General features: G+C 41.7%; 48 protein-coding genes (1 of these 48 cut by a window edge). 21 read left to right on the top strand and 27 right to left on the bottom strand.

Annotation, left to right across the window (positions count from 1 at the left end; genetic code table 11):
• The first annotated feature begins 60 nt into the window (after window positions 1-60).
• Complete coding sequence (gene dgt / locus S4054249_RS21495) at window positions 61-1,506, top strand: dGTPase (RefSeq protein ID WP_046358002.1); 1,446 nt, start codon at window positions 61-63, stop codon at window positions 1,504-1,506.
• 844 nt (window positions 1,507-2,350) lie between these two features.
• Here dgt and S4054249_RS21490 read toward each other — a convergent pair.
• Window positions 2,351-3,247 (bottom strand): LysR substrate-binding domain-containing protein, encoded by an 897-nt coding sequence (locus S4054249_RS21490; RefSeq protein WP_046354155.1) that lies wholly within the window; start codon window positions 3,245-3,247, stop codon window positions 2,351-2,353.
• Window positions 3,248-3,357: 110 nt separating this feature from the next.
• Between S4054249_RS21490 and S4054249_RS21485 the strand changes: the two genes are divergently transcribed.
• Window positions 3,358-3,663 (top strand): hypothetical protein, encoded by a 306-nt coding sequence (locus S4054249_RS21485; protein WP_046354156.1) that lies wholly within the window; start codon window positions 3,358-3,360, stop codon window positions 3,661-3,663.
• 297 nt (window positions 3,664-3,960) lie between these two features.
• Here the strand turns inward: S4054249_RS21485 and S4054249_RS21475 are convergent, their stop codons facing one another.
• Window positions 3,961-5,079 (bottom strand): DUF1570 domain-containing protein, encoded by a 1,119-nt coding sequence (locus tag S4054249_RS21475; RefSeq protein WP_052960823.1) that lies wholly within the window; start codon window positions 5,077-5,079, stop codon window positions 3,961-3,963.
• A gap of 318 nt (window positions 5,080-5,397) precedes the next feature.
• Between S4054249_RS21475 and S4054249_RS26720 the strand changes: the two genes are divergently transcribed.
• Window positions 5,398-5,550: a hypothetical protein gene (locus S4054249_RS26720; protein WP_155401326.1), complete on the top strand. Its 153-nt coding sequence runs from the start codon at window positions 5,398-5,400 to the stop codon at window positions 5,548-5,550.
• A gap of 252 nt (window positions 5,551-5,802) precedes the next feature.
• Here S4054249_RS26720 and S4054249_RS21470 read toward each other — a convergent pair whose 3' ends face one another.
• Window positions 5,803-6,171, bottom strand: coding sequence for a hypothetical protein (locus tag S4054249_RS21470; protein WP_046354158.1), 369 nt, complete (start codon window positions 6,169-6,171; stop codon window positions 5,803-5,805).
• A gap of 809 nt (window positions 6,172-6,980) precedes the next feature.
• Between S4054249_RS21470 and S4054249_RS21465 the strand changes: the two genes are divergently transcribed.
• Entirely contained in the window at window positions 6,981-7,262 is a 282-nt protein-coding gene (locus S4054249_RS21465; protein ID WP_046354840.1) for a GIY-YIG nuclease family protein, read from the top strand.
• 443 nt (window positions 7,263-7,705) lie between these two features.
• On the opposite strand, the gene S4054249_RS21460 is transcribed toward S4054249_RS21465, so the two are convergent.
• Together S4054249_RS21460 and S4054249_RS27050 are read right to left on the bottom strand one after the other, a co-directional pair.
• A complete protein-coding gene (locus tag S4054249_RS21460) occupies window positions 7,706-8,641 on the bottom strand; it encodes a CDC27 family protein (protein WP_230851931.1) in 936 nt (311 codons plus the stop codon).
• On the bottom strand, window positions 8,604-8,951 hold the full coding sequence (locus S4054249_RS27050; protein ID WP_230851930.1) for a UPF0149 family protein: 348 nt from the start codon (window positions 8,949-8,951) through the stop codon (window positions 8,604-8,606). The genes S4054249_RS21460 and S4054249_RS27050 overlap by 38 nt, the downstream gene beginning before the upstream one ends.
• Before the next feature lie 226 nt (window positions 8,952-9,177).
• Here S4054249_RS27050 and S4054249_RS21455 point away from each other — a divergent pair, with 226 nt between their 5' ends.
• Complete coding sequence (locus S4054249_RS21455) at window positions 9,178-12,342, top strand: DUF3427 domain-containing protein (RefSeq protein ID WP_046354159.1); 3,165 nt, start codon at window positions 9,178-9,180, stop codon at window positions 12,340-12,342.
• 16 nt (window positions 12,343-12,358) lie between these two features.
• On the opposite strand, the gene S4054249_RS21450 is transcribed toward S4054249_RS21455, so the two are convergent.
• The 5 genes from S4054249_RS21450 to S4054249_RS21430 form a co-directional block, all read right to left on the bottom strand.
• Entirely contained in the window at window positions 12,359-12,790 is a 432-nt protein-coding gene (locus tag S4054249_RS21450) for a hypothetical protein (protein ID WP_046354160.1), read from the bottom strand.
• Window positions 12,783-13,664 (bottom strand): hypothetical protein, encoded by an 882-nt coding sequence (locus S4054249_RS21445; RefSeq protein ID WP_046354161.1) that lies wholly within the window; start codon window positions 13,662-13,664, stop codon window positions 12,783-12,785. The genes S4054249_RS21450 and S4054249_RS21445 overlap by 8 nt, the downstream gene beginning before the upstream one ends.
• A 19-nt stretch (window positions 13,665-13,683) precedes the next feature.
• Window positions 13,684-16,716, bottom strand: a complete 3,033-nt coding sequence (locus S4054249_RS21440) for a DEAD/DEAH box helicase family protein (protein ID WP_046354162.1) — start codon at window positions 16,714-16,716, stop codon at window positions 13,684-13,686.
• A 4-nt stretch (window positions 16,717-16,720) separates the two neighbouring features.
• Entirely contained in the window at window positions 16,721-17,323 is a 603-nt protein-coding gene (locus tag S4054249_RS21435) for a class I SAM-dependent methyltransferase (protein ID WP_046354163.1), read from the bottom strand.
• 2,501 nt (window positions 17,324-19,824) lie between these two features.
• Window positions 19,825-21,327 (bottom strand): calcium-binding protein, encoded by a 1,503-nt coding sequence (locus tag S4054249_RS21430; RefSeq protein ID WP_046357411.1) that lies wholly within the window; start codon window positions 21,325-21,327, stop codon window positions 19,825-19,827.
• Between the two features lie 418 nt (window positions 21,328-21,745).
• Here S4054249_RS21430 and S4054249_RS21420 point away from each other — a divergent pair, with 418 nt between their 5' ends.
• Both S4054249_RS21420 and S4054249_RS21415 read left to right on the top strand, forming a co-directional pair.
• The gene (locus S4054249_RS21420; RefSeq protein ID WP_052961070.1) at window positions 21,746-22,690 is read left to right on the top strand and encodes a sensor histidine kinase; all 945 of its coding nucleotides are present in this window, start codon (window positions 21,746-21,748) and stop codon (window positions 22,688-22,690) included.
• A complete protein-coding gene (locus tag S4054249_RS21415; RefSeq protein WP_046357409.1) occupies window positions 22,690-23,247 on the top strand; it encodes a heme NO-binding domain-containing protein in 558 nt (185 codons plus the stop codon). The genes S4054249_RS21420 and S4054249_RS21415 overlap by 1 nt, the downstream gene beginning before the upstream one ends.
• A 13-nt stretch (window positions 23,248-23,260) precedes the next feature.
• Here S4054249_RS21415 and S4054249_RS21410 read toward each other — a convergent pair whose 3' ends face one another.
• The 3 genes from S4054249_RS21410 to S4054249_RS26395 form a co-directional block, all read right to left on the bottom strand.
• Window positions 23,261-23,845, bottom strand: coding sequence for a hypothetical protein (locus tag S4054249_RS21410; RefSeq protein ID WP_046357408.1), 585 nt, complete (start codon window positions 23,843-23,845; stop codon window positions 23,261-23,263).
• A gap of 187 nt (window positions 23,846-24,032) precedes the next feature.
• A complete protein-coding gene (locus tag S4054249_RS21405) occupies window positions 24,033-24,602 on the bottom strand; it encodes a hypothetical protein (RefSeq protein WP_046357407.1) in 570 nt (189 codons plus the stop codon).
• 427 nt (window positions 24,603-25,029) lie between these two features.
• Window positions 25,030-25,380 (bottom strand): hypothetical protein, encoded by a 351-nt coding sequence (locus S4054249_RS26395; RefSeq protein ID WP_145925106.1) that lies wholly within the window; start codon window positions 25,378-25,380, stop codon window positions 25,030-25,032.
• Between the two features lie 468 nt (window positions 25,381-25,848).
• On the opposite strand from S4054249_RS26395, the gene S4054249_RS27245 reads away from it, so the two are divergent.
• On the top strand, window positions 25,849-26,253 hold the full coding sequence (locus S4054249_RS27245; RefSeq protein ID WP_249023405.1) for a helix-turn-helix domain-containing protein: 405 nt from the start codon (window positions 25,849-25,851) through the stop codon (window positions 26,251-26,253).
• A 212-nt stretch (window positions 26,254-26,465) separates the two neighbouring features.
• On the opposite strand, the gene S4054249_RS21390 is transcribed toward S4054249_RS27245, so the two are convergent.
• From S4054249_RS21390 to S4054249_RS21350, 9 genes are all read right to left on the bottom strand, one after another.
• The gene (locus S4054249_RS21390) at window positions 26,466-29,561 is read right to left on the bottom strand and encodes an efflux RND transporter permease subunit (RefSeq protein ID WP_046357405.1); all 3,096 of its coding nucleotides are present in this window, start codon (window positions 29,559-29,561) and stop codon (window positions 26,466-26,468) included.
• On the bottom strand, window positions 29,558-30,625 hold the full coding sequence (locus S4054249_RS21385) for an efflux RND transporter periplasmic adaptor subunit (protein WP_046357404.1): 1,068 nt from the start codon (window positions 30,623-30,625) through the stop codon (window positions 29,558-29,560). The genes S4054249_RS21390 and S4054249_RS21385 overlap by 4 nt, the downstream gene beginning before the upstream one ends.
• A 235-nt stretch (window positions 30,626-30,860) precedes the next feature.
• A complete protein-coding gene (locus S4054249_RS21380; RefSeq protein ID WP_046357403.1) occupies window positions 30,861-31,715 on the bottom strand; it encodes a formyltransferase family protein in 855 nt (284 codons plus the stop codon).
• Complete coding sequence (locus S4054249_RS21375; RefSeq protein WP_052961069.1) at window positions 31,715-32,830, bottom strand: acyl-CoA dehydrogenase family protein; 1,116 nt, start codon at window positions 32,828-32,830, stop codon at window positions 31,715-31,717. The genes S4054249_RS21380 and S4054249_RS21375 overlap by 1 nt, the downstream gene beginning before the upstream one ends.
• Window positions 32,827-33,273, bottom strand: coding sequence for a type II toxin-antitoxin system RatA family toxin (locus S4054249_RS21370; protein ID WP_046357402.1), 447 nt, complete (start codon window positions 33,271-33,273; stop codon window positions 32,827-32,829). The genes S4054249_RS21375 and S4054249_RS21370 overlap by 4 nt, the downstream gene beginning before the upstream one ends.
• A gap of 9 nt (window positions 33,274-33,282) precedes the next feature.
• Window positions 33,283-34,506, bottom strand: a complete 1,224-nt coding sequence (locus tag S4054249_RS21365) for an aspartate aminotransferase family protein (protein WP_052961068.1) — start codon at window positions 34,504-34,506, stop codon at window positions 33,283-33,285.
• A 1-nt stretch (window position 34,507) separates the two neighbouring features.
• Window positions 34,508-35,521 (bottom strand): SDR family oxidoreductase, encoded by a 1,014-nt coding sequence (locus S4054249_RS21360; protein WP_046357400.1) that lies wholly within the window; start codon window positions 35,519-35,521, stop codon window positions 34,508-34,510.
• Between the two features lie 303 nt (window positions 35,522-35,824).
• Complete coding sequence (locus S4054249_RS21355) at window positions 35,825-37,711, bottom strand: M6 family metalloprotease domain-containing protein (protein WP_046357399.1); 1,887 nt, start codon at window positions 37,709-37,711, stop codon at window positions 35,825-35,827.
• A 74-nt stretch (window positions 37,712-37,785) separates the two neighbouring features.
• Window positions 37,786-38,832, bottom strand: a complete 1,047-nt coding sequence (locus tag S4054249_RS21350; protein WP_046357398.1) for a tetratricopeptide repeat protein — start codon at window positions 38,830-38,832, stop codon at window positions 37,786-37,788.
• Between the two features lie 654 nt (window positions 38,833-39,486).
• On the opposite strand from S4054249_RS21350, the gene nudB reads away from it, so the two are divergent.
• On the top strand, window positions 39,487-39,927 hold the full coding sequence (nudB, locus tag S4054249_RS21345; RefSeq protein ID WP_052961067.1) for a dihydroneopterin triphosphate diphosphatase: 441 nt from the start codon (window positions 39,487-39,489) through the stop codon (window positions 39,925-39,927).
• 31 nt (window positions 39,928-39,958) lie between these two features.
• Here the strand turns inward: nudB and S4054249_RS21340 are convergent, their stop codons facing one another.
• Window positions 39,959-40,579 (bottom strand): class I SAM-dependent methyltransferase, encoded by a 621-nt coding sequence (locus tag S4054249_RS21340; protein ID WP_046357396.1) that lies wholly within the window; start codon window positions 40,577-40,579, stop codon window positions 39,959-39,961.
• Between the two features lie 148 nt (window positions 40,580-40,727).
• Here S4054249_RS21340 and S4054249_RS21335 point away from each other — a divergent pair, with 148 nt between their 5' ends.
• Window positions 40,728-41,681 (top strand): SPFH domain-containing protein, encoded by a 954-nt coding sequence (locus S4054249_RS21335; RefSeq protein WP_046357395.1) that lies wholly within the window; start codon window positions 40,728-40,730, stop codon window positions 41,679-41,681.
• A 3-nt stretch (window positions 41,682-41,684) separates the two neighbouring features.
• Window positions 41,685-42,140 carry an NfeD family protein gene (locus S4054249_RS21330; protein WP_046357394.1) on the top strand — a complete coding sequence of 152 codons (456 nt, stop codon included), beginning with the start codon at window positions 41,685-41,687 and terminating at the stop codon, window positions 42,138-42,140.
• Window positions 42,141-42,380: 240 nt separating this feature from the next.
• Here S4054249_RS21330 and S4054249_RS27040 read toward each other — a convergent pair whose 3' ends face one another.
• Window positions 42,381-42,731 carry a helix-turn-helix transcriptional regulator gene (locus S4054249_RS27040; RefSeq protein ID WP_052961066.1) on the bottom strand — a complete coding sequence of 117 codons (351 nt, stop codon included), beginning with the start codon at window positions 42,729-42,731 and terminating at the stop codon, window positions 42,381-42,383.
• A gap of 165 nt (window positions 42,732-42,896) precedes the next feature.
• Between S4054249_RS27040 and S4054249_RS21315 the strand changes: the two genes are divergently transcribed.
• Window positions 42,897-43,226 carry a helix-turn-helix domain-containing protein gene (locus tag S4054249_RS21315; protein WP_046357392.1) on the top strand — a complete coding sequence of 110 codons (330 nt, stop codon included), beginning with the start codon at window positions 42,897-42,899 and terminating at the stop codon, window positions 43,224-43,226.
• Window positions 43,227-43,353: 127 nt separating this feature from the next.
• Window positions 43,354-43,959: a hypothetical protein gene (locus S4054249_RS21310; RefSeq protein WP_046357391.1), complete on the top strand. Its 606-nt coding sequence runs from the start codon at window positions 43,354-43,356 to the stop codon at window positions 43,957-43,959.
• A 476-nt stretch (window positions 43,960-44,435) separates the two neighbouring features.
• Here the strand turns inward: S4054249_RS21310 and S4054249_RS21305 are convergent, their stop codons facing one another.
• Window positions 44,436-45,542, bottom strand: a complete 1,107-nt coding sequence (locus tag S4054249_RS21305) for an SGNH/GDSL hydrolase family protein (RefSeq protein WP_046357390.1) — start codon at window positions 45,540-45,542, stop codon at window positions 44,436-44,438.
• 241 nt (window positions 45,543-45,783) lie between these two features.
• Between S4054249_RS21305 and S4054249_RS21300 the strand changes: the two genes are divergently transcribed.
• The 3 genes from S4054249_RS21300 (at window position 45,784) to S4054249_RS21290 (ending at window position 49,958) form a co-directional block, all read left to right on the top strand.
• Window positions 45,784-46,479, top strand: a complete 696-nt coding sequence (locus tag S4054249_RS21300; RefSeq protein WP_039610219.1) for a response regulator transcription factor — start codon at window positions 45,784-45,786, stop codon at window positions 46,477-46,479.
• Complete coding sequence (locus S4054249_RS21295) at window positions 46,466-47,803, top strand: HAMP domain-containing sensor histidine kinase (RefSeq protein ID WP_046357389.1); 1,338 nt, start codon at window positions 46,466-46,468, stop codon at window positions 47,801-47,803. Before S4054249_RS21300 ends, S4054249_RS21295 begins: the two co-directional genes overlap by 14 nt.
• Window positions 47,804-47,942: 139 nt before the next feature.
• A complete protein-coding gene (locus S4054249_RS21290) occupies window positions 47,943-49,958 on the top strand; it encodes a TonB-dependent receptor domain-containing protein (RefSeq protein WP_046357388.1) in 2,016 nt (671 codons plus the stop codon).
• Window positions 49,959-50,029: 71 nt separating this feature from the next.
• On the opposite strand, the gene S4054249_RS21285 is transcribed toward S4054249_RS21290, so the two are convergent.
• Complete coding sequence (locus S4054249_RS21285; RefSeq protein WP_046357387.1) at window positions 50,030-51,970, bottom strand: RecQ family ATP-dependent DNA helicase; 1,941 nt, start codon at window positions 51,968-51,970, stop codon at window positions 50,030-50,032.
• Between the two features lie 286 nt (window positions 51,971-52,256).
• Between S4054249_RS21285 and S4054249_RS21280 the strand changes: the two genes are divergently transcribed.
• The 3 genes from S4054249_RS21280 to S4054249_RS21270 all read left to right on the top strand — a co-directional run bounded on the left by S4054249_RS21280 (window position 52,257) and on the right by S4054249_RS21270 (window position 53,812).
• Window positions 52,257-52,682, top strand: a complete 426-nt coding sequence (locus S4054249_RS21280) for a GNAT family N-acetyltransferase (protein WP_046357386.1) — start codon at window positions 52,257-52,259, stop codon at window positions 52,680-52,682.
• Between the two features lie 101 nt (window positions 52,683-52,783).
• Window positions 52,784-53,419 (top strand): hypothetical protein, encoded by a 636-nt coding sequence (locus S4054249_RS21275; protein ID WP_052961065.1) that lies wholly within the window; start codon window positions 52,784-52,786, stop codon window positions 53,417-53,419.
• A gap of 159 nt (window positions 53,420-53,578) precedes the next feature.
• On the top strand, window positions 53,579-53,812 hold the full coding sequence (locus S4054249_RS21270; RefSeq protein WP_046357385.1) for a hypothetical protein: 234 nt from the start codon (window positions 53,579-53,581) through the stop codon (window positions 53,810-53,812).
• Window positions 53,813-54,191: 379 nt separating this feature from the next.
• On the opposite strand, the gene S4054249_RS26715 is transcribed toward S4054249_RS21270, so the two are convergent.
• Window positions 54,192-54,443 (bottom strand): hypothetical protein, encoded by a 252-nt coding sequence (locus tag S4054249_RS26715; protein WP_046357384.1) that lies wholly within the window; start codon window positions 54,441-54,443, stop codon window positions 54,192-54,194.
• A 28-nt stretch (window positions 54,444-54,471) separates the two neighbouring features.
• On the opposite strand from S4054249_RS26715, the gene S4054249_RS26710 reads away from it, so the two are divergent.
• Both S4054249_RS26710 and S4054249_RS21255 read left to right on the top strand, forming a co-directional pair.
• Entirely contained in the window at window positions 54,472-55,053 is a 582-nt protein-coding gene (locus S4054249_RS26710) for a GGDEF domain-containing protein (RefSeq protein WP_235611281.1), read from the top strand.
• A gap of 738 nt (window positions 55,054-55,791) precedes the next feature.
• On the top strand, window positions 55,792-57,671 hold the 5' portion of the coding sequence (locus tag S4054249_RS21255; RefSeq protein WP_145925107.1) for a sensor histidine kinase. 1,354 nt of this gene lie beyond the right edge of the window; 1,880 of the gene's 3,234 nt are visible here — the first part of the coding sequence; its start codon is at window positions 55,792-55,794; its stop codon lies off the right edge, out of view.

Here is a 57,671-nt window from a genome sequence, read left to right as displayed (position 1 = left end):
TTTGCATCAATCTACAAACTGTTTACAATGAGGTTCATCATGTGGATAGGGAGTCACTAAATGGATTTTAAGAAAAGAATAAATGCAATGCGTGCATATAAAGAGCAACAAGACCTCTCTATTAGCATTGAAAGCGATAGGGGGCGCATTATTAATTGTTCAGCACTAAGGCGCTTGCAACAAAAAACACAAGTATTTCCACTTGAGCGAAATGCAGCGGTAAGATCTCGCCTTACGCACTCTCTTGAAGTACAGCAAAATGGACGCTTTATTGCGCAATCAATTGTAAAAGAGTTAAACACCAGAAATGATATACAGTGCTCTCTATCAATAGAAGTGGCTAATGCTTTGGTGAGCTTGGTAGAGATGGCTTGCCTGATGCACGATATAGGAAACCCCGCATTTGGTCATTTTGGCGAAGCCGCTATCAACGACTGGTTTAAAAGATACTTTAAGTCCCACGAAGTGTTTAACCACACACAATCCCCCTCCCCCCTGCAAGAAAAGTTAATTTTAGACTTATGCAATTTCGAAGGTAATGCGCAAGCTATTCGTATTGTGACCACTTTAGCTAATTTGAATTTAACTTACTCTCAAATTGCCGCAATTCTAAAATACACACGCTGTGGCACCTCAGCTAAGCCGAGCAGTAATAAAAATTGCTATTTAAAGAAAAAGGTTGGCTATTATTTTAGTGAACAACCCATCGTAAAACAGCTGTGTGACAAATTAGAAATCCCTTTAGGCAATCGTCATTTAGCAGCATACATAATGGAAGCCGCTGACGACATCGCCTATTGCTTAGCAGATATCGAAGATGCTGTAGTTAAAAACTTTCTCAATGTTGCGCAAGTGATTGAACTTTTAAAGCAAGAGTATCGTCGTCAACTCAAAAGCTTGCAATTGATTCATCATGATGATCTGATAGACCAAGCTTGTGACAGAGCCCTCAAAAGAGCGAATCAAAATCCTGCCAATTTAAGCACTGAGTTTTTTATCTATTTACGAGTCGAACTCATTCACCCGCTAGTAAAGCATGCGACTGAGCGCTTCATTCAAAATATAGATGAAATCTTTGAAGGCAGCTTTAATCAGGCATTGTTGGAAGACAACAGCTACCAACATGCGATTACTCGTTCGTTAAAGCAAGTCGCTTTAAAACATGTTTTTTGTCACCCAGAAGTAGAAGAATTGGAGCTACAAGGCTATAAAATCACCTTTGGGATTTTAAATGAATACCGCCGCTTACTGGATGTCTCTGAAAAAGCGTTTAAAGGTATCATTGAACATAGTCATAATTACCCCATTGAAGTAAGGTTACTTAAGCGCATACCCGGTCAATACATTTCGGTCTATCAAAAAGCCATTGCAGAGCTGCGTTTAGAACAGCAAAACCAGCCTATTTACGAGTTTTATTATCGTTGTAGACTTATTCAAGATTATATCAGTGGCATGACAGATCAGCTTGCATACGACACATATCGAACCTTGTTGGTTGCTGATTAAACAGGTTAGATTTAATGCACTTCATCTAGTGCTTATGCATAATCAAAATGGATTGCGGAACACACCCGCAACGACGCAGGTGTAGCCCGTCACCCTGAACTCGCTTCAGGGCTCATAACCCTCTCAAATATGGATTACGGAACAAGCCCGCAACGACGTAGGTGTAGCCCGTCACCCTGAACTCGCTTCAGGGCCCGTAACCCTCTCAAATATGGATTGCGGGGCAAGCCCGCAACAACGTAGGTGTAGCCCGTCACCCTGAACTCGCTTCAGGGCTCATAACCCTCTCAAATATGGGTTACGGAACAAGCCCGCAACGACGTAGGTGTAGCCCGTCACCCTGAACTCGCTTCAGGGCCCATACCCCTCTCAAATATGGATTGCGGGGCAAGCCCGCAACAACGTAGGTGTAGCCCGTCACCCTGAACTCGCTTCAGGGCTCATAACCCTATCAAACATAGATTGCGGGGCAAGCCCGCATCGACGTAGGTGTAGCCCGTCACCCTGAACTCGCTTCAGGGCCCATAACCCTCTCAAATATGGATTGCGGGGCAAGCCCGCAACGACGCAGGTGTAGCCCGTCACCCTGAGCTCGCTTCAGGGCCCATAACCCTCTCAAATATGGATTGCGAAACAAACCCGCAACGACGCAGGTGTAGCCCGTCACCCTGAACTCGCTTCAGGGCCCATAACCCTCTCAAATATGGATTGCGAAACAAACCCACAACGACGTAGGTGTAGCCCGTCACCCTGAACTCGCTTCAGAGTCCATAACCCCCTCAACATAGATTGCGGGACAAACCCGCAACGACGAGAGTAAGTAGAGCGCAGCTTCTTTATAAACCTAGCTTTGGTTTAGTGTCATACCGTTCAGTTCAGAAACAATCCAATTTCTAAAAGCTTGTACCTTTGGCCAAGCAAAATGGCTTTCAGGCGCAACTAAGTGATAGCTATATTCACACTGCCACGCAAACTCAGGGTGTATCTCTAACTGGCCCATTTCAACAGACTGTGCAACCATGCGCTTACGCAATAAAGAAAACCCCTGCCCAGCAACGGTCGCTTGTTGCACGAGCGCTGCATTATCAATTTTAAGGTTGCTCAAAGTGTGGCCTTTAAGGCCAAGTTGAGTACTTAAATTCCGCCAAGCAACCTCATTATCTCGCCCTTCATCATAAATGAAGTTGAGTTGAGTTAATTGCGGTCGCAAAGGTTTACTCGGATTAATTACACCTGGGCGATACGCTATCACAAGCTCATCTTGGGCTATTAACTCACTTTTTAACCCCGGGTAGTCACCTAAACCAAACCGGATCCCTATGTCTATATCTTCCCGGTTAAAGTCTGCAAGTTGCTCCGTTGGATCTATACGAAGCTGATAGTCAGGCAGCGCACTATTAAAACTTGTCAGCCGTGGCAACAACCAACAGGTTGCAAACGACGGTAATACTGAAAGGTGAATTGTATTGGGGTTGGGATCTGACTTCAGGGCGGACAAACCCGTTTCAATTTGGCCAAACCCAGTTTGCAAATATGGTAGCAGCTCTTGACCTTGCTGCGTTAATGACACTTTTCTTGTTTGCCGCTCAAACAGTGTACAACCCAGCTGATGCTCTAAAATTCGGATCTGCTGACTCACCGCAGCCTGAGTGACAAACAGCGCTTCTGCGGCTTGTTTAAAACTCCCTAACTGCGCTGCTGTTTTAAAGTACCAAAGCCCTTTAAATGGTGGTGTTTTCATCACTTTATACTTAAGAAAATCTTAACTATGGTTCATAAATTCTCGTTTGTCAGTTTTATGAATGCACTCAATACTTAATGTGAATATCAAAGACAAAGGGAGTCTTTATCGTGAAATACGCAATTATATTAGCATTTCCGTTGGTGACATTTACGTCGGCAGCTACTCAGTTAAATACAGAAAAGATATTTACTGACGCAGGTTACCCCTATAAAAACTTAATTATGAAAGCTGAAAAAGTAGAACTACTTTATTCTCAAGAACAAAATAAAACCACTTGTCGTATTAAGGTGTACGATGAAGGGAGTTTGCATGAAAGCAAGCAGGTAGAAGTCGCCTCTGATGAGTTTGGTAAACAGCCGGTGAAAAGCTGCCTAGAAAGGGAGCGTGCTAAACATATCTTGAGTTTGCTCTAAAACATCACCGCATTTAATCCATAACACTGCACCAAAAACTTTTGTTTTTTAATGAAAGCTCAATGGTGCAGCCATGCTTTCGGCTCATCGCATTTAAATCGAGCAACATATATGAGCCGGACCACCGCAAATCGATACTACAAAGGCATTTTCAGACTATACGAGATCTATACTTGGCTTTAAGTACGGCTGACACCTCAAGCAAAGAAGCTAAAAGCAATACATATCAGGCACCTGAAAATAAACACAGCGCGAATAATACACAAAGCCATGTCTCTGCTGGCCACAATTTTGGCATCAAAGTCGGTGAGGCTTTATTCCACGACTGATAAACGACAAAAACGTTTGGCCAAGTGCTGGATAATGATTGGTAAAAACAGAGAGAACTTTATCGCTACCTAGTGAGCTGCAAGGCTCTGACTGCTCAAGCAGCATCAGCTGTTTTAAGCCCATTCTTCCTTTATCTGAAGACATCAAAAAGTGCATAAATGCCCAACTGCTCCGATACAATATATCTGGCTTAAATGCGCGCCATTGTGCTTCTGCCCCAAATAATTGCAGTGGACTCATAACCTGACCTTGTAAAAACCCCTTGCGTGATACATGCTCAAAAGATGAAACCTTACCAACTTGCATAGACACATCTATCGACTCAAAGTACTCCGCCAGTCCCTCATTTAGCCACCTCGGTGAAAAGCCAATCACAGCTTGGTTAATCGCATGTACAGCTTCATGGATAGCTGTTCGCATGGTTTGTTGATAAGAGCGCTGCTCTAATAAAGCGGTATTTCTGATACCAAAATAAACCCCAACATTACCAGAAGGGTCTCCACCAAAGCTTTTTACAGTGCGCTCATAGGCGGCTCTTGAAGGCAACACAACAATTTTGAGCTTGACTTTACGCATTGCGCTTAACCCCAAAATACTGGTATAACCCCTAAAAACAGACTTGAGTTTAGTCTTAAGTTTATTTCTAAATTGATTTGATATGGCCTCACCTGATATTTCTAACTCAAAATAATCAAGTGTACGGCCACTGCGAGGCTGATAGGTCTCAGCGCCTTGGCTGGGCTTTTTATCAGAATAGTTTCGAATCCCTTTGCTATCTACCCAAGTATAAATCCCATTCTCTAATCGATACTTTACTTTAGTCCCGACATGGGTTTGACATAAACCAAAATGCCTTAAAGCGTCTAAATGCTCCACTGTTCTATAGGGCTTTTTGTGAGGTTTAGTATTGGTGGCTTGCGTTTGATCCGTTTTTTTAGTTTGCACAGAGCTATCTACGACGGTGTCTTGTGATGCATTTGAAAGTAAGTCAGAAAACCAAAATTGACGACCATCGAAAAATAAGTACAAGAATACAGACAAACTAATAACACAAGCCATTGAAATAGCACCCATCCATGTGTTCATATTATTTAGTCATTCCTTTAGATTTTATGATTACATGCTCTCCTGATGTTAAATTATTTAATCTCTCAATGCTACGGGCTCATTCTTGTTCCTGAGCTTTACATAATCATAAATATCGAAGTTACACTATGTTCACAAAGCAAATAAACCCATGGGCGGTATTTGAATTAAGTGGGTGATGAAGAATAAAACAGACCAAATGTAACCAAGAGGTTGCCTTTATCTTTTTCGCAATCAGAGAATTAACCTATTGAACGCTTTGTGAACTTTTGTTACTTTTGTATGGCTACAATAAAAACATTAATAAAGGAGTTAAAAATGAAAGTTAAATTAAATAAGAAGCCATTAAAGCAACTATCAAAAAATAAAGTCGCATTCCCAGCAGAAGCGACACCTCAAGTAGCTGGTGGTAGTTACAAAAATCAGACTATTGTGGGTGCTTCATGTGACACTTGCCCTATTATAGTATAGTTTTAAGGCTATGTATTAAGGCTAAGTAGTTCATGCTTGGCCTTTTAAACCTCTTTTTTCTTGTATATCTCTTCGCAGCACCTCATTTAATAATTTGATTAAATTCTAAAATACCACCAATAACGATAAGGCTTCGTAATTTAAAGAGAAGAAAATCTTCCAGTTAGATTATATTTTAATAAGGCTTAAATACTCACTACAGCATTGACGATAACAAACTCATAGCAATAACACTTGATTCACTGCAAATACTCATTTCGTTGATATTCGATGTGAATTTCTTTTATGCCAAACTCGACAGACCATCAAGCTAAACACACCACTTGCATACGTGATTATTAGCGGAGCCTGAGTCCCTGCATCTTCAGCGTACATAAATGCATTAGACAACCCCCATGCAGCAACAGCCCCAACAAATAACCATAGCGCAGCCCAAGCCAACTTATACTTAGGCGCCGACGCATAACCGCTCAGCACCACACAAACTGCCGCCACTGACCCAATTGTTGGCTTTTTCCAAATGCCAATCGCTTCAGCGAATACACCCGCCAACGTTGCCGAGACAATAAAAGCAGCAATCACGATAAGAATAGAAAGACCAAAACGCAGGATTAAATTCATAGCATACTCGCATGATATCTTAGCTAGCACCAACCTAAACATATGTTATAGCGTTAAAATTATAGCGGTCAGGCTACTTTTCATAACTATAGCCTTAAATCTGAGCGTGCGCATATGATAAGTAATCAAACATGGATTGCGGAACAAGCCCGCAACGACGAAGGTGAGCTAAGCGCAGCTTGTTTAAACTCTCTGAGCCCAAGCAAGCAACAATTTATTAAAATCAACAACACTCCCCCAACCCCGTCACCCTGAACTCGCTTCAGGGTCCATAACTCCCTCAAACATAGATTGCGGGTCAAGCCCGCAACGACGTGGGTGAGCTAAGCGCAGCTTGTTTAAACTCTCTGAGCCCAAGCAAGCAATCAGCAATTTACTAAAACCAACAACACTACCCCCAACCCCGTCACCCTGAACTCGCTTCAGGGTCCATAACCCCCTCAAACATAGATTGCGGAACAAGCCCGCAACGACGAGGGTGAGTAAAGCGCCGATTCTTTAAACTCTCTAAGTACAGCCAAATAGAAGCAATTCACTAAAACCAACAACACTACCCCCAACCCCGTCACCCTGAACTCGCTTCAGGGCCCATAACCCTCTCAAACATGGATTGCGGGGCAAGCCCGCAACGACGAGGGTGAGTAAAGCACTGATTGTTACACAATCTAAACATGCAGCAACTCACTAAAACCAAAAACACTAAACCAAACCCCGTCACCCTGAACTCGCTTCAGGGCCCATTTCTCATTCAAATAGAAAGAAATTTATACACACAAACAAGTATGCTCAATATTTTCAAGGAGCGAAATATGCAACCAAGTGTATACATACTTGCATCTAAACCATATGGAACCATTTATATTGGAGTGACAAAGGATTTAAAAACGCGTGTATATCAGCATAAACATAACTTAACCAAGAGTTTTACGAGCCAATACAATGTGCATCATTTGGTGTATTTTGAATGCTACGATTCAATCACAACAGCCATCGAACGCGAAAAGCAACTTAAAAACTGGAAAAGAGCATGGAAAATTCAATTGATCGAGTCGTTTAACCCTAAGTGGCAAGACCTATATCACAAAATATAACCGGCAGTATTTCACTTTCTATTCACTAACACCAACAACACTCCCCCCAACCCCGTCACCCTGAACTCGCTTCAGGGCCCATAACCCTCTCAAACATAGATTGCGGAACAAGCCCGCAACGACGAGGGTGAGTAAAGCACTGATTGTTACACAATCTAAACATGCAGCAACTCACTAAAACCAAAAACACTAAACCAAACCCCGTCACCCTGAACTCGCTTCAGGGCCCATAACCCTCTCAAACATAGATTGCGGAACAAGCCCGCAACGACTTAGGTAAGAAAGTGCAACTTGTTTAAACCCACAACATCACCCTGAACTCGCTTCAGGGTCCATAGCCCTCTCAAACATGGATTGCGGGGCAAGCCCGCAACGAGAAAAAGTGCTAATCTTTAAAATCTGCAAACACAGTTTTGTTCAGCTCTACAACCGACAACACAGCCTTACTTTTTTTGTCGTAACCAAAATAAGCTCCCCTCAACACTTAGCCATGCTTTCTTCCCGCCCATTTCAATATAAGTGATGACTTCATCTTTAGAGCCAAGTGTGTAACCTAACACATCAGGAAGTTTGACTTTTTCTTGTCCTGTTAAAATTTTTACAAAATGTTTGTTTGCATTAATCAAATCTTGTTTAATTACATTTACCTCAGCAGACTCTCCTTCTAAAGCAAATAGCATCAAAGCTTCGGCTGACTTCATGAAAATCCCGCCTTCCTCATATTCGCTCAACAACACCGTTAACTTATCCCATTGTTTAAGCATGACTAAGCAATTTGCGTACAAATAACGGCAGGCTTGATTATCATTCGGGTTAAGCTTTAATAATTCTTCTAACTCAGTGCATGCTTTTTGGAACTGATTGCCTTCAAACAGTAGCCTTGCTTTGTGAAAACGCACAGCCATATAAGGCCGAGTCTCATGAATAAGCCAGAAGTGCCCTTCATTTTGTTGTTTGAACGCAGGTGTTATAAAAGTTTGCTCTTCTACATTAAGAAATTCATCAAATAAGTGCAGATCGTTAGCATCATCAAGCTGAAGCAATAACCGCACTGCATCATCTTTAGCATCTAGCACTTCGTCACTAAACTCATTGTAATCAAAGCCCTCAAATTCTGAATCAGCAAAGGCATCAAAATCAAACGGCGACATACTTAACATATCGGAAAGATCATGTATGGTCGAAGCCAGTCTCCTTTTTGCTTGCAAAGCTTCTTGCTCAAAAGATCGAGTCGGTTCAGAGTAAGAAAACGTCAACTTTGCCCTGTCAAAACTAGTAAACCCAGCAAATAAAGCTTGTGTGTTAGCGATCGCCTCTTTGTGCGCGGCAGGTAAATTTGAATCATTTAATACAGTACTCAGGCCAGCTAATAAAGCCATTACAAAACTTAGGTAAGGGCGCACCTTCATCTAGGGACTTTGCCATATCACTTTTTGATAGCACACACTGCTTTGGTAACTTATACGTTGCTTCAGCTACAGTCACCTGACTTTGCTCACTCAGATCCATTAAGGCTTGCAGTTGGCACCTCTCGATCGATTGGTAGTCCCCAAATATATTAACTAACCACTTATCAACCCGAACCTCAGTGCCTAGGGTTGCAAGTCCGACCAAAAACCCTTCAATGTAGTTATAATCAGGCTGGTGGGGGGTATTTTGTGAAAAAGCTAAGATAGTTTTTCGGGCCATTGAGTGTATCAATTGAAGTCCCTTATAAATTAGATATAAAATTAAAGCTTTACGTTACTCTGTTACCCATTGATACGCAATGCCTCACTGGCGCATCCTCTCGTTATCATTATTTTGCATAGTAATGAATAGCGCATATTTGTGTACTCTCCTGGTCCAACACATCAAAAAAAGATAAGATAACAGCGCTATCAATTAGTTAGAACAAAAACAACAGGATTTGGCCGTGCAGCAAATTGGCATTTATGAGCAGCTTATTACCCAAGTGGTAGAGCAAAACTTAAACCGCGAACAGTTTTATATTGGTGAACGTCAGCTTGAATCAAGCGAAGCCTCTGTGTGGCTATCACGCTTTCTCTCAAAACTGGTCGCCCATGCCATTGATGCTATCCCAAATAGTGATGACAACCGCATAACCAAGCAAATTGAGCTGGCCAACAAACTGGTATTTTGGTTAAAAGATCACATTAAAGACGAACAATTGATCAGCGAAAATCTCATTGATTCGCAAGGTCGTATCCTAACGGCATTGTTTGACAAGCAAAACCCTATTTCGAGTGACCTACCAAGCTATAGCAAAGACATATTTCCACAAACGGGACTGAGCCAAAGCGAGTTATTTTCAGGAGCAAACGCAGGTATATCTCTTGAGAGCGAAATCAAAAGAGAAATCTTATCCAGCGACACCATTTACTGGTTGGTGTCATTTATACGCTGGACAGGCCTGCGCATTTTTAAAGAAGAACTAAAGCGATATGTTGAAAGCGGCAAACAGTTAAAAGTAATCACCACGTCATACATGGGGGCGACTGAGCAAAGAGCCATCGACTTTTTAGCCAGCTTGCCAAACACCCAAGTAAAAATCAGCTACAACAATGATAGCCAACGCCTACATGCCAAATCCTATTTATTTTTGCGAGATAACGGTTTTCACACCGGCTATATTGGCTCATCCAATTTATCAAAAGCCGCATTGTCTAACGGCTTGGAGTGGAACTTAAAAGTCACTAATCAAGAGATCCCACATATTATTCAAAAAGCGTTGAGCACGTTTGAAACCTATTGGGAGTCTGATGAATTTGAACGCTACACAGGTAAAGTGCCTTGCCAAAACAAATTAACGCAGGCGCTCAATGTCGCAAAAAATCAACAAACTGATACCTCACACTTTTATTTAGATATTCAGCCAAAACCGCATCAAAAAGCCATGCTTGAAAAGCTCAATGCTGAGCGAAGCGTACATGGTCGATATAAAAACCTAGTCGTTGCAGCCACAGGTACTGGGAAAACCTTGATCTCCGCGTTCGACTTTGCACGATTTTTAAAGCAAAACCCACAAGCCAAATTACTCTTTGTGGCCCATCGAGAAGAGATCCTAAAACAAGCGCGCTCAGCATATCGTGCTGTGCTCAAAAACAACCAATTTGGTGAGCTGTGGGTCGGAGGACACAAGCCAAGTAGCTTTAACCACCTATTTGCGTCAATCCAAACGCTCAATAATCAATTAGAGTCACTTAACCTCACTGCCGACTTTTATGATTACATTGTCATTGATGAAGTACACCATATCGCAGCAAACAGCTACCGAGGTGTGATCAATCATTTTGCACCCAGAATCTTACTCGGTTTGACTGCAACACCCGAAAGACAAGATGGTGGCAACATTCTAGGTGATTTTGATGATGTCATCGCCGCAGAGCTACGATTACCAGAAGCCATAAACAATCGCTATTTGATCCCATTTCAATATTTTGCCATTGATGATGACACCGACCTTAGCCGGGTTTCTTGGCAACGTGGCCGTTACGATGTTGGTGCGCTTACACACGTATTCACGCAAAACGACCATCGCGCCTTAAAAATCATGCAAAGCCTAGCGGATATCGTCGCGAACGTGCACGCCATCAAGGCATTGGCATTTTGTGTTAGTAAGCAACATGCCATATTTATGGCCGAGCAATTTAACTTAAAAGGCATTAGCAGTGATGTATTGACCAGTGACAATGCCAATGACAGACACGATAAACAGCAAGCCCTCAGACAAGGCGATATTCAAATATTGTGTGTGGTAGATATTTTTAACGAAGGCGTGGATATTCCAGAGGTCGACACCCTACTATTTTTACGTCCAACAGAAAGCTTAACTTTATTTTTGCAACAGCTTGGCCGTGGTCTGCGCTTAACTCACGACAAAGAATGCTGTACCGTTTTGGACTTTGTGGGTAATGCACGACCTGAATATGACTTTGCCAGCAAGTTTAGAGCGCTGATCGGTAAAACCAATACGTCAATCAGCCAAGAGATTGAAAGCGGGTTTGCACATCTGCCTTTAGGTTGTCGCATTGAGTTACAAAAACAAAGTAAAGATATCATTCTTAAAAATATTAAAGGTGCCATAAACAACAAGCGTCGACTACAAGCACTGCTCAACCGATACCATCAAGACACCAACTTACCGCTCACACTCGCTAACTTCTTACAAGTTAACCCAAGTGTGACTTTAGAAGATGTATATAAGCTCTCTCTAGGTAAATCAGGTGGATGGCATTGGCTCACCAATCAAAATGCCTCAACGACGGAGCTTGAACAAGCTCAAATACAAGCCTATTATCGCGCTATCAATACCCAATTAATTACATGCAACTCACTCAGTTACTTGCAGTTTTTACAGTCTTTATGTAAACACAATTTTGATTTTACTAAGCTTACGAGCATGCCAAACAGCACTACCTTTGCTTTAATGACACACTATAATTTTTGGGAAAAATCAGGTAAGCAAACAGGACACCAAGACATTACCACCAGCTTAAAAGCACTTGCCAATAAGCAACTACAAGCTGAGCTCAGCGACGTGCTTAACATTTTAATAAACCGTATTCATCACCAAGAGCAATCACTGTCGGGCTTACCAAACACAGCCTTACAGTTACATAGCCGATATTCCCGAGAGCAGATACTCGCAGCGATTGGCGCAAGCACCTTTGAGAAAAAATCCCCTGCACGTGAAGGCGTGTTAGAACTCAAAAGCCACAATATCGAGCTGTTATTTGTGACCCTCACTAAATGCGAGAAAACCTATTCCCCAACCACACTATACAAAGACTTTGCCATCAGCCCCACCCGCTTTCATTGGCAGTCACAAAACAGCGCAAGGCCGGAGCGAGGTAAAGGCTTGAGCTATATTGCCCACCAAAAAACTGGCAAGCGCATCTACTTATTTGTACGAGAGCAAAACAAAGACGAAAACGGTCGCACTATGGGCTTCGTCAATTTCGGTGAGGTGCAGTATGTGACGCATACAGGCAGCCAGCCAATGAATATTACGTGGGACTTGCTTCACCCCATGCCAAGTGAGTTATGGCATGAGGCTGGGAAGTTAGCAGTTGGATAGCACGGCATAAGGTAGACTACTTCGGTTTTTTCTTTTCAGAGTTTTCTATCATGGACTGAGCTGCACTTCCTAAAATAAAGAATAAAATTGAAGCCACTACAAAAAGAAACACCTGTGCATAGATTACAAAGCTAGATTTACCTTCACTAATTAAAATCAAAGTGAGTGTAGTGAGTGAAGGTATCAGACCAAAAACCAAAATGAGAGCTATCAACAATGATACTCTCTGCCAAATTACTTTTTGATGAATCAGTGAGCCTGAAACTAGCTTGACTAGCAATTGTCCAAATAGAATTGAAGCTGCAAAACTCCAATCTGGTGCCTCTATAAAGCCACGAAAGTCTGCGGAGTAAGTTTTGACTATTCCTATAACGATAAACGGTAACAAGATAAATAGATACTCAGTAAGTATAATTACCCAAGCATCTATATGATTATTACTATTCATTATCTAACTCTAACTGTTGAAAGTTCAGGTCAACTTTATGATGAACTCTCGATATCTGATACTTAACATCAATTATTTCACCTTTTTTATCGTAGAAAATTAATGTTAAAAGATCACAATACAGAGCATCCCCAGGAGCTATAATCACTCTTCTCTGGTGAAACTTATTTAACCAAGTCGGATCGAGAAGTTTAGCTGAAATAGACCTCTTGTCTTTCATAAAATCCCACATAGAATTGCCAAGTAAATCAGGCTTTTTGACGATTAAAGTTTCTGTAGAGCTAGCCTCTTCAATACGATCAACAACAAGCGATTGAAGCTCTTCGTCCGAGAGGTAAAAGTTTTTGTTGATTTTTTTAATCGTCGTGTGGCTTTTTAAATAGGCCTCGTCGATAGTATTAAGCGAATTAGTTGCCTTTCCTATCTCTGAGTAACCTTTAAGTAATCTGTGCTTATCCAGAGAGAATACGTTTGGAAATTCTTCTAAATCCATTTCATGCGCCATACTCGAAATACTTTGCTCCAGCGAGTCTATTTCGTCGATGCTTTTTATAGTTTCTTTATCATAAATAAACTCCAAAACTAACTCGGTGCACCTATTTAAATAGTCTGCCAAACGCCTCTTCTTATCACTGGTAACATCTCCTTTGATTCTTAAAGATAACCAAGATTCTAGAGAACCCTCTTTAACATTAGACAGTAAAAACTCTGACTGTGTTTCCACCGCAACAGAGTTTAGAAAACATAAATGGAACAACTCAATCGAAGAAATCAAATGACTCATTGAATCAAAAACTCTTTGCGGATGATGGGAGTTATGCTCAAAGTCAATTTTAATACAAATATCTTTAAACTCTATTTCTTCAACACTCATAAAACACCTCGTATAAAAATTACAACTGTCTCAATCGCGCAAACGTCACAAACTCATCACTGGCTTCCATGACTGCATACTCTGGGTTTCTTGCCACGAGTAGGTAAGTTACTTCACCTTGCGCATTTATCTGTTTTTGTACATCGCGTAATAAAAATTGCTCATCGCCAGCGCTATCAAAGCGCTCTATGGCGATGGTGGTATTGGTGATCGAGCCTGCGTTATCGGGTGTGATGCGCTCAAGTAGGAGTAGATCACCGTCTAAAATAGGGTGCTTTCCGCCGTTCATGGAATTGCCGCTGGCGTGCGCCAAGAAGTGTTTTTGTGGGTCGACTTTACCGCAGCCGTCAGGGGCTGGTAGGGTTGTCATATCACTGGTATCGCCCGTTTTAAAATGACCGCACGCGATTTTTAAATTTGGGAAATAGGGCAGCTGAACAATATCGGCTTCATCCGCTGAATTATCGTGAGGTGGGGTACTATCCACTGAGGTTAATTCACCGCCTATTGGGCTGTCGTTTTTACCCTCAACCTCTTGATGACTGGTGCTATTAGCTTGCTGCTGTTCCAATGCGGCTAACTTATCACTTTTACTTTTGAGATAATTAGCTAGTCGATATTGGCTTAGCTCAAGTATGCAGTCATAAAGCTGTGCTACATCTTGCTCATTAACCTCGATGTTGAGCTTAAATAGCGCCTCCTCAATGGGTGTATTTGCACGTTGCTCAACCACAAACCAATGATGCTCTTTGCGCTTGTGCACAGGTTTGGCAATGTCGGTAAATGCATTTATCGGATTGATGAACCAATACTTAAACCAAGCTGCACTGCCTTTGGTTTTACTTTGATCTTTTTTTGCAATGTCTAAAGCACGCAGCTGTGGGTAGTGCATCAACACATCATAACTTTTATCGGACAAAGCCTTTAAACTGGGGGGATTTGAAACCCCGTCCAATACAACAAACGCTTCCAGCAAAATAGCTTTAAAGCATTTAGTCATGGGCGTTTGTTCAATGCCTTTATGTAAGAATGCTTGGAAAGGCTCGAGCCACTTTGAGGTAATGGTTTTGCTGAGCCCTGCGTTTGCTACCAGCTCAAACCAACTGCCCTGCTGTTTGGCTTTTTTAATATCGCCATATTCATGAAAAAACTCGCTAGCACTGGGGCAATGACCGAGTAGTTCGGCAAGATTTTGATAGTCTTCAAGTGCTGTGGTGCGCTGCGCTTTAGCAAGCTTTTGCCAAAAGTCAGTAATGGCCAAATCGTAATTAATAAAACAGCCATCGGGTAATGTGCTGTTCTGCTCATTGTGCTTTAGTTTTGTCGCCAATTCTCTCGGTGAATGTGCGCCAAGCAAGGCATAGGGTTTGTTTAAAAAGCTATGGTGATTACCAATAAAATCCATCACCACTAAATGGGTTTTATCTGAGCATTGCCTGAGCCCTCTGCCAAGCTGCTGCAAAAACAAAATTTTAGACTCGCTGGGTCTGAGCATCATCACGGTATCAATGCTCGGAATATCTGTGCCCTCGTTGAATAAATCAACACTAAATATCACCTGTAACTTGCCCGACTCTAACTGAGCAAGCGCTTCACAACGTTTTATCTTTGAGTCACCGTGTACGGACGCTGCGCAGATCCCCGCCTGATTAAAGTACTCTGCCATATGATCGGCATGCACTCTGGAAATACAAAACGCCAGCGTGCGCGTTTGTGCCAGCTTGTTGTAGTGCTGTAGTGCGTGCTTGGCTCTTTGCTCTGTGGCAAAATGATTATCTAAGCTTTTTGGGTCAAACTTGCCATTTCGCCATGGTATGGCGGTGTAGTCTACGCTTTCATCCCAAATACCGTAGTAATGGAATGGCGCAAGCGTTTCCGCATCGATGCCCTGCACCATGTTACGCTCATACACGAGGTTATTGTCACACAAGCCCAAAATATCCGCTTGGTCGGTGCGCTCTGGTGTCGCGGTTAAGCCCAGCAAAAACTGCGGGGTAAAATACGACAAAACATTGCGGTACATTTTACTGCTCGCATGATGAAATTCATCGATGATGATGTAATCAAAATGCGCCGCCGAGAAGTTTTCTAAATTACTGGCTTTACCGAGTGTTTGAACTGATGCAAACAAGCAATCTGGCTCAGTGTTTTTACACTTCGCGTTGTAAAAACCAACTGTGCAGCCAAGTAGCTGAGTAAAGGTTTTAGCGGCTTGTGTGAGGATCTCGTCACGATGCGCAACAAACAAGGTTTTTTTAGCTTTTACCTGCTGTACATCCAGTGCCGCGAGCCAAGTTTTCCCCATGCCAGTTGCAAGTACCACAAGGCCGCGTTTATAGCCATTGGCTCTGGTTTGAGTGAGTTTTTCTAGTGCAGCTTGTTGCTCGGGCCTCAAGGTGATCACCTCAAATGATTCTTCAGTGGTATCTGTACTCACAGCGCGAAATTCAGGTTTAGCTCTGCGTTTTTGATACGCTTCAATCCACTGTTCAGATAGGTTAGTCACTTGTGGATGATTGAAAACCGCCTCAAACGCCCGCTTAAATTCAAAAAAGGCATCATCGTTGCTGTTTGGTGACATAGGTAAATAGTCATGCCGAAAAGCCCATTCTAGCCCGCTTGTCAGTGCCACCTTGCTAATGTTATTCGAGCCAACAAACGCGCAGCCCTCATATATCTGACCGTCTTCCCCTTTTGTTTTAGTGAAAATGTACGACTTCATATGAAAGCTGTCTTGAGGTTTAGTCTCAAACACCCTGAGCTCTGCCCCCAAACTTTGTAGAGATATAAGCGCTTTTAGTGCCTGCGGACAGGTATACCCTAAATAATCAGAGGTAAGTAGTTTTAGGCTGGTGTCATTATTCAGCGCGGTATACAGGGCATCAAACAGTAAATTAAGCCCTGAACGCTGAATAAAAGAGACTGAAATCTCTATTTCATCAGCGTGCTCGATGGCTTGCAACAGCGCTGGAAGGAGCGGGTCATCCCCTCCGGTATAAAGCTGCTTTTGGGTGTTTTTTTGCAATGTTCTTCCTTGGTTAAAACTATTCACTTAATTAATCCTTCCTAAGTAAACAATTTAACCAAAGTTCGTTTTCTCGCCCGGGCCGCCTATCTTCAGTCACCCATACTTCTATGGCTTCAAGTGAAGGTAGAGCCTCAAGTAACTGAGCTAGACCTTTTTCATCGAGATCTGAAAAGTGCCGCTCGCCGTGCATTCGCTCCCCTTGCCCATGTTTAAATGAGGCATACATGACCCCCTTGGGCTTGAGTGCTTGTTCTAGGTTTTGCATAACGCTTGGTAAGTGGCGATGTGCAACATGCAATAAACTGGCGCACGCCCAAATACCATCGAACTGTTCGATGAGACTGAATGATTCAAAGCGTGTATATTGCACTGGTTGGTTTAGCAGGTTGGCAGCAATTTCAACAAGCTCAAGGCAAGCATCCATCGCGCTTACCTGAAAGCCTTGCTTTTTGAATGCCAATGCATCACGGCCACTGCCACATCCTGCATCGAGAATATGCAGCTGCGAATTGGGTTTATCTTGCAGTGATTGTAAAAAAGGCGTGTAAAGTGGCTGCATATCTACATTCAGAGTAGCATCTGCAAATTCTTGGGCATGTTGACTGTAATAGTGGAAAGTAGACTCGGACATCGCTCACCTTAAAAAATAATACTCTGCGGTGGCACGTATAGACAATGACTGACTTTGATAGGTCCTGCTATACGCGATTCAAAAGTCCTTTAACCGCTTACTTCTAACTAATTGCTATTAACAAATAACTTTGTATTAAATAATTTATAGCTTGCCATCATTTAACACGATTTCCCACACTATTTATAGTGTTTTAGCTCGGATATTCGGGATTTTTTTGAATTTAATGTGACAGGGGCAGCATTTAAAATTTAGAAAACTTTTTAATATAACCTTTTTATTCTGTCGACATCCATTACATGCGGTTACATCTATTTTGTTATTTGCATTTATGGTTTGTTTGATGTGTTGAGTTTTCGGGTGAGAATAACAGATATAAGTCCTGAATAGAGCTCAGAGCGACGTAGGGTTAGAACTGAGTGATAAGTTTTAGACATGTATAACTCCCAACCTCGTCATTGTGGGCTTGCCCCGCAATCCATTCTTTTAAATAACCTGAATGGTTGCCCCTTTTAAAAGAACAACACATGGTTCCTGACGTTCGTCAGGATGACGTAGGGTTAGAACTGAGTGATATGTTTTAGATATATATAGCTCCCAACCTCGTCATTGTGGGCTTGCCCCGCAATCCATTCTTTTAACCAACTTGAATAGTCAGCACTTTGAGTAAACAGAAATAGATCCTGACGTTCGTCAGGATGACGCAGTTTGAGTTCTGTTTAAATCTAAACATCCGTCATTGTGGGCTTGCCCCGCAATCTATTCTTTTGAGCAACCTGAATGGTTGCCCCGCAATCTATTCTTTTGAGCAACCTGAATGGTTGCCCCTTTTAAATGAACAACACATGGTTCCTGACGTTCGTCAGGATGACGGGGTTTGAAACCTGCTTTTAATCTAAACATCCGTCATTGCGGGCTGGCCCCGCAATCCATTCTTTTAAGCAACCTGAATGATTGCCCCTTTTAAATGAACAACACATGGTTCCTGACGTTCGTCAGGATGACTGGGGTTAGAACTGAGTGATAAACTTTAGACATATATAACTCCCAACCTCGTCATTGCGAGCTTGCCCGTTATCCAGTCTTTTAAACAATCTCAATAGTCGGCGCTTTGAATGAAAAGAAAATGGTTCCTGACGTTCGTCAGGATGACGCAGTTTGGGTTCTGTTTAAATCTTAACATCCGTCATTGCGGGCTTGCCCCGCAATCTATTCTTTTAAATACCCTGAATGATTGCCCCTTTTAAATGAACAACACATGGTTCCTGACGTTCGTCAGGATGACGTAGGGTTAGAACTGAGTGATATGTTTTAGATATATATAACTCCCAACCTCGTCATTGTGGGCTTGCACCGCAATCTATTCTTTTAAACAATCTCAATAGTCGGCGCTTTGAATGAAAAGAAAATGGATCCTGACGTTCGTCAGGATGACGTAGGGTTAGAACTGAGTGATATGTTTTAGATATATATAGCTCCCAACCTCGTCATTGCGGGCTTGCCCCGCAATCCATTCTTTTAAATAACCTAAATGATTGGCGATTTAGGTGAACAGAAAATGGATCCTGACGTTCGTCAGGATGACGCAGTTTGGGTTCTGTTTAAATCTTAACATCCGTCATTGTGGGCTTGCCCCGCAATCCATTCTTTTAAGCAACCTGAATGATTGCCCCTTTTAAATGAACAACACATGGTTCCTGACGTTCGTCAGGATGACTGGGGTTAGAACTGAGTGATAAACTTTAGACATACATTACTCCCAACCTCGTCATTGCGGGCTTGCCCCGCAATCCATTCTTTTAAATAACCTAAATGATTGGCGATTTAGGTGAACAGAAAATGGATCCTGACGTTCGTCAGGATGACTGGGGTTAGAACTGAGTGATAAACTTTAGACATATATAGCTCCCAACCTCGTCATTGCGAGCTTGCCCGTTATCCAGTCTTTTAATCAACCTGAATGATTTGCGATTTGGGTGAACAGAAAATGGATCCTGACGTTCGTCAGGATGACGCTGTTTGAAACCTGCTTTCTATCTAAACATCCGTCATTGTGGGCTTGCCCCGCAATCCATTCTTTTAAACAATCTTAATAGCTGGCCCTTTGAATGAACAAAAAGTGGATCCTGACCTTCGTCAGGATGACGTAGGGTTAGAACTGAGTGATAAGTTTTAGATATATAGCTCCCAACCTCGTCATTGTGGGCTTGCCCCGCAATCCATTCTTTTAATCAACCTGAATGTTCGGCCCTTTGAGTGAACAGAAAATGGATCCTGACGTTCGTCAGGATGACGGGGGTTGAAATCGACTTTCGCTCCAAACCCCCGTCATTGCGGGCTTGCCCCGCAATACGTTTACTTTATACAACCCTGTTAATACATAGCTGCACACACTCAACAGAGCTCCATAATCTAATCCCCAATACCACAGCCACACGCACCTACCACCAAAAAAGCCCACAAATGTGGGCTTTGGCTTAACATCTAATTGCCAAATTAGATTAGTCACATGAGATTGTGTTGCCAGACTGGTTATAGCAAATTTTATGTTGGCCTATCTGCCTTTTACATCTGTATGCAACGTTGTTTTTCAAACAGTTAGTGTACGAGCCATAAATGCCATTACTAACGTAAAATGGGACTTGCCATTGGTAGTACGAATAAGGTGTGGTAGATTGATCGCGTAACCAACGGTCAAATACTGCACTTGAAACAATGCCATACAATGCGCTTGGCTTTTTATTATCATCGTAACTGCGCCAACCGTTATTAAAGCCGGTGTAAGAACCGTCCATTTCAACTGCGGCGTCAGCAGCTTCAAAATACGGATTTTCAAAATTCTTTTTCTTACCGACTTTAGAAAGCAAGCCTTGGTAGTCTTTTACCCATGTCGTGCCTTCACAGCTGTTAAGCAATGCCATACCTTTATCATCGCCTTTCCCGCAGGTACCTTCTGGTGCACTGTCGCCTGTCCAAATGTAGTCTCCATTTTTACCACCATGGATTTTGGCATTATAGTTTCTAGAAAGGGCAATTATAACGTCGTTACCACCGCCACCTTCTTGGTTAGAGTTTTCTCCATTAGTGACTAAGATATCATCTCCACCATTGCCCCATGCTTTGTGCCAGCGTTGATTGCTTGGGTTTCCATCACCGTTTTCGAACAGCGCATCATCTCCTTCCCCGCCATAAAGTCGGTCTTCTCGGCCACCGTTACCCGTTAAATAGTCATGGCCATCTTCTCCGTAAAGGATATCGCTCCCAGCACCACCACTCAGCACATCGTGACCATCGCCGCCATACAGTTTATCTGCGCGATCATCATCATCGTTACATGCGGACTGCTCATAAATGTTCGTGCCATTGGCATTTTCAAGTGTACACCCACCACCAATGTAGTCGTTGCCATTACCGCCATAAAGGGAATCAGAACCCTGTCCGCCCATAATCAGGTCGCCGCCATTTTCTCCGGTTATTATGTCGTTGTTATAGGAGCCAAAAAGTGAATCGTGCCCGTCACCGCCGCTGATCCTGTCATTACCGTAACCACCATCTATTTCGTCATTACCACGGTCCCCAATGATAAAATCATTGCCACTGTTTCCAAATATTTTATCGTTGTCGTTACCGCCCCGAATGTAGTCATTTTTTTTACCCGTTGTGATCGTGTCTTTGCCATTACCACCATACACTTTTTGGACAACAGCAATGTCTTTACCATTGTAAGTATCATTACCGCTGTTCAGCGATGCCTGTATCACATCAATTTGGCTTAGATAAAACCTATCACAGCTCGTTTTATTGCCTACTCTTCTACTGACTGTTAAATCATCACCAGATAGGCTCAAAGTAAACTTTTCACTGCTGTTGGTACCGATAATCTTAAGCGTCTCACCATCAATGTATGCCGATGCTCCATCGTCTAAACCACTGCAACCCGCCATCGCATAATTAGATAAACCACACGTCAAAGCTACGCAGAGTATACTTTTTTTAAATATCATTTTATTTCCTCAATAAGATTGATGCGAAGGCATTTTTAATCCTTTATCTGCCCACTCATGAGGAAGCTAAAAAGTAATTAAGTAAGAAAAGTGAAGATGACTCTCCCCAACCCAACTTGGCGCAATTGGTATGTACTTTGGCGGCATTTGCCAATACCAGTTTGCAAAACAGCTTTGCTTTTCGCAAATTGAGACTCACGGTCTCTATGTCATGAAATTTCGCATTTTGAGAAATAATTTCGCCTTTTGGCGTATTTGCAATATGCAAAAAACGCCTTTACATTCGCCATTAAACTGAGTCTAAAATTTTCTTACTTACTGTTTTTTATACGTATAAATTACAAAATAGCTATTTATAGTTAAATTGGAGCTATTCTTGCTTTGATGTTAGTAAATGTAACGACTAGATTGGATTTGCATGACAACACTAGAAGCAAGTAAAACCATCGCGCTACTGGAGAAAAAGCTTCAACGTGCGCTAGCAGGTAAAGCACACGCAGAAGACTTACTCGAGTCCAGAGCTCGAAGCTTATATAAAGCCAATGAAGAGCTGTGTGAAGCTCTTGAGGCGCTCAAAAAGCAAGAGGTGCAACTTATCCAGCAAGAAAAGATGGCATCACTTGGTCAACTTTCAGCGGGTATTGCTCATGAACTCAACACCCCTACTGGCTATGCCAAGTCAAATATTGAGACGCTTAAAATGTATCTCATTACTTTGCTGGCGTATCAGGACGATCTTGAAAAAATGGCGCCTGATGAGCAAGCAATGTTAGCACTCAAATCAAGTTACGACGTGGCCATTATTCAAGATGATATACCAGACTTGATGGATGAATCCTTGTGCGGCCTGAATAAAATCGCATCTATCGTCACTGAGCTGCGTAACTACACACACATCGACAATGAAGAAATGGTGCCTGAAGATCTCAACCTAGTCCTTGATCAAGCCATCAACTTAGCACAGAGCAGCTTTAAACATCACGCGACATTAAACACCCAGCTGGGTAAGTTGCCCAAACTTGTATGCAGCGGTAACAAATTGTGCCAGGTGTTTTTAAACTTATTAATCAATGCCGGTCAAGCAATTGAGAAACTTGGAAAAATTGATATAACTAGCAGCTTTGACGAGCGTAATATTTACGTCACTATCGCCGATGACGGCATGGGGATCTCAGCACAAAATTTACGTAATATATTTGACCCATTTTTTACCACTAAACCGGTCGGAAAAGGCACCGGATTGGGCCTCTCGATTTCTTACAAAATTATTCAGCAACACAAAGGCAAAATCGACGTTGAAAGTAAAGAAGGTAAAGGTACGCGCTTTACCATTAGTCTGCCATTCAAGCCGGAGTTTGCATAATGAAAGGCCATATTTTTATGTTACTTGAAGAGTTTGTCACTGAAGTCGCCGGTGAAGAGGTGTTATACGACGCTTTCGAAGCTTGCTCATTTGATACCAACACCGCCTTTGTGCGAACAGAGAATTACCCTGACGAGCACCTTATTGAACTGGTTGATATCGTAATTAAAAAGATAGACATAACACTCGCACAAGCACACTTCAGTTTTGGTAAATGGCTTTACCCAAGACTATCGGGGTTACTACCTAAGCACTTCACCGATTACACACACCCCGCGTATGTATTGCAACAGCTGGATGACTTACACCATATCGAACTGAAAAAGCTCTACCCAGATGCGCTGCCACCAAAGTTTCAATACAACACTTTGTCCTTATTTGAAGCGCAGCTTGTTTACACTTCATCACGAAGAATGTTTGACTTAGTTGAAGGGGTGCTGGCGGGTATGGCCGAATACTACGGCGTACAAATTACCGTTACTAAACAGCTAAACTGGCAAGGCGATCCCAATTGTGCCAAGTACTCCATCGCTTATGCCAATGGCGTTGAACTATAAAACAATGAGCCACCTATTGTGCCACCTTTTTATTTACACGCTGTTTGTAGTCGGCGTGAAGTTGTGTCGCAATGAAAGAAAATATAATAACTGGATACAATACTTGGCTAATGCAAGCCACGAGTCTATGCCAAGGTCTAAACACCTCTATATCTAAATAACCTCTCAGTACCAGCTGAATCAAGGTCGTCGTGGAGATCGGTAACAGTACATAAACTATCGCACGAGAATATCGAGAAAAACTACAGCCTCTAAGAGAGTGTAATGCCACAACAGACACGATAAATATACCGATAGAGAATAACCTCGAAAAGTAAAATAACCGCCGACGTACTACGTAATCCAAATCTAAAGCGACAATTGCATATTGCAGTATGTGGTCGATTAACTGCATGACAAACAAGGTCACAATTGTGATATGCCAAGACACCAAATCCCTATCAGCGGGATTGTCTAGCTTATGTCTCCTATCACAAAAGAACCCATAACCTCGCCTATTCGTTATGTACAGTGTGTATAAAAAAGCAATAAATAACGACGCTTGCAAGCCCTTATACAGAACTCCCGACACTATCAAAAAATCTACAATTTGATCCATCTTTGAACACTTTGAATGTAAATGACTACTTTAGATGTAATACCGTTAAACACAGAAAGTTTGGCTCTATCGTTGTTTCTCATGTCAAAAAACAAAGCAACAGCACCCTTTCATACATAGCTTAAGAACAACCCTACGAGTTCTATAAATTCGAACTCCCTACACACTCCATTGTTTTAATTTATATTTACATAACTCGCTTTTTGTACATTTGATATATCTCACTAACTGGGTTTGACAGCACAACGACAGACAGCGTCGAGCACTGAACAATTGCAAGCCAACGATACAAAGGCACTAACGCTTCATTTTCTAAGTATCCACGTAAAATAAGTTGTAAAAAGAAGATCGAAACAACAGGTATAGATATGTAGAAAGCAACTCTAGTAGCAGGTGAAAAAGCACACTGCCTTAATGAGTGCAGAGAATAGACAGACACTAAGAACATCAACACTGCACAGATCCTTAAGAAGTAAAAAAGCTTTCTTCTCAATAAGTAATCAAGATCCGCCGCAATAATTGTGTTCGTGATCTGTTCATCTATAAGTATATAAATAAAAAGACAAAAGAATGTAATCCAAAAAGATACAAAACACTGTTCTTGTTCTGTTTTTAACTCAAACCGTTTATCATAAATTCGAGCAACACGCTGCCCCTTGGCGGTAACAACGAAATATATCAAAACAAGTACTAAACAAACTTGATATCCTCTGAAAATAATAGTATTCAATTCTGCTATTTCAATTGGTAGCGACACAAAAATACTCTCAATGGTTCACTGGGCTTAAAAAATGCACTCTCTCGACGAGGTAAGTTGTTCGCATAACATAACACTTACCTCTTAAATATACTTTGACCTGCTACACATACCGACTTGACATTTTCTAATGTCCATAATCGCGATGAACGACAAGCGGCGTTTTAGAAAAAATACAAATAATGTAAAAACCTGCACAAAATACACTAACCCTTTCAATGATACAACTGAGTATTTTAGTCAAAACATTTGGAATATTTAATTTAACACTGAATAAATAGTAAATTCAAAAATCATCTCGGTAATCAGTTCAATTATAAAATGATGTTTATACCTTAACTTACAGCAAGGTCAAAAGATATGTACTAACTCGACCGTATTTAACAACCAAAGTAATTTAGTGCAATGAACTTATTGAAGTACGCACTTATGCTCGCTTCAAACTTATTCTTTGTAGCTGCCACAAACGGTGTAAAGGAAAAGCATTAAGCGCCACCATAAGAAGTACGTAATGTAAAACACCATAAAAACGATATACAGGAATGAACGTATTGATGTCTAAATACCCCCTCAAATAAAGTTCAATAAAGCTGATGGTCATTGTTGGAATGATGACATAAATACAGTACCTAGCCGTCGTTGAAAATGGGCAGTCGCGCAGAGTATGTAAGGTATAAATGCACAAAATACTTGTAAAGCTAAAGCACATTTTCAAGAAATAAAAAAGCCTTCTTCTTACGGTTTGATCAATATCCGCATCGAGAAGCGCGTCATTCACAGGTTGATCCGTAAAGTGCAAAATTGATATAACGCAGAACGTGATACACCAAGAGACAAACTGCTTATCAAAGTCACTTTTTAGCTGATATCTTTTATCATAAAGTTTCTTAAAACCATTGCAATTAACTTCATATAGAAAATACAGCAGAGTAAAGAACAGTGATATTTGAAACCCTTTAAAAGCAATAACATTTAACAGCACAGAATCAGTTGAATATGTCAAATATTAGCTCTCTATAATTATGCACATTAACTTTTTAGCATATTAACAATATCTAAATAGTTAACTTTATTGCAATACTCTACTGTATTTACCCTACCTTATCTAGATTTTCGCTTAGTTTGTTTATACTGTTTTTAATCAGCTTATGCTGCGATTAACTCAAAGATAATCTAATGCTTAACAATCTTAAGATTATGTGACAAAGTAACAAAAGCCATCAGCACACTTGTTTAAGGATTAAATATGTTGGATATCGGGCAAGTTACTAAAAAAACAGGGGTTAATGCGTCAGCATTGCGGTATTACGAAGCAAAAGGACTCATAAAACCAGCTGGTAGGCATGGTTTGAGAAGATATTATTCGGATGACATCATCGATCAGCTCTCAATTATTTCTCTTGGCCAAATAGCAGGTTTTTCCTTAGACGAAATTGCCTCATTTTTTAATGGTAAAAATATTGAAATTGACAGACAGATGTTGCTTGACAAAGCACAAGATATTTCAAATAAAATCATTCAATTACAAGCTATTGAAGCAGAACTGGTGAAAGTTGCGAGCTGCCCAAATTCAAATCACTTAGATTGCAGCAATTTTAATGAGTTAATGAGAAATGCATTTAACGCTCCCAAAAAACTTATTAATAATTAAAGTGCTGAAAACTTAATTGTGAGGAGGAAGTTTGGCAGGTTAAAAAGTCACATCCATGTGACTCTGCTTGCTTGGAAGGTATTAAAAGCCGCAAAGCTTTAATACCTTCCAATAATAATCACAAAATATGCAAAAAAAATGGAGATGACAAATCACTATAATAAAATAAAGTGATGCATGATTATAAAATAACCATGCGTATTATCGAATAACTATACTCTTAAGCTTTTTAATTTAGCCATAATCGAGGGTGTGCTTTTTCTTTGCATTAACCAGTAACAGCTCGGTACAAAGAAGAATGATAAAACTGTGGTTAGTACGGTTCCGCCCGCAATCGCTATCGCAAATGGCGGCCAAAAGCTACCGCCAGCTAATATAAGAGGTAAAAAACCACCGACAGTTGTGATTGTGGTCGATGTAATATGCCGAGCACAGGTCATCACCCCAGTTACAATTTCTTCAACGGTGCTGGCCTCACTAGCTCTGAGCTCAGATAAAATCACGATGGCAGCGTTAATGGCTAAGCCCATTAAGCCAAGCAAACCAATTATTACAGTAAAGCCAAATGGGTGACCCGCAATATAGACACTTAAAATACCCAACATAGCTGACTGAAACGCCGTGATCAGTATCAGCCCAGTTGTTGTAAACGAGTTAAATGTAAGCACCAATACCGTGATCAATAACACAAAAATAACGCCAACTTTGCCTAACAAACTGCCCACAGCTTGGTCTCGCTGCTGAGACTCACCACCAATTTCCAAGCGGTAACCTACAGGCAATGTAAATTGCTCTTTCTCTAATTGAACTTGCAAATCTTTCAGCACTTTAGCTGGTAAAACATCAGTCAGTAAAAATGCTTCAACAACATTCAGCCGCTCACCATTACGTCGGTGGATGGTGCTTTGCTCCGGCACAATACGACTGGTCGCAAAAGCCGATAACAACAATGGCTGACTGCCCATGACTTCGACATTAGCAAGCCCATCAAGTCCGTCACGATATTGGTTATCAAACCTTAGATTAACAGGTACAGTCTCTGTGTCTTCTAAAACACTGGCAACCGTCACGCCTTGTGACTGAGCTTGAAGCTGAGCAGCAACGCGCTGAGCCTGCGCTCCAGCGTGAGTTAATTGTGACTCATATGCCAACAGCTCGACTTTTGCAGCGCCTGATTGCAGCGTTGTGCGCGTATGCGTTACCTCTGGATGCGCTATCACAGTTTGCTTTATGCGCTGACCTAATTCAGCCAAGTTATCTAAATCTGGCCCAAATATTCGAATTTCAATCGGCGCATTGAAAGGCGGTCCCTGCTCTAGCTTTCTAACCAGGGTTTGTGCTTCTGGGAAAGCGCGATCAAGTTCGCCCTGCAAGGTTCTAATTAACGTATTTGCACGCTCAAAGTCAGTTACTTTGACCATGGCTTGTGCATAATTTCGCGCCCCCTTATCTCTTTGCATTAGGTTGTAATAAAAGATGGGGATATTTCGCCCTACCATCCAGTCCAAACGCTCAATACCCTCGTGCTTTAAAATGTGGGCATCCATACGTTTAACGAGCGCTTTTGTGGCGTGAATACTGGCGTTGTCTGATAAACGCACTTCAATATGAAACATGTCACGGTCTGCAGGTGGGAAAAACTGCTCTGTTAACTGTCCTGCGGATATAAAACCAAGTACAGGCAGTACCATGACACATAATGCGGTCACTAAAGGTCTTTTCAAAGAGCGGCTAAGGAGCTGTTCAAATACATTGCTCAGTGTTTTCAGTCGGATCCCTTGAGTCAAAAAACCAGCTGATTTTTGTTCAGCTGGTTGGACATATTTGCCCGCAAAAACGGCAATAAGCGTGTGTGAAATAAGGTACGACCCCACCAATGCAAAAATAACACTCAGTGCAATCCCACCCACAAATTCACCAGATGGTCCTGGCATCAATACGATGGGCATAAACGCCAAAATCGTGGTTAACGTTGAGCTTAATAATGGCAACCAAAAATGATTGACCGCTTTTGATACTGCGTTAAGTACCGCCATGCCTTGCTGACGATAACGTTGAATCGCATCGGTAATAACAATGGCATTGTCGACCATAATACCCAGCGCAACGACCAAACCCGTTACTGAAATCTGATGAATAGGTAAACCGTAGATATTCATGCAAGCGAGTGTAAACATCACCGTCAATGGCAGCGCCAAGCCCACAATAATTGCGGCTCTTAAACCTAATGTGACAAACAACACGCCAAGGATCAGTGCAAAGCCTAGTAAAATATTATCCAGTAAGCTGCCTAACCTATCTTCGGTATACCCTTTTTGGTCAAACAAACTGAGCAATTGAATATTATTGGGTAATGTGAGTTTAAACGCTTCTAATAGCTCATCTATTTGATTAGAGAATTTATCGATACGGACATCAGGTAGCATGCGAATACCCAAGTAAGCACCTGGCATTCCGTCAACCCAAGCAATCTCTTGCTGGGGCTCTACCAACATACGCTCTACTTTAGCAATGTCACTTAATTGAATTTGGCCATAACGGCTATCACTTTGAATGGGGATCGCTTTGATGCGACTAATCGACTTAAACTCGCCGCTAAGCTCAACCTGCATTTGAATTTGGGAATTGCTGATCATCCCAGCCGAAACCTTGGCATCTGCATTTTTAACCGCTAGCGCAACTTGTTCAAACGACAGACCAGCTAACTTCAGTTTTGCAGGGTCTAGCGTGACTCTAACCTCTTCGTTGGCAACACCAAATAAGTGAACAACCTCAACACCACTTTGATTACGCAACTGATTACGCAATTCTTTGGTATAGCGATTTACCGCTACCTGCTTTGCTTGCTGTAGAGACAGAGATTCTGTCTCATCTGGTTCAATGGTCAGTGCCACTATTTTGGTATACGCATAACCTCTGTCATCCTCTAGCAATGGAGACGATGCATCCTCTGGCAATTCTATTTGCACATCTGCCAGCAAGTCCCTCATCCGTGACCAGACGGGCGTGCTATCTGTTACAGCATCTTCCAGTTCGATACTTAATACACTGATCCCCGCTCGTGACATGGCAATGAGGTTTTTGATTTCAGACTGCTGCTTTAATTTTTGCTCTATTTTCTCGGTAACCTGCGCTTCGACACGCGCAGCAGACGCGCCCGGTAAGTAGGTGGTTACGAATGCAAAGCGATTAATAATACGGGGATCTTCAGTACGAGGTAAGCTGCTTAACGCAGCAAAGCCAGACACTAACAGCAATGCTATCAGTAAGACTTGAAAACGAGCATTATTCAGCAAAAATGCAATCATTGTTGCTCACCTCGAGTGGCAACAGATTGGACAATATCGACTTTAATATTGGCTGCAACCTTATGGGTGCCATTTGCTAAAATCTCAGTGCCGTTGACTAAATCACCATCGATATAAGCATATTGACCATCGCTATGAAGCACTTCAACTGCCGTTGGTTGAAGATGTCCTTGCTCAATTTGGTATATTTGCCATGTGCCACGCGTACCATTTGTTAGCGCACTGATTGGAACCCAATACCCTTTTTTCTTTTGTTTTTTGGCTATCGTCATGGCCGCCATTTGGCCGGAAAAAACCATCGCATCTTCAGGCAGAGAAAATCGCAACTGTACTGTACGAGAGACGGGGTCTAGGTTGGTCCCATCAGAGCGCTTTTGAGCCTGATAAACGGTACCTCCAACCGTAATTGGCATGGTATTTTGAATGTCAGATAATAAGCCTTGAGGCACACCGATGCGTATTTCTGAGTTACCTTGTTCAAGCACACGCAATGCCACTTTACCAGGCCCTACAACTTCCCCAATTGATACTTCACGTGCAGCGATTACACCATCAAAAGGCGCTTTAAGATTTGCTTTGCCCAGTCTCACGTCCATGCCTTGTAACTTTACATTCAGTACTTGAAGCTCGGCTTTCAACACCGAAATTTGCGAACGATTTTGATCTAACTGCTGCTGTGCTGAATAATTCGACTTACTTAACTTCAATAAACGTTCACTGTCTTGCTCAGCAAGTTTCAATTGCGCTTTTACTTTGTCTAGATTTGCTAATAATTCGAGTTTTTCAATTTCGAGGAGCTGAGTATCTTGTTTCGCTAACAACTGGCCTTTTTTAACCGCATCACCTTGGTCAGCGTAAAGGGACTCTAATACACCACTAAACTCAAAACCAATTTCTGCTTCTTGGTGTTTGACAACTTGCCCTGTTACTTGACGAAATTGATAAAACCCCGTCGCTTGCTGAACACTATAGGCCGCTACAGGCAGGCCTTTACTCTGCACTTCATCTGTAGCCAATGCCAAATGCGTGTTCACTAACAACATTAAGCTCCATAAAACTCTCATAATAGATCCTTGCGAATTACTTTACTTTTTATACTTGCCGAATCAGCCTTGAGTTTAGTGCATTGTGTCAAAAACATGTCAAACTCCAGTATAAAGCTTTTAAATACATAGAGCGGGATATAAAACCCGCTCAAAAAATATGTGGCACAACCAAAATTAGAATAAATAGACTAAACCAACCCTCATTGTACCCCTGTTTGATTTTTATACTAGATGTACTGATGATATTTCATTATTAATTTGGCTTTGATACTTGTTTATCCACGTAGTGTGTGCTTTTAGTTCCTAATGCGCGAAGTACCCAACACCAATTAATGAGCGGCAGCGTTTCATTTAACTCGCGCAGCTGTGCTTTTTGTGGATAAGAATAATAGCTGCTCTGTTGTGCTTGAACTGATGCATTGACCTGTTGGTTTTGCAAAATTTCTAGCACTTGCGTATACAAAGCTGGAAAATGGTTACTCACTTTCCTATCAATTTCCAATAAGCACTTTGCATTACTCACCTTAATCGCACTTTGAGCAATGACAGGTCCCGAGTCAATTTCTTTATTTTCAACCCAATGTGCCGAAATCCCGTAGTTTTGCTCGTTGTAGAGGTAGCTAAACATGATTGGGAATAAGCCCCGACATTTTGGCAAATAAGCTGGATGAAAGTTAACAACGCCATTGCTAGGAACATCTATGATTTCATCATGTAAAATTTGATCAAAGTAATAAATACTCAATAGGTCGATTTGCTGATCTTTTAGCAACTGAACGACTGAAGCATCATTTATGTCTTCCACTTTGATATAAGTAATACCAAGTTCATTGCAGCGCTGTTCAATACTGGGCAGCACATCCATACCTATCAGTTTTAAAAGAGGCCGGATCACAGATAAAAATACCATTTTTGCAAACAGATACTCTGTAAAACCATATCCTCTAAAACGCATATTTTTATACGCTTGAGCTATAAAACCGCCATTTTTCTTTGAATAAGGGTCACTGGTGATAACCAACTTGATCTCATCCTTGTGCGCCTCTAAAACCTGCAGGATAGCTGGCTGTGTCGCCAAGTTTTCAATATTGCACAGCGCTACACGCATTACACCATCTCCAGCTCTTGTCCATCAAAATAGTTGTTCAGCGGTGCATACATTGCATGCTTTGCTGGTGGATGAAAATTAAACGCATGGATGACCTGTGCAATCGTTGCAAAATATCCATTGTTAATGTAATTAATTCCTCCAACCAAGCTCAAGGTACTTTGAGTGACCTCTGCAAGCACTTCTTGCAAGTGATAGCGCACACTTAATACTTGTGCCAACGTGTCTTGAGTTTGGCTCTCCATGTCGCCTGCGATGGCTTTAAGTGACAATGCGCACGCCTCTAATTGAACATGTACTTGTGCTTTATCCGCACCTTGCAACCTACCCAATTCACATGCCTGCGCTACAAGACCACTCACCATACCCAGATAAGATGCGCAAGTAATTAATTCAAACCAGACAAAGCCTGCAACATGAGACTGGTATGCAGACTTCTCATCGACATTGACCAGCATTGATTTTGGTACAAATACGTTTTCTAGCACCACAGCTTCGCTTTGACTCGCTTGCAAAAACGGCGCTTGCCAGAATTTTTCAACCGTAATGCCCTCGCATGCTTTATGGATCATTGCGACCGCAAAGTAAGGCTCACCATCTTTGGGCTCTACTTGAACACTGGCCGTCAACAAATCCATGCAATGCGCTAAGCTGCATGGTTTCTTCACACCTGATATGACGTAGCCTTTGTCGACTTCTTTAGCGATGATTGAGCTCTTTAAAATACTTTTACCAATTTGCCCTTCACTAAATGCAGAAGAAACAAGTAAGTTTGAGCGCGAAATCCCCTCTAACATCAGAGACTCAAGACCATTTCCGACTTTTGCCATTTCTTGCAAGGTTGCAATAGAAAACTGATGCATGCCAACAGCGATAGCCAATGACGGTGACGCTGCACCTATGGCCATTTGCAATTGTACGGCCTGCCACGCATTCAAGCCTTTGCCTCCATACTTTTGCTTCACTAAAGTCGGGGCGCCACCCGTATCTCGAAAAATAGTGATAGCTTGGCTTTGCTCGCTTTCTAGTTCATCAAAAGACGTCTCTTTAAGATACTGCGCTAACTCGGGTAAGGTGCCGCGCAGCAAATGCTGCGCTTTTTGAAATGTGCTCATGCAACAGCCTCTTGCTGAGATACAAATAATTCATTTAGCATCTGTTCAACATTTTGCTTAATCGCAGACTCGGCAATTGGCTCTAGAATATCGGCAAGTGTCGGGATCCCCATGCAAAAACACGCATCAAATGTCACCGTACATTCATTGTCTGACACAGACTCAATGACCCAAACTCCCTCGAAAATATCTGCATCACCTTCAATTTGCGTAAATTCAATTTTGAGGGCCTCTTTGTTGAAAATATCACGCTCACGCCAAGACATTTTGCCATCATGAAAATGGACCAACCATGTTGACTCTGACTCACGTTCGTTAATTTCAGTGACATCGACTGCAATCACAGCCTGACAGTGACTTTCGAACGACTTGAAATCAGCAATTTTTTCAAATGCTTGCTCTGCAGAAGCACTAACTGTTTGGGTATATTTTACGTCTCTCATGGTATTTCCTTAAATCTTGTCTATTGCGTTTTCAAACGCGGTATATAACTGTGCTAACTGGTCATCAGTTAAAAAGGCACTCGGTGTTAATCGCACAGTTGACGCATTACTGAGTGAATGGCTGGTAAGGATTTGTTGATTTAATAACGACAAAGTCAACTGACCTGCCCGAGCTGGTGTACCAACGTCAATGCCGATCAACAGGCCCTCGCCACGTATGATAATTGGCTGAGGTGCCCCTTCATTGTGTGTTTTGACAATCTCATTCAATTTGCCAACAATCTCTTTGCCTAGATAGGCTGCACGTTCAGCTATATTTTGTGATGTTAAAATATCTATGGTCGCTTCAGCGGCACTCAGTGCAATAGGCGAGCCGCCAAATGTGCTCGAATGCAACATAAAGTCAGTGTTTAAAGGTGCAAATGCCGCTTCAGTTGCAACCACCGCGGCACAGGGTATTACGCCACCACTGAGCCCTTTTCCGACTAACATCACATCAGGGACAATGTTATGCTTATCGATTGCCCACATGGTGCCAGTGCGTGCCAGCCCTGATTGGATCTCATCACAAATAAAAAGTCCCTTTGACTGCTCGCATAAATGCTTGGCGGTATGCAAAAATTCATAGCTCAGGGCGTAAACACCGCCCTCACCTTGGACAGGCTCAGCGATAAAAGCGACTGGCTCTTTATATCTTGCAAATACGGCTTTTAAGGTCTCAACATTGTTACGCTCAACAAACTCGACATTATCAAACAAAGGCGTAAATGGCGTGCGGAATTCATCACGATGCGTAACGGATAAAGCACCTAGTGACTTACCGTGATAACTGCCAGTTACGGCAATAATATGTTTACAGCCATTGGCTCTGGCAAGCTTCAAGCCCAGCTCTGTCGACTCCGCACCTGAATTAGTAAAAAAAGCATATTGAATTGCATCTGGGCATATATCAACGAGCTTTTTACTGGCAGTAGCAAGGTTGGGGCTCACCAGCGTGCGCGAACTCATTGGCATAATATCCAGTTGAGCCTTTACCGCAGCCACGACTTGTGGGTGCTTATGACCTAAAATAAATACACCAAACCCACCGAAATCTAAGTAGGTTTTACCATTCTCATCCACAATTTCTGCGGTTTGAGCACTGTGCTCAATGGGTAAATTCATCATGCTAGATAACCGTGCTTTTGAACGGTTACTATGGGCCTTGAGTAGCTCGAGTGTTTCCTCTCTCACGTCACTGCGCTCCTGAAAGCTCAGCAATCAAAGGATGCTGATGGTCGTAGGCAACCAGATTTTTAGCGAGCGTATGGCGAACGTCAAACTGATAACACTCACCAGCAACTTCAGCGAGTTGAGGAACATCAGATTGAAACCCCTCTGACATATCAAGATACTTTAAATAAATAGAGGTCTCTTCAAACATACGTTTAAAGCGTTTTGGCAACGCAGGCATAAATACAGGCTTAACCAATCTTTCAAAAGTGGTTGGGCTCATTAACTTAGGGGCTTTAAAGCGCACATCGTAACGTGATGTGATATCATCATCTTCGCCAAGTGTAAGCAAATCACCTAACGTCTTAGCCAAAGTGCCCGCGGTTAACCAAAACTCACCTGAGAGCTTTTTATCTACAATTGTCAGAATACATTTAGCAACAATATCGCGCGGGATCACATCAACGAGTGTATTTGCATCTCCTGGTACAATGGGGATCACTTCCTTAGTCGCAAGTTTAAGCATATTGTGCAAACCTTGCTTTTTAGGCATCAACCCAAGTGTACTGTCACCAATTATGACTGAGGGGCGTACAACGGTAATTTTGTCGCTTAAGCAGGCCTCTGCTTCGCGCTTACTTTGCTCATAATTATTAAAATCATGACCATTTCGACCTTTCACAAATGCAGTACTGATATGAATGAGCGGCACATTTAAACGCTCTGATAGTTGTATGGCATGTTTTAGTCCTGCCACATTTATTCCAGCTAACACATCTGGATCGGCAGTAAAGTCTGTCAATGCCGCACTGTGCACTATGCAGTCAATACCTTCAAGTTGAGCTACTTGCTCATCATTTAAACCAAAGTTGGCTTTACGGATATCACCCTGAATTTGTTGACTTACCCCTTGAGGTAGGTCAATAAAAGATCGTTGATTTACTAGAATAACAATCTCATCATTTGGTGATAACAGCTCTATCATTGAGAGCCCCACGACACCGGTCGCGCCAGTTAATAAAAATCTACGAGACATAATTACTCCTTAATCATTTTGTGTGTAAAAAGCACGCTATATACTGCAAAGTCCCCTTTACAGGTAATAATGATAATGATTTTCAATTTCAAATCAAACAAATAATTTACTAAATTTTAACTTGAGAGATTCGTTTATATTGATCGCACAATGTAAATGCGGACTACTTGCTTGCTTTATTGAGGTGTATCAAGGAAATGTGCACGAAATATTGATATGAAAATTATGTAGGTAAAAGTTACAAAGTGGACCTCGTGTCAAACACCCAGTCCACTTGTGATTGTGAGCTACTCTGTTAAATCACTACTTATTTACAATTAAAGTGTAATCCCCTGCGCCAGAATACGAATATACAACCATTCGGTAATACCCACTTGAAGCAGTATAAGAAATAGATTCAACCGACGTTGGCGTTTCTGAAATATCCACTTGGACCCAACGACCGCCTTGCCAGCGCTCTAGCTTCAAATCAAAATCAGCATTACTCGGACCAGTTAAGTCGAGCTTAATCGTCCCGCCAGAGTATTGGAACCAACTGCCATTAGGCTGGATCTGTTGTCCTTTATCATTTAGGGTTCCACGATATGTATCTCCTTTAGGTGGCTCTACAACTTTTGACTCAAGATTAAATGAAATAGTCTGAGCAGGCGCTGAGATACCAGAAATAGCCAGTCCAGAGTCTGCACCATTCCACCACAAAGAATTAGTCCCTTTCGAAGATAAACTGTTTGGATATAGGTTACTAAACTCACCATTGGCTATAAATAAATCAGTACCATCACCCCTATTACGCTTATTTTCAGGATCGCGATTTCCGTCTGCATGTTCCATCTGAATATAGGGATACCATTCATTGGAATTACTGCCACGCGTATCAACGTGCCAAATTGCTAAGCCTTGACTTGGCTGCTCTGTGTTTTGACCTGACTGATGGATAGCTTCGATATAAAAGGCTTCATTTCGATTGCTTGGGTTAGTCCACTTATATGATGTGTGGCTACCTGATGTATGGCTAAGTGATCCTGTTGGGGCATTTGCATTAATAGCTGGATTTAATTCAGTCACGGTATCCCAACCAGCGATGGCTCTAAAATGCGCAACAGGTGGAGTCGGTCTAAACTTGTTGGTTGTGCCAATAGCGCCAAACCCCATCACACCGTAACTCGCCACCGATCCATGAGAACTGCCGTCATAGTCATATAAATCAGGCCAATTTGTGATGAGATGACCCGATTCATGAACAAATGTGCCTATTGATAAACTGGCTCTCATATCTGTAATCTGGTACCTATCCGTGCACACTCCGTCTGCACAAAAGCGCGGGCTTAATCTCGCCATATGAGGCCACAAACCTTTAGACCAAGCACTGTCTGAGTTACCGGCGTAAAAAATATTTAAGCCACGAATTTGGTTACTGCTATTGGTCGATAAGGTCGAAAAATCAAAACCTTGCTGATACTCCAACCAATCTAGCGCCTCTTTTATCAACTCTTGTGAACGTACACTGGAGCTCAGACTAGAGTCAGCATAATACGACTTATTCTTTTTGGCTGTATAGTAGGCGGTGACCGTATTGGTATAGTCTAACTTATTGTCTGATACTTCTAAAAAATAACCCCGTACAGATTGCGCATTACCAAATTCGGTGTAATTTCTATCGTTTAGGAATCGCTCTACCTGTGACTTGGTTATACTGCCTCTTTCATCAGGAAAGTCGATGATAATGGTCAGCCCTTTTATGTTTCCAGCAACCTGCGTACTTATATCAGCAGTTTGCGTATTCAAAAGCAAAGGACTTTCCAAAGCAGGAAGAAACTCGTCTTGCTTTTGCTGAACTAAGTTTTGAATCGCTTCAACAGATAACCCACCTGCATGGTCAGTATTAAACTGCGAAGTGCTCAGCGTCATGCCAGACTGTTGCGATACCAAAATACCAGATGATACAAAATCAGTGCCTGATTTATTTACAGATGCGTAGACCATACCGCCTTTGCGCTCATCAAATATGACTAACCTACCATCGCGGGTTCTCTGTTCTGCGTAATACGTATTCCCGTGCAAAAATATTGAAATAACTTCGCCATTAGGCTGAGTGAATTGATACTCCTCATTTTGATAAGGAATTGACGCAAGTGAAAGCGTGGGGATCATAAGCGCAGAGACAGCCGCCAAAGATTTTACTAACTTCATTATAGTTTCCTTTACATGTTTTCCGATTTAGGAAACTAGATTATTGACCTTTTTTTAACCATTTTCAAACTATATTAACGATTGGAAAAGTATTTTTTTGCAATTATTCTGGTCGTACAGAGCCTTTCTAGCTTAATCCTAACGCCATTTGGTTTGTTTATATGTTTGATATCTGGTGTTTTAATAACTTGTTCTTCAAGCTTACTTTGCAATTCTACATTTTTGAAAAGACCCGAATAGTGCGAAAGTGACGGCCCTAACTCACTCTTTAGCAATATTGGTATTGATTCAATTAACGACGCAACTCTGTCATCATCTAATGGAGTGTGGTTGTTAACGTGATCATTGAGGTACTTTTGCCACATATAAAACAACCTAAAAATATTTTGTCCGCTGTGCTTAACCTCTAGTGCAACTGACGCTTGATAGCGTTCAAAACTTGGCCAATCACCTAAAAATATCTGTGTATTTAATAAATTAAGTCCCGTACCCGCAGCATAACCTGCCTGCCCCACTTCAGAGTGAAAACGAAAGGCCCGAATATACATCAATTGAGCATGACGATATTTTTCTTGATCAAAATATATGTTACCCAAGTTGTTTTTGATGTTTGCAATAACCTCTCTATCCTCAGCCAACATCAAAGACTCTTTTAATATATTTTGTGCTTTTTTAGGTTGACCATTGTGCCGATACACAACAGCCATATTGTTGGCGACTCTTGCAAACTCTTTCGGATCAGCTGCATAAGAAATAGCACACTCATTTAATGTTTCAGCATACTCGTAATCGTTTATTCGTCGATGGTAAATGGCTACGGCTGTCGCAATGTCAAGCTCTGCGCCTTCTGCAGTGCCACGCCAGCTTTCTCCTTCAAGTATCGACACAATATGCTGAACCACCTCAGCATCATTTACTCTCACGCCAGATTCTAGACCGACCAAATATAGCTCAAGTAAACCCCGACTTGGCTTTTTAGGTAACCTAGAACGAACAGAGCGAAAAACCTGTGCAGCCTGTTGTGGGTTTTTACTGTTAAGTTCTTTTAATTTATTGAGGGTCATGAACATTTCGCTCGGCGACATCACAACAACCACAGATAACCAAAATGCGATAAACATAGTGTCAGTATTCTTTCATGCTCTTTTTTAAGCATGGTATAGAACATAGTGAAAACCAAGCTAGGTCATAGAATTTCTACTCTTACCCACAATCAAACTAACTGGCATTTTTTGCGGTTAACTTGGCCGCAGCCACAGTGGCAAAAAAACAATTATTTAACAAAATAAAATAATTTATATAACCCAAAATAGAACACATAAAATTTAAGTTATATTTTTCAACACCTTGGAAATTTAATTAAGTACCCAATAAATGTACCGACTTTAACAATCTTCTCTAAACTAGTTTTATAACACTGTAAATAATAGGTTTTTTAAACCCATATGAAAAAACGCATAAAAATACAACAAAAAAGAACAAAAAACACAAAATGTATACATTCACAATTTTTTACCTTAAAACAGTTTACATTTTAAAAACATCCATGTAGGATTAAGTTGTTCCTTTGGAGACACCACCTTTTAAGTGACTCCTAGAACTCCCGAGAAGTAGAGCTTACTGATAAGGATGTTGGTTTATTGGGTATTTCCTTGGCAAAGTTTATTGCTATTGGAGATTGGGCAGGCGTTTGCCTGCCTTTTTTTTTATTGTTTTATAACCTTAACTCCCCTTCCTGCGTATCAATTTGTTATAATAATTTGGTACACATCTTCATGGAAAATATAATGTTACGCCAACCCATTTCTGTACTCGTCGTGATATACAATCAAGATAAACAGTTTTTAATTCTACAAAGAAAAGACGACCCTGATTTTTGGCAATCTGTAACCGGAGGAGTCGATCGTGGAGAGCTGCCTTTAACCACGGCTTATAGAGAACTCAAGGAAGAAACGGGTATTGATGCACACGCCCTAGGACTAAAAATTAAATGCCACGAAGTCATCAATCAATATGAAATAAGGCCGCAATGGCGCTATCGCTATGAAAGTAATGCGCTCATTAATTGTGAGCATGTGTTTAGTGTCTGCGTACCTAACGATGTCACAGTCACTTTATGTGAGGAAGAGCACACAGACTATGTTTGGCTAAACCAACCAGAGGCGGCGGATAAAGTGTGGTCTGCGAGTAACCAAAAAGAGATACTCGCAATCTAGTTTGTGTACTGACGCAATATAACCCAAGGTGTTATGTCGGCTTAAATAATAAAGTCTGCCAAGTTGTATGTGCTCTACCTTGTGCATCAGGCTCAAGATCAGTCAAAAGCTCTAAAGTGAGATCTGCACTTTCTGCCATGGCAATAAGCACTTCAGCACCGATATTGCTTAAACCACGTTGAGTTAAGTGTGCCTCGTCTTCACAATGACGGAGTTTAACAATGAACAAGCCTTGAGGTTTCAATAACTGCCTGATTGTTAACATTGCTTGTACACAAGCGCTATCATCTAAATAATTAAAAACAGAGCTAACTAAAATGGCATCAAAAGACTCATAGTGCTTTTTTACCTCATATAGGCAAGGTAGCTCATCCCTCAACCATGTAATAGGAAGCTCTCTTGTATAGGCTTGCCCTAGCCTGTTGAGCGAGCTAACTGGCTCCACAGCGACCACTTCCGCTTCTTGATTTTGCTCAACGATGAACTTAGCGTCTCGTCCAGCCCCCGCACCGATATCCAAAAACTGTACTTTTTGCTTTCGTAAATATGGAATTAAATGGACCAACCAATTGGCATGTAGTGACTCAAAGTTGTCTGACTGATATAGCTTGGCTAGCTTTAATGCATTTTGCTCATAATACTGCGCACTCATTCATCTGTGCCTCTTAAAGTTAAAACTACTCTTAGTATCAATGTTAGGTAAACTGTATAACAAAAAAATGACAAAAAGCCTCTTGAATTTAACTCTAGTCAACAACATGCTATTGTTATAGCAATTGCATAAAAAGGAATGTTTTCTTATGGATCCAATCACAATGATATTAAATTTCTTATTTACTATCGAAGCTGTACTGCTTATTTTTGTTATTTTTATCCTGAAAGGTTCAATTAAATTTGTACCTCAAAACCGCGCTTGGGTAATTGAGCGTTTTGGTAAATACCAATCTACCAAAGAAGCGGGTTTAAACTTTATTATCCCCTTTATCGATCAAGTTGCAGCTGATAGAAGCTTAAAAGAACAAGCGACCGATGTGCCTTCTCAATCAGCGATCACCCGCGATAACATCTCGCTTGTGGTAGACGGGGTACTTTATTTCAGAGTCCTTGACCCATACAAAGCAACGTATGGCGTAGATGATTATGTGTTTGCGGTGACGCAATTAGCGCAAACGACCATGCGGAGTGAGTTAGGTAAAATGGAGCTGGACAAGACGTTTGAAGAACGTGACATGCTCAATACCAATATAGTTACTGCTATTAATGCAGCCTCCGAGCCATGGGGTATTCAAGTTCTTCGTTATGAAATCAAAGATATTGTGCCGCCAAATTCTGTGATGGAAGCCATGGAAGCGCAAATGAAAGCTGAACGTGTAAAGCGTGCGCAAATTTTAGAATCTGAAGGTGACCGACAAGCCGAAATCAATGTTGCTGAGGGTAAAAAACAAGCGCAAGTACTCGCCGCAGAGGCTGAAAAAGCCGAGCAAATTCTCAAAGCAGAAGGTGAAGCCAAAGCCATCATAGCCGTTGCAGAAGCACAAGCTGATGCACTTAAAAAAGTCGGTGAGGCCGCCAACACAGAAGAAGGCCAAAAAGCCATTCAACTTGACTTAGCCACCAAAGCAATCTCAGCGAAAGAAGCCATCGCAAAAGAGTCTTCCGTTGTGTTACTCCCTGACAACGGCACTGATGCCAGTTCTCTCGTTGCACAGGGAATGTCTATAATTAATACATTAAATAGCAAGAAAAATGGGTAAGTTATGACGTTTATAACTGACAATCTACCCCAAGCACTGATCATCTTTGGCTTGGTTGCCCTTTGTATTGAGGTAATCGTCTTGGGGTTTGCCACCTTTGTACTGTTTTTCTTGGGTTTATCCCTCATTACCAGCGGCGTATTTATGTACTTTGGACTCGTTGAGCCAAGCTTATTAAACGCTGCATGGATAAATGGCGTACTGACAGCCTTGCTTGCTGGTGTGTTATGGAAACCACTCAAAGCAATGCAGTCGCAACAAGATAGCAAAAAAGTAGACAGTGACTTTGCTGATATTAGCTTTACGCTAGAGCAAGACCTAAATAATGAAAGCCCCGTCTTTTATCAATATTCTGGTATTCAATGGCAATTGAAAAGTAAAACGGAAATCGAAAAAGGCGTACAGGTTAAAGTGGTCGAAAAATCTGTTGGTGTACTCTGGGTCGCACCTACTGAATAATACGACTCTACAGAGTAACGCTAAACACATCGCCCACTTAATGTGGGCGTTTTTATTTCACAGCAAATCGCTCAATCGCCATCAAGGCGTTGTATTGAAACCGTGGGTTATTTAACTCCGAAAATATATAATGCTGAGCAATTTGCCAAGCCACAACATAAAATCGACTATAAATTATCTTCAGCACTTATTTTTTATAATATATTACACAGCTCAATTTAAACAACATTTAATATATTTCTAACTGGCTTTAGGTAAACTCATAATCCCAGATAAATCACACTCAATATAAAAATCACAACCAAAAACTAAAATAAGCTCATAGGCAAGATCTAACGTCATAACCGTTTTACCACTTTCAAAATTACTGATGGTTGCCTGATCAACACCTAGAATATTACCAAGCTGCCTTTGCGTTAATTTTTTACTTTTCCTTAATCGACGAATGGATTTTTGCATATTCGCTTTAAACTGCGATACACGCAGCTGCCTAACAGGCCTGTTGTGTATAAAGCTTCTCTTCGTAGTACAGTTATTCGTGGTATAGTTAGTCGTTGTATAGTTAGATTCAATAGCGTATTCAAAGGTCATGATGATTTCCTTCCAAACCTTATAAAATAATGAGTACACACAATTTAACAGAAGCCGTGTTCCAGAATCTGGACAACTTCATTACAATTACCACCACCAACACTTGTTGATAAAACAGATACAGAAAGTTAGTATTCATTTAACTTTTAATCTGGTGTTTAGGTTATGGATGAAATTGACCCGTTTAAATTCGGGGAAAAGCTGAGGCACTTTGTAAGGAAAGAACTCATTGCAAAACAAGGCTCTGTTTCAAAAGGCTGCAAAAAAGCGGGTGTATCACGCAGTACAATGAACAACTATCTGAATGGGACGTCTGAGTTTCCTCAAAGTGTATTAACTAAATTACACAATGGATGTAAAATAAATGTGTATGGTTTTATAGCCTCCATGGCTGGCGTTGCTGGAAAATACAATAACGCTTGTATTGAAAAAAAATACGAATTAGAGGCCTCTGATGAAAAACATGAAAATAAACCACAAACACCTGACCAATAAAAAAAGTCAGCTCAAACAGGTTTGTGCTAGAAGAAACCCAGGTAAAGGCTCTGGGCCTAGACAGCAAAGCGTAGCCATTGACTATTCTCCAGTAACGGTTACTCAAAATGAACTCCAAGGAGGTTGAGTGAAACCATTTACCAAGCTAATGCTTTTCTTTATCACGCTTAGTTTTATTCTTTACAGCATGACCACACCCATTTATACAACAATTATATACATAGCGTGCTTGGCTTTCGCTTTTTTTAAAACAACTCATTTACCAAAAATAAACGTGTTTCTTTTGTATATTTTAATTTTTTCCATAGCTGAGCTTATCATAGTTTTAGTATTAAATAATTTTGTATACGGACAGTATACAGGCTTTACGGAAAATATTTGGTACTTTTCCACCTCATTAACATTTGGTATGCTCGTCTGTATATACTGCAGAAAGTCAGCTGTTTATTTTTTAAGAGAAGAGCCGAAATTATTTGATATGGCGAACAGCTTATTCTATGTGTCTATGCTTACATGCTTTGTAGATATATATGCATTAGGTGAAAACTTCATACGTAATTTAGATAGACTCGGCTTTCCGGAAGAGCAAGTTAGGCACCTTTGGGATATTACACATATGTATTACAACATAGAACTTTACAAATCTATTTTAATTGGCTTAACTGCTACCTGTTTGTTTGCCAGTGTGTATGCTCACCGCTCTGAAGAGAAGCACTCAGTTGAAAAAGAATAAAGCTCACTAAAAACACGATTAGCCCTTATTTTTTATTATCGAGCTGGCGGTTATTTCAATAGTGAATGAATTCATATTAAGCCTACCAAATAATCCACTACCAAGGCGCAGTTTTTGCGCCTTAAAAAACGTATGAAGGACTGACTATGCAAAACACAAAACTAAAGCAGCAAAAACAGCTAATTAAGGATAAATAGCGACTCACACAGGTCATCGGTGCATTTATAACCCACGGCAGAGGCTCTGGCCCTAAACAACAACGCATTGACGAATACTTCCCTGCAAAATAACCTTCTATGCATCGTCCACTCATTGTGGGCGTTTTATTTTATTTAATAGCAAAACGCTCAATCGCCAACAATGCGTTTTATATAGTTTTAAAATCATCTTTTTTATTGTGCATACCTAAATCAAAAAGCCCATCTACAATGTACAGTTTTGCAGACGGGCTTATACAAAGTGACTTTAAATGCTCTTTAATCTAACAATCCGTTCGAATTGATAAACGCAGACAGTTTATTCGCGATATCCGTGTGCTCAGCCTCAGTCGGATGCCAAATACACCCCTCTAATGGCGATGAAAAAGTATGTGAGTACAACTTATCAACCCCTTGCTCTTCAAGCTTGGCTTTTGCCTCTAATGTCGCAGGAATGATGAAATCATAGGGATAAGCTGGTCTTGGCATAAAAATAATGGGTGCATTCGGATAGCGATAACGTACCGTATTGACGAACTCGACCATAGTAGAGATCCAGTCGGCTTTGACTTCTTCAATGGTTGTCCAAGGTTCGTGAGGTTGGGGATCTGTACTGAAATCGTTCGTGCCTACCTCAATCACAACCAAATCTGGATGTGTATCTTCATACGCTTTATTATCGCCAAATACCGCAGAGGCTTTGTCTAAATAAGTACGCAGGTCATGGTGTGGGTCGTTACCGCTCCAATTGCGAATTAAGCCCAGCCCTGAATAAGAAACTTGTGTGAAGCTGGCGTCAAGCATAGCGGCTGTCAAATAAGGAAAAGCCACTCTGGCATTGCTACTATCGACTATCTCCTGCCAAGAACACTGACGTTTAGTTGATTCACTGCCAAAACCAGCACTGATAGAGTCACCAACAAATAAAATATGCGGTTGTTGCTGCCAAATTCCTTCTAAACGGCCATCCGTTGAAAAGCTCAGTATTTTGGTATTGTTACCGTAGTTTTCCCAGCGTTTGACGATTTCAATCTCGACCATTTTGGTTTCTTGCTGTGTAAAAACAACATGCTCTTCAAAATTGCCATTTGCATTGGTCACAATTTTTTTATGTAGTTTACCGTCCACCAGCACATCAAACTGGTCGCCATACCCTGCCAACGTCACCTTCAGTGATTTACCGACTAACTTGGTTTTGAGTTGCGTGCCCGGCCAGTTAAACTCAACCTGACCTTTGCTGTAATGCTTGCTGACTCGCCCTTCGTAAACAATGGCATGGTGCGTCGCTTGATAACTTTTTGCAGACGCAGTGCTGGACAACAATACGCTACTGCAACTGAGAAAAGCCACCAACAGTGATAACTTGATAGATATTAACCTTAACATGTGTCATTCCTTAATTTAGTTTGTATCCGAGACTGTATTTCAACATCACATATCATCGTGCAATACACACAGTGCCCGCCAAATTAGTCACGCATTAAGTACCACCCTCAAATACAGCCTATTTCATTTGAAAAAAACTCATACAGCAAACATCTGTTCACAATTCGACCTAGTCACTATTGTATGCACAAGCGCAATAATCTTAAAATACAATCATTCTCATTTTAGAAGACACAGATCTGTGAACAACCGTATTTTAGTCGTAGAAGACGACATTACTCTCAACCAGCAAGTATGCGCCCTACTAAATAACCGAGGCTATCAGGTCGACTGTCTTCATGATGGAGAACAAGGGCTTAGCCAAGCACTCGCGGTGGATTACGACCTCATTATCTTAGACATTCGCTTGCCGAGTATGGAAGGCTATGAAATTTTGGCCCAGTTAAGAAAAATAAAACACACGCCTGTCTTGATTTTATCCGCCTGTGGTGCTGAGCAAGAGCGTATAAAAGGCTTAAGCTTGGGAGCGGATGACTATTTATCTAAGCCCTTTAATTTGGATGAGCTAGTTCTGCGCATTGAAGCCATTTTAAGGCGTGTTCATGCTAGCCATACACAAGCACAAACGCCTTTTGAAATTACCCTGTCTGACCTACATTTAGACAGACAAAAACAGCTTGCTGCGTATAACACAGAGCCGCTAGACATCACCGCCATTCAATTTAAATTGTTATGGCAGTTAGCACACAACCATAAAGAGACACTCAGTAAAGCGTTTTTATATCAAAGTGTACTGGAGCGTCAATTCAGCCGATATGACCGCAGTTTAGATATGCACCTGAGCCGCTTGCGTAAAAAGCTCGTTGCAGTTGGGCTCAGCCCAGAGTCTATCACCACAGTGCATGGCAAAGGGTATCGTTTGCATGTTCAATCTTAGGGCTTCTTACTTTTTACGCCTGTGTGCGTTAGTCATTGCAGGCTCTATTTTGCTCTTTGCCGTGATTGACTACTTGGTCAATCACACTGAGTTTCGAATGAGTAAAATAAAAGTCGAGCATCAGCAAGAACTTATCAAACTGGGTAAACAAGCTGAGCAACTGTATTTGGCTGGTGACATGGCTGCGCTCAGTACCTATGTAAAAAACATAGAACAAAGCCATGGTACTTGGGCTGCGGTGGTACAACGCGAATTGACGCCACTGGCAGGCACGCAGCTTCAGCAGTACTACCTAGACGAGTTTACCCTTGGTCGGGATGTAAGATGGAAAATCCACTTATACTTTGCTCGTAACCCTGTCATGGACATTCCGTTTGCAGATGACAAAACCCACTTTTTGATCCAGTTACCAAGCCACATGCGCCCAGGTAATTATTGGCATATTGCCTATATTTTACTGCAATTTTGTGTGCCCTTTTTAGTTTTAACCGGCATTTGCTGGCTGTTATATCGCGCCATAATGAAGCCGCTCAAGCAACTTGAGCAAAGTACCCGCGCCTTTGCAGATGGAGACTTAGACAGCCGTATTGGCGACAAAATCTCTAGTCGTGATGCCGAGTTTAAGCAAATTGCAGCCACCTTTGACAAAATGGCCAACTGCACCGCCAACACCATTCGCGCACAAAGGCAGTTTATTGCTGATTTTTCTCATGAAATTCGCACACCGATAGCCCGCATTGAAACCGCGCTGGAGTGCCATAAATCAGGATTAGACCAACAAGATATGCTCAATCGCGTGACCAAAAATACCCATACCATGCGAGAGCTTGCCGAAAACACCCTAACACTCACTTGGCTCGAAAATGAACGCTTCTGTCCACAAACAGATACGGAAAACACCCCTTTTGATTTGGTCGACTTAATTGACTGTATTGCTGAAGAAGTGAAGTTCGAAGCCCCTCATTTGCAGATTAACCTCGAGCTGCCCGACTCCAAAACACTCAATAGTGATGCCAGAGTGCTTGGCCAAGTCATTGAGAATGTTTTGAGAAATGCCAGCCGCTTTGCAGAGAGTCGCATCTTAGTGACCCTCAACAACACCACCATTCAAATCATTGATGATGGACCTGGCGTGTCAGACAGTGAACTGACAGATATTTTCAAACCCTTCTATCGCAGCCATGGCTATTCACATACGCAGCCCGATAGCGATTCATTCGGTTTAGGGCTTGCTCTATGCAAACGCCAAATGGAACGACTCAACGGGCATATTCATGCGCAAAACAATTTAGATTCAGGCCTGTGTATCGTCATAGAACTTTAACGCCGGTTTTTTAGTCACTACTCCAGCCCAATTGTCACTGTAAATGTAACAGTTGTAAAAGTGCTTTGTTTTGGGACAAAACCATGAATAATACACGCGTATTGATAACCATTTTCATTTAAGATAAAGGAACACACCAATGCAGTTTGGTTTTTCTCGCACATCTATCGCTCTTGCTGTCGCTGCAGCAACCTTCGCGTCTCCCGCTACTTTGGCAGACAATCAACAGCAAAAGATTGAAATCATCGAAGTTCATGGAAAGGTCTCTGACGCCGATATGATCATTGACCAAACTGATCTGACCCAGTTACAAGCCAACGACTTATCTGACATTTTTAGATCTTTACCACAAGTGTCTGTGGGTGGCTCAAACCCAGTCGCACAGAAAATTTACGTGCGTGGTCTTGAAGACACCATGCTTAATGTCAGTATTGACGGCGCATTACAAGCTGGCTACTTATTTCACCACCAAGGTCGTTTATCTATTGAGCCTGAGCTGTTAAAGCAAGTTGATGTTGTCGCTGGTGCGGGTGATGCAACTTCAGGGTCAGGTGCACTTGGTGGCGCACTGAGATTTAAAACCAAAAGTGCTTCAGACTTACTTGCCCCAGATGAACAATTTGGCGCATTATTCAAGTTAGGCTATTACGGCAATAGCGAGGGCTTTAAAGCAAGCTCGACACTATATGGCCGTGTAACTGATGACATAGACGCACTTGTGTCACTTATCAAACGTGACACTGAAAACATGGAAGACGGTAATGGCGACGAGATCCCTTACTCGCAATCAGAACAAGAAGTCGGATTTGCGAAAATCAGTGGTGACTTAACCAGCACACAATCGTTTAGCTTAAGCCATGATGTCCGCCATGATGACGGCACACGTTTACTTCGCGCTCACTGGCACCCAAGCCGTAAAAACTTTGCACTGCCACAAAAAAGTGAGCGAACTACAAGTACATTAAACTACTTTTATGCGCCACAAGATGACCTCATTGATATCGCTTTTTCTGCATATCAAACGAAGAACTCTATCACACATGCTCATCCTGAAGGTGAGAATAGAGCGGGCGTTGTTGTCCAAAACACGTATTTTGCCGAGTACGACTCACAAGGATTTGATCTAAAAAATACGGCGCTTTTCGAAACGCACAAAATTGTTGCAGGTTTCGACTACCGAAGTGATGAGGCAATTTTGGAAGATATCGGCTCTAACTACGAGCTATCAGGTGTAGAAGAGGGCAAAGTATTAGGTTTATATATCCAAGATTATTTCCAAGTAACGGATCAATTCCAGATCAGTACGGGTGTGAGATACGATAAATATGAACTCACCGATGATAACGGCTTTGACTTTGACTCTAGTGGCTTTAGTCCAAACCTAAACCTTACTTATGAACTAACACCTGAGCTATCAGTAAACACAGGGTATGCTAAAGCTGTACGTGGTCAAAAAGTAAAAGAGTTATTTGTACTTGGCTACTATGACAACGATGAAAACCTACGTAAAGAAGTGGCTGAAAACATCGAAGTAGGCTTCAAGTACCTGGGTGACAACCTCGTCGTCCAAGCTGATGTGTATATGTCGACCATTGATGACGCCGTGTCTACTGCGAAAAACATCGAAAGCCAACCTGCAAACTTCCTAAGCAATGTCGGTGATTTAGAAAACAGAGGCTTAAACATCAATGCGCGTTACAGCTTCGACCGTGCCTCTGTGTCTTTGGCATTCAACAGCAGCCGCCCTGAATGGAAAACGCACGTTAACCCGGCACTGGCTGGCTCCGCGATTTCGGACCAAGATTGGTCAATCGGTACCTCTGTCGGTGATACACTGACGTTAGGTGCAGATTACACACTGACAGACTCACTTGAACTGGCTTGGCAAGCGCGCTTAGTTAAGCGACTGGATGATTCTGGCACCTATGTTTGGGATAACACAGAACTGCCTGAAAAAGTAGGATATGGTGTACATGACTTAAAAGCGACTTGGTACATCACAAACGACGAAAATGTGAAGCTAGATATCGCCATCAAGAACATCTTTGATAAGTTCTACTACGACCACGCAACCTACGCCGCTATTGGCCCAATTGATACGGGTGTTGCAGAGCCTGGCCGTGATATTCGTGCCACCATCACATGGCAATTATAATAAAATTCTAGTCAGCTGAACAAAGGGGCCCATAAGGCCTCTTTTTTCTTACAAAACAATTGTAGCCAAGCCTAAACCAGCCCAAGTTGAGAAAGCTTGCCTTCAACCTGCTTATATCTCAAAGCGCTGCAACTACCAAAACCAGATCTTTGCCTAAACTTATTGGCCGTCGACATCGGCGTTGTCATGCCAGTTAAAAAACGCACCAGTACTGCGGCTGTCGCTTCAATACCAGCCTGAGTGAGGTAATTTTTCAACCCATTGATGTCGTCTCTCAATTGCTGATCATCTGGAAAAAGCGGCTCTTGACTAAATTGCAGTTGCGCAGAGCTTCCTCGACAAACACTGCAATGCCCGCAGCTTTGTGGTACTTGCTGATCATCAAAGTATCTGGCGAGATTATTAGACAAACAGTTTTGCAACTCAAAAAAGCGCAACATGGCTGCGATACGCTTTACTTCCCCAAGCTCTTTATCAGAAAAATAATCACTTAATTTTTTAGCGAGCTCCGGGGCGTTCAAAGCAGTCTCATCCACTTGGTAGACTTGCATCATGCGCTTAGATTCAAGCAAGATCATGCCCTGCTCATGCAAATAATCCAATGCAGCCACAACGCGGCCGCGCTCCACCCCTTGATTGACCAAAGCGGCCATATCAACCGTCCCCCACACTTTTTTAAAGTCGGTATTTGACACGATCTGCTGAATAAACGCTTGGCGATTTGCGTCGAAGGAGTTCAGCACTTTGTTTTCTGTGTGCAGCCATTTAAAGCGAAAGTCAGCATAGAATGCGTATTTGGCTTCGAGCACACCAAACAACTCCAGTTGTACGAGCGCCGTTTTTAGCGCGAGCAGGCGAATGTTTGTCGCCTTAGACACACTCAGCTCTTGCATTTCCCAAAGCCCTTGCGACATTGACGTGCGAATTTCATTAAGCAGTGATTCAATATTGCCAAGCTCTGGTGTGTCTGCATACACAAAGTTCTCAAGGGTTGAAACCCCGTCTAAATTTGCCAGTGTGATGCAGGTTGAGGGCTGTCCATCTCGTCCTGCACGGCCAATTTCTTGGCTATAGTTTTCAATAGACTTAGGTAAATCATAATGAATAACAAAGCGAATGTCTGACTTATCAATCCCCATACCAAACGCGATGGTGGCTACGATGATACGTTTTTCATTGTGCATAAATTGCTGTTGGATCTGCTGCCTTACGTCATCTTTTAATCCTGCATGGTAGGCAACTGCGTCTTGCCCTGCTGCTTGTAGCTGTTTTGCAACTTCTTCTGCCGTTTGCTGCAACGTGACATAAATAATACCGCTGTCCTGTGTCTGGCTTAAAAACGACAAAATCGTCGGCAGCTTCTCTCTCTCGGTGCAGGCCTGAATACTCAAATCTAAATTGGCGCGATAAAACCCCGTTTGCACAATATGCTGTTCGTCTATGGCGAATCGATGCGCCATATCTCGTTTTACTTTTTTAGTTGCGGTTGCCGTTAATAGCAGGACCAAAGGAATATTAAGCTCATTGCGAATTTGCGGTAACTTCAAATAATCAGGCCTAAAGTTATGACCCCACTCTGAAATACAGTGCGCCTCATCGACCACCAACATTGAGATTGGCACTTGCTTTATGAACCCCCGAAAACGCTCATTTTTAAAACGCTCAACAGAGACCATTAGAATTTTGATGTGACCATCTCTTACCCCTTGCATGACGCTCTGTGATTGCTCATAAGTTTGTGTCGAGTCTAAACTTGCAGCAGGGATCCCTTTTTTGTTCAAAAACTCGATTTGGTCTTGCATCAAAGCAAGCAGCGGAGAAACCACTAACGTAAGGTTGGGTAAATGCAAAGCTGTAAGCTGGTAGCACAAGGATTTCCCCGAACCAGTCGGAAATATGGCCAAGCTAGACTGACCACCAATTAATTGCTCAATGGTTTGTGCTTGGCCAGCCCTAAACGCACTAAATCCAAAATACTGTTCTAGCGTCTGGTGTATATCTGCTTGATACATAGAGTGTCTCGTTGTGATGAGTGAGCATAAGCCTTGGCCATCTTACTTTGCCAAACAGGTAAACTAGCTAATTCACTCCCATGAAAATTATGTATTTTATGATACCAGCTATTAGGGCACCTTTGCTTCACATATGACGAATTTCATTTATTTTGCACTACGTGCAGACAATGAGTGCTATCTATCGCTTTCTATTTGAACAGTACTGCTCCGATCGAATATTCTTTTGTGCGCAAAACATCCAAACACATATTATTAAAGCCCATGTTTTTATAAGGAGTATTTAATGGCATATGTGCGCCAAGCAACCATCACTGACGCTGATAAGATTAATGAACTCTCACGCTTTTTAGGCTACTCAAATACGACCTCTGACGAAGCTCAGCAGCGGCTGGCCTATTTACTTGAATCAACCAATGATGATGTTTGGGTATGTGAGGTAAATGGGCACATTGCTGGGTGGCTTCACGGGTTTAAAGCGCACCGACTAGCCTCTGATATGTTTTATGAAATAGGCGGTTTAGTCGTTGATACAAAAGTCAGGAAACAAGGGGTAGGTAAATTGCTTGTTGGACAAGCTTATCAATATGCCCAACAGCTTAATCTAGAGCTTAGAGTTAGGTGTAATAGCAAGCGTGTTGAAACTCATGAATTTTATAACCGACTCGGCTTTACCCAAGCAAAACAACAGAGTGTATTTAGTAAACGCTAAACCCTGTTTGACCTAATAAATGCACGTGTAATGCAGTGAAAGATACATTGTTATCAATACACATTACACTGTCGATATGAAAAGCACAGGGAGCCAATAAAATGTCTTTGCCAAATCAACAACCTCGATACAAATCAACTATAAAAAAATTAGGGAAACTTACGATACCTTCCAGCTTTTTACTTCTTTTTGGCTGTAATACAACCAGTTTAACGAGCGAGTCAAGCGCGCTTGAAACGGCAAATAATGACTGTATTGGCAAGGTAGAGCAGCATACAGGGCTTGTGCCCCTACAAGATGAAAAGCTCCCATCAGGCGTGGTCATGCCGCAGCAACTGGGTGGCTTATGCAAGGGGCAAGTGTTCGTCACTACCCAAGAGATCACCATATGGCGTGCATGGAATAGTGAGTATAGGGGGTCTAAACTTGGAAAGTGGTGGACCTTCGACAAACCTCGAGGTTCTATCTCTCAATATCGACGAGACAATGTGATCTGCCCGAGTTACTCCCCTTTAGATATGCTTGTCAGTTGCAAAATAAAAGTCGGTACGCATGTCGTAGTAGGCCCAGGGCAAAGTGCAAAATGCAGTGATTACTTTAGCTACCCAGCATCTCCCACTAATCAAATTTACTTGGCAGAAGCATCTAACACAACCCTTGAGTGCCAGTCATACAAAGGTCAGTTTTCATGGCGTAAACAGCCCAACAGTGAAGCAAAACTAGCTGAGTCTTTATAATAATCAACGCTTTAATTTAGCTCTGGTAAGGATTAATCGTTGTGATATGCAGACAAGTTTTAGCGCCCAACAAAATTGATAGCGCTATCAGTAGACTACAACCTATAACTGATCAAAATTTAAACACGCGTAAATCAATAAAATGAAAAGAAGTTAAAAATGAGAAAACTAGCTACTGTTATCATAGCAGTATTGATGACCTTAATCGCTTCACCTAGCTTTAATGCAGAAGCCGCAGAGCAATACACTCAGTGCGGGTATAAAAAATTTGCCGGTGCACCGTGGGCTTCAGATTACCTTTATAAAAAGTTCCCGGGCCATGTAACATGCCCAGCAGATATTGCTGTCACCGTTGGCTACTATAAACTCATCTCGCAGAGACATTATAATTAATCTCGGCTAATTCATTACAAGCACATTGTATTGAGCGCCACATAAAGTGCTGTGTGCTTTACAAATTTCGATTACCTGACCACGCCTCACCCTATTTTCATTCATACTGAACCCAGTGAATCGTGCACAAAGCACGCAATAAACTTGATAAAACAGGGACAATGTTGATGATTTAAAATAGTGCTTTACACTTATACACAGCGCTACATCATAATTTTGTTGAAGGTATTCTTATTCTTAAGTTAAAAGAACGCTTTGGTGCCTTGACCAAAGCACAGCCAATTCTCATTAATCGATATCCAACCTACGCTGCTTACTTACTTATCGTAACGGCTGCATTTTTGCTTTATTACCCAATTCATTACGCAATAAACAATAATTATGGGTTAGCAATCGCCGTTGTTATCGTGATTGTCGCCTTGCTTTTTACATCTGTAAGGCTGCTACAAGGGCGGCTCAGTGTATTAAAATGCCTCGTTTTGAGCGCAGTCTTAGGTAGTACACTCATATACTTTTCATTCCAATCCCCCATCATTGCTGTAATTTGGCTACCCGCTTTTTTAGTTGGGGTTTTTATGGTTTTTCCTTTCAAAATGGCCTGTTTCACAACTTCATGCTGCTGGGCTGTCATTACCTACCTCAACTTTATCAGTTTGCATATGGAAATTGCCTTGAGATCTGCCATGTCGTCAGGACTTGTTTTGCTCCTGACAGCCGTGATTGTAAGAACCTATAATGAAGCAATTCATGCCGCTGAAAGCGTCGCAACACAAGACCCACTAACTGGTGCACTTAACCGACGTACGCTGATAGAAAATATTGAACTCGAGTCAGAACGTGTCACCAGATATGGACAAACTTGCTCAATCATCATGATTGACTTAGATAACTTTAAAACATTAAACGATAAGCTGGGTCATGGTATTGGAGATGAAATGCTCGTTAACTTCGTTAAACTGATCAGCCAATATACACGTAAAAATGACAAGTTATTTCGACTCGGCGGGGATGAATTTATGCTTCTTATACCAGGTATGGATGCTCAAACAGCAAACAGCTTCATTGCACGTATCCAAAACTTGGTGCCGTCTCAATTGTCAGTGGAAAGTGTCGCGTTGGGAATGAGCTTTGGTGTCTGTGAGATTACAGCCAATACCGCGATTGAACAGCTATTAGAGAAAGCAGATCAAGCCCTCTATGAAAACAAAGCCCAGAGGAAATCTCAGCAAAAAGAAAATTAAGGCATTTTTTCTCGCGTTTATTTTTATTCATTAAGCCTTATGATTTCAAACTGGTTACGAGGCCAATTAAAAAGCCAGCCTGCTCCCTCTGATATGCAAAGCAAGTAACAGGTTTTGTCACTATTATCGCCCTAGACAAAGAAAAAGATATTACATTAACCTACCAGAAATACTGCTTGTGACACTCTAAATGATGGCTAAGCTGGCAGTATTTTTGACACTTTAACAATGCACTTTGGTACTCACTGTTGTAGACTGCCAAACACATCGGCCTCTTTGCTCAATTCTGATAATTGGCACTCACTAAACAAAAGAAAGCTTAAAACTCACTGCAATAACCGTGATTGTTTTATCAGACATATGAGTAAATCGAACACTGTGGATGAAATACTATCATGCTCGTTTAACTCCCCGTCCATTGACCCACTTTCAAAGCGTTAACGACATCATATTACGCAAACTCCCTTCCTCTTATTCTCAGTACTTTCTAATTCCCTTATCCATCGAATGTGATAATATAATCTTACTTTCAGAGGATTGCCATGTATCTGAATTAGCTTTACTAAAATTCAAATTGTAAATTGGCCTCAACGGTAACAATAAGCTCAAGATGTATCAGCTTACATATTTAAAAAAAGAGCTTATCACTCATTAATGGCCATATAAAAACACTCTTTAGGAAGTATATTTTTGTATCGACACATCATTTGCTTACTATGCGCGATAACAGCCTGTTTTGTGGCTTCACACAATGCTTCACCGCATAATGCGGTTTACAGCCTTAGTGCAGAAAAATACCAAACGGCTACGTGGCTCGATACATCAACACTCACCTTGCCCGAAGGCAGCCCAGTTCTTAAAAAATCTAATCAAATAGACTTAGACAAGCCTGATGCTATCTCGTGGACAGATCTAGGCCTCTTTGCCTTTCAATCATCTCCTTTTACTCAGGATTCATTGACTGCTTCTTTTGACACCGTCGAAAACACCACCAGCGCACCTCGTTGGACACAAATCAAACCCGCTCAATATGAACTTGATTCATTATCAGATATACGTCACTTTTCAACACGACAAGGGTTGCCAACTGGCGCGGTTTATAAAACAGTACAAGACAATGCCGGCATGTTATGGCTGGCGACCAATGGTGAAGGGCTCTGTCAGTACATTGGTGATCATTTCAGGTGTTTCAATGAAAGCCATGGCTTAAACAACAATCGAGTGTGGGATATTGAAACCTCAGCGTCAGGAAAATTAATACTCGCCACAGACAATGGACTTAATATTTTTGATGGGCAAAAGTTTCATACCTTAAAAATTGCCAGCAAATCATTTGCTGGCAAAGTAGACCATGTCGCAATCATTGATGAAACGCTCTTTTTCTCAAGCAATAATGCGTTATATCGATTTAAAGAGAATGCCCTTGAGCAAATCTCTCCTCGCATACCCTTTAAATTGATTAATGACTTAGAGGCAGACGGAGATACCCTATGGATTGCCACAAATTCCGGCCTATTTCAGTTATCTCGGAGAAAATTAGCGCAATTTCAATTTGAAAGTACTTGTTTGGGACCCACAAATGCAGTAACGAGCACACCGGAACATGTGTATTTTTCTCTTCGTTCAGGCGAAGTATGCCACCTCAATAAGTCAACACAGTCTACGGCAGTTTTGAGCGGGATAAATACACCGAATATCACAGCTATGTTTTTTGATAGCGAGCAAAATACGCTCTGGCTGGGTGACGACAGCCAAGGTGTTTTCAAGGTCAGTCATCAACGTGCACAAAATTTCAATAAGCAAAATGGACTGAGTGACAAGCACATACGTAATATCATGAAAGACTCTCAGGGCAATATCTGGATATCGACATACGGTGGAGGTGTGAATCGAATAAAAGAATCTGGATTTAAGTTGCTTACCAGACGCAGCGGTTTGCTTAATGAGCGTGTCAGTGCATTAGCCAACATTAATGAACAGTTGTGGTTAGGCCAATATGGTACCGGCGTGCAAATACTTGAAAACAATGAATGGCTTGAACCCATTGAGCCTATCTATAATCATTACATACACAGCATCGCTCAAGATCAGCAAGGTCGAGTTTGGTTGGGGAGTCGCCAAGGGATAACCGTTTTAGGCGAGCACAGCAGTATACATATTTGGCGTGAACAAGGACTATCGGCAGATATAATTCATCAAATCGTCCCCGTTCCCAACGGCTGCTTATATATGGCAACACACCAAGGGCTTTATCGTAGTTGCGACAATCAATTACAGCTACTAGAGGTGTCAAAGCGCCAATATATCATTGATGTCTTTATTGATCATACTGAGCGTGTATGGTTCGTCACCAACGGTGATGGTACGTTTTTTGTGGAAAATAACACCGTTTATAGATTTACTGAGTCAGGTGGATTGCCCAGTAATTGGGCATACAGCATAGAACAAGATGAAAACGGTACTGTGTTTTTGGGAACCAGAACAGGCGTTTTAGCCCTGAAAGCAACAGGCGAACAATGGGTCGGACGCCATATCAGCACTCAGGAAGGGCTCAGTAGTAATATAGTACTTGGACTTAAATACCAACAAGGGTATTTATGGATAGGCACAGAGCGAGG

Source organism: Pseudoalteromonas luteoviolacea (assembly GCF_001750165.1).
Taxonomy (GTDB): Bacteria; Pseudomonadota; Gammaproteobacteria; order Enterobacterales; family Alteromonadaceae; genus Pseudoalteromonas; species Pseudoalteromonas luteoviolacea_G.
Note: the sequence above shows the minus strand (reverse complement) of the source record. Positions and strands in the feature narration are given on the sequence as shown.

What these genes read in the sequence shown, in the direction of transcription:
- S4054249_RS21355 (WP_046357399.1), bottom strand. Translation starts at nt 37,711, where the DNA reads ATGAAGTTAGTAAAATCTTTGGCGGCTGTCTCTGCGCTTATGATCCCC.
- nudB (WP_052961067.1), top strand. Translation starts at nt 39,487, where the DNA reads ATGGAAAATATAATGTTACGCCAACCCATTTCTGTACTCGTCGTGATA.
- S4054249_RS26715 (WP_046357384.1), bottom strand. Translation starts at nt 54,443, where the DNA reads ATGACAGCCCAGCAGCATGAAGTTGTGAAACAGGCCATTTTGAAAGGA.
- S4054249_RS27040 (WP_052961066.1), bottom strand. Translation starts at nt 42,731, where the DNA reads ATGACCTTTGAATACGCTATTGAATCTAACTATACAACGACTAACTAT.
- S4054249_RS21460 (WP_230851931.1), bottom strand. Translation starts at nt 8,641, where the DNA reads ATGGCTTTATTAGCTGGCCTGAGTACTGTATTAAATGATTCAAATTTA.
- dgt (WP_046358002.1), top strand. Translation starts at nt 61, where the DNA reads ATGGATTTTAAGAAAAGAATAAATGCAATGCGTGCATATAAAGAGCAA.
- S4054249_RS21470 (WP_046354158.1), bottom strand. Translation starts at nt 6,171, where the DNA reads ATGAATTTAATCCTGCGTTTTGGTCTTTCTATTCTTATCGTGATTGCT.
- S4054249_RS21435 (WP_046354163.1), bottom strand. Translation starts at nt 17,323, where the DNA reads ATGTCCGAGTCTACTTTCCACTATTACAGTCAACATGCCCAAGAATTT.
- S4054249_RS21420 (WP_052961070.1), top strand. Translation starts at nt 21,746, where the DNA reads ATGACAACACTAGAAGCAAGTAAAACCATCGCGCTACTGGAGAAAAAG.
- S4054249_RS21415 (WP_046357409.1), top strand. Translation starts at nt 22,690, where the DNA reads ATGAAAGGCCATATTTTTATGTTACTTGAAGAGTTTGTCACTGAAGTC.
- S4054249_RS21445 (WP_046354161.1), bottom strand. Translation starts at nt 13,664, where the DNA reads ATGAGTGTTGAAGAAATAGAGTTTAAAGATATTTGTATTAAAATTGAC.
- S4054249_RS21295 (WP_046357389.1), top strand. Translation starts at nt 46,466, where the DNA reads ATGTTCAATCTTAGGGCTTCTTACTTTTTACGCCTGTGTGCGTTAGTC.
- S4054249_RS21385 (WP_046357404.1), bottom strand. Translation starts at nt 30,625, where the DNA reads ATGAGAGTTTTATGGAGCTTAATGTTGTTAGTGAACACGCATTTGGCA.
- S4054249_RS26720 (WP_155401326.1), top strand. Translation starts at nt 5,398, where the DNA reads ATGAAAGTTAAATTAAATAAGAAGCCATTAAAGCAACTATCAAAAAAT.
- S4054249_RS21450 (WP_046354160.1), bottom strand. Translation starts at nt 12,790, where the DNA reads ATGAATAGTAATAATCATATAGATGCTTGGGTAATTATACTTACTGAG.
- S4054249_RS21410 (WP_046357408.1), bottom strand. Translation starts at nt 23,845, where the DNA reads ATGGATCAAATTGTAGATTTTTTGATAGTGTCGGGAGTTCTGTATAAG.
- S4054249_RS21430 (WP_046357411.1), bottom strand. Translation starts at nt 21,327, where the DNA reads ATGATATTTAAAAAAAGTATACTCTGCGTAGCTTTGACGTGTGGTTTA.
- S4054249_RS21375 (WP_052961069.1), bottom strand. Translation starts at nt 32,830, where the DNA reads ATGAGCACATTTCAAAAAGCGCAGCATTTGCTGCGCGGCACCTTACCC.
- S4054249_RS21330 (WP_046357394.1), top strand. Translation starts at nt 41,685, where the DNA reads ATGACGTTTATAACTGACAATCTACCCCAAGCACTGATCATCTTTGGC.
- S4054249_RS21275 (WP_052961065.1), top strand. Translation starts at nt 52,784, where the DNA reads ATGTCTTTGCCAAATCAACAACCTCGATACAAATCAACTATAAAAAAA.
- S4054249_RS21305 (WP_046357390.1), bottom strand. Translation starts at nt 45,542, where the DNA reads ATGTTAAGGTTAATATCTATCAAGTTATCACTGTTGGTGGCTTTTCTC.
- S4054249_RS21290 (WP_046357388.1), top strand. Translation starts at nt 47,943, where the DNA reads ATGCAGTTTGGTTTTTCTCGCACATCTATCGCTCTTGCTGTCGCTGCA.
- S4054249_RS21465 (WP_046354840.1), top strand. Translation starts at nt 6,981, where the DNA reads ATGCAACCAAGTGTATACATACTTGCATCTAAACCATATGGAACCATT.
- S4054249_RS21270 (WP_046357385.1), top strand. Translation starts at nt 53,579, where the DNA reads ATGAGAAAACTAGCTACTGTTATCATAGCAGTATTGATGACCTTAATC.
- S4054249_RS21490 (WP_046354155.1), bottom strand. Translation starts at nt 3,247, where the DNA reads ATGAAAACACCACCATTTAAAGGGCTTTGGTACTTTAAAACAGCAGCG.
- S4054249_RS21285 (WP_046357387.1), bottom strand. Translation starts at nt 51,970, where the DNA reads ATGTATCAAGCAGATATACACCAGACGCTAGAACAGTATTTTGGATTT.
- S4054249_RS21335 (WP_046357395.1), top strand. Translation starts at nt 40,728, where the DNA reads ATGGATCCAATCACAATGATATTAAATTTCTTATTTACTATCGAAGCT.
- S4054249_RS21390 (WP_046357405.1), bottom strand. Translation starts at nt 29,561, where the DNA reads ATGATTGCATTTTTGCTGAATAATGCTCGTTTTCAAGTCTTACTGATA.
- S4054249_RS27245 (WP_249023405.1), top strand. Translation starts at nt 25,849, where the DNA reads ATGTTGGATATCGGGCAAGTTACTAAAAAAACAGGGGTTAATGCGTCA.
- S4054249_RS21360 (WP_046357400.1), bottom strand. Translation starts at nt 35,521, where the DNA reads ATGTCTCGTAGATTTTTATTAACTGGCGCGACCGGTGTCGTGGGGCTC.
- S4054249_RS26710 (WP_235611281.1), top strand. Translation starts at nt 54,472, where the DNA reads ATGGAAATTGCCTTGAGATCTGCCATGTCGTCAGGACTTGTTTTGCTC.
- S4054249_RS21280 (WP_046357386.1), top strand. Translation starts at nt 52,257, where the DNA reads ATGGCATATGTGCGCCAAGCAACCATCACTGACGCTGATAAGATTAAT.
- S4054249_RS27050 (WP_230851930.1), bottom strand. Translation starts at nt 8,951, where the DNA reads ATGGCCCGAAAAACTATCTTAGCTTTTTCACAAAATACCCCCCACCAG.
- S4054249_RS21350 (WP_046357398.1), bottom strand. Translation starts at nt 38,832, where the DNA reads ATGTTTATCGCATTTTGGTTATCTGTGGTTGTTGTGATGTCGCCGAGC.
- S4054249_RS21475 (WP_052960823.1), bottom strand. Translation starts at nt 5,079, where the DNA reads ATGAACACATGGATGGGTGCTATTTCAATGGCTTGTGTTATTAGTTTG.
- S4054249_RS21370 (WP_046357402.1), bottom strand. Translation starts at nt 33,273, where the DNA reads ATGAGAGACGTAAAATATACCCAAACAGTTAGTGCTTCTGCAGAGCAA.
- S4054249_RS21380 (WP_046357403.1), bottom strand. Translation starts at nt 31,715, where the DNA reads ATGCGTGTAGCGCTGTGCAATATTGAAAACTTGGCGACACAGCCAGCT.
- S4054249_RS21315 (WP_046357392.1), top strand. Translation starts at nt 42,897, where the DNA reads ATGGATGAAATTGACCCGTTTAAATTCGGGGAAAAGCTGAGGCACTTT.
- S4054249_RS21340 (WP_046357396.1), bottom strand. Translation starts at nt 40,579, where the DNA reads ATGAGTGCGCAGTATTATGAGCAAAATGCATTAAAGCTAGCCAAGCTA.